Source organism: Pseudomonas sp. P1_F7, assembly GCF_056405655.1.
This window is the reverse complement of record NZ_JBFUBR010000009.1, coordinates 114,240-161,921: the sequence shown is the minus strand read 5'-3', so window position 1 is coordinate 161,921 and position 47,682 is coordinate 114,240. Positions and strand designations below refer to the sequence as shown.

Genomic DNA, 47,682 nt, shown 5'->3' with positions numbered 1-47,682 from the left:
ACAACGCACTCGGACAACTGACACAGGACACCGAACTCGACTGGTGCAGCGCCGACGCCGAGGACGATCTGGTGCTGACCAGCCAGTACACCTACGACGACTGGGGCGAGCAGTGCAGCGTGACGCGCCCGGACGGCGTCGTGGAGTACGAGTTCAGCGATCCGGTCAGCCTGATCACCTCGTCCTGGATCGAGGGCATGGGCAAGACGGTGACGCAGAACAACCTGTTCGAGAAGCCCGACTGGGTCAAGCGTTACACCTTGGACGACGAGCAGATAAGTGAACATCTTTACCAATACGATGGCCTGGGGCGCAGCACCGAAGAGACCGATGCGCTGAGCCGCACCACCCGCTACGCCTACGATGTGTTTGACCGGATGACCAAGAGTACTTTGCCGGATGAGGCCGTCGTGGAGCGGCGTTATGCGCTGCACAGCGCGGAAGACCTGCCAACCTGGATCGGGGTCGACGGTAAAGAGTTGGGCCAGCAAGCGTTTGACGGCCTTGATCGCATGTTCACATCCATTACCGGCGGTCGCGTCACCGGCTATCAGTTCAAGCCGGGTCAGGCTCAACCTGGCAAGGTCATCCGGCCTTCTGGTGAAGAGGTCGATTACACCTACTTGCCTGCGTTGGGCGAAGACCCGCTGGAGCGGATCACACAGACCAGCGGCAAGGCGGAGTATGAGTACGACGGACAGAACGCCCGGATGAAATCGTGCAAGGAAAACGGACTGACACTGGCCCGTGACTACTTCACCAACGGAGAGGTGAAGAGTGAAACCCGCAATGAGGGCGATGACAGCTACACCATGCATTATCACTACAGCCGCCAGGCCCGTTTGCTGACGTACACCGATGTATTGGAACAGGTCCAGCGTTATGACTATGACAAGTCGACGGGGCAGCTGTTGAGTACGGAACTGGGCACCACCGTCGCCACGTTTACCTATAACGCACAAGGGTTAACCGAAAGCATTGAAACCAGGGATGGCGCGCAGTCGCTGACGGTCAATCTGACCTACGACGACCTGGGGCGTGAGGTGTTGCGAGAGTTTGATTTTGGTACTGCACCTGCTCAGCAATTGACTCAGGTCTACAACGAAGTCGACGGTCTGGTAGAACGCATTCTGGAAGAAAAAGATACAGAGACGGTGTTGCGCCACGAGATTTACTCATATGACGTTCGGGGGCGTCTGGAGTTTTACGAGTGCAGCGGAACCCAGCCACCGGTCGACCCTTACGGGAAGTCGATCGAAATGCAATTGTTCATGTTTGACGCGCTCGACAATCACATTGAGGTGATTACACGGTTCAGTGGCGGGAAAAACACAGCTGTATATGAATACGAAAACGAAAAAGACCCGGCTCAGCTCACGAGAGTGACCAACGACCATGCCGACTACCTGCCAAAAGTCATTGAGCTGAACTACAACGCCAATGGCGAAATGATCCGCGACGAGGAGGGTCGGACGCTTGATTATGATGTCCATGGCCGGCTCATCAGCATCAGCGCATTACCGGGTGAAACACCCCGGACCCATCGTTACGACCCGCTGGATACCCTGTCTGCAAAGGACGATGAAAACCGTTTTTACCAGGATGGCCAATTGAGCAACCTGCTCCGGGGGGCCAACAGCAGCACGTTCATGCGCGGCAATGGTGACGTGCTCGCAGAGCTCAAGGACGGTGCTGACCCAAAGTCCCTGTTGCTGGCCAGCGATGACAAGAACAGCGTGTTGTGCGAGGTCAGCCGGGATAAACGCGAAGCGATCGCTTACTCGCCATACGGCTACTCGACGGGCGGGGAAGGGGTGCTGGGGTACAACGGCGAACTGCGTGAAACGCAAGTCGGCTGGTACTTGTTGGGTAACGGTTACCGGGCCTTCAATTCCTTGTTGATGAGGTTTCATAGTCCGGACAGTTGGAGTCCGTTTGGGGAGGGGGGGTTGAATGCTTATGTGTATGTGATGGGGAATCCGATTGAGTATACGGATCCGACGGGGCATATGAAATTTTTCCAAAAGCTGTCGACGGTATTTATGATGGCTGGCGATGATGCTGCTGGCATATCGAGTTCGATTACCCGTAGTTCTCGACAATTGAGCAACGTTACAGATGACTTGAGCAAACTTTCCCTGAGTAGCAGGCCGTCAAGAAGTTCATTGCCTAGAACTTCTAAAAGCAGATCGAGATCTCCAACTCCGGACTACGGCTCGGATACCAGTCGCAGCAATTCTGCAGAAAGGCAAATTCCAGGCCCTTCGCAAAGTTCTCAAAGATCGCTAGTTGATGAAGTACAAGCTGCTGCGGATAAGAAATCCAGAGATATAGCGCGGGCAAAAGAAAAGCAAGCACGTGCTCTGAAAAAGATAGAGCGAAACAGGCGTAAATACCCTGAAGAATACAAGGAGGCAAAAAGTGTAAGCAGGCCTAATGTCTACACTGGGCAAAAAGATGGCCACTATTATAAGTACCGTACAACTGGTGTTAGACTTGCCGATAATGAAAAATTTGGCACTCCTGTATACCAAAAAACATTAGAAGTTCCGTTTAAGACAAAGGAGGTAAGGGATTTTCAGTGACCTAATCCACTAACCCTCGCAAACTCCACCAACCCACCGTCATGGCCAAGTCCCAACTTGTCCATGGCGGTTCTTTTTTGTCGGCTGATGGTTTTCTCGCTGCGGTTCAATTGGGCCGCAATCTGCCGTCCGGACAATCCCTGTACGAACAATCGCACGACCTCCAGCTCTCTTTCGGACAGGTTGACCGCAGGGGTATCACTCTCGGCGCGGGGCAGGGTCTGTGTGTCCAGAATCGTTGTAAAGGTTGGGCACAGGTGTCGCCGACCGCGGATCACCGTATGCACCGCGCGGTTCAAATGGCTCATGGCGCTTCGCTTGTCGAACAGACCATTCGCGCCCGTATTGAGCAGCGCACGCAACAGGGAAGGGTTGCGCAGCATGGTCATGACAATCAGGGGGAGGTGGCCGAAGTGGCGTTTGATGTAGCCCATCAACGCCAGACCATCGGGAAAGCGCCCATAGGGCATCGAGTAGTCGCTGATCAGCAAGTCGCATGGTGTGCGCTCCAGGTGGCCGATCAATTCATCGGCGCTTTGGGCCTGGGCCACAATCGAGAACGCTGAACCGGTCCGTGAGCACAGGGCTGCTTCGGCCCCCAACAGCACCACGGGATGGTCGTCGGCGATGATGATACGTAACGGTTTGCCATTACGGTGCCCGTACGATACGGGCGTATCGTCACAGGCACTTTGGCGGGAAGGGGGGAGCGGTGATGTTCCGGCTGTCTGTTCCAGCTTCATTAAATGTCTCACAGGGTCTATGACACGCCGACCGCTGTGGAAGGGCTGACTCAAGGCAGTTCAATCAAACCTTGTTCCAGGGCCATGACCATCGCAATCCAGCGCGATCTCACGCCGAATTTTCGGCGGATATTGCAAAAGTGATAATTCACACCGGCCTCTGTGCAGCTTACGATTCGACCGATTTCCCATGACGACTTGCCAGCGGCACTCCACTGCAAGATTTCTTTTTCTCGATTGGTGAGTTTGATCTTCTGGGGTTGCTTGCACTCCAAAGGCAGCATGTCGACAGGGGCTGGCGATAAACGAACTGAAGTGGTGCTGAAGCGGTGCATGGTTGAATCTCCCATTCATCATCATTGACGGCGTGGGCGCGGCAGAATCTTCCTACTGCATGAAGGCGTGGTTCGCGCGGCCGCCCTACAGATATCGGTTTAGGGCTGTAGGCACGATCTCGTTATAGCGCGATACAATCCTCATGAAACCTGTCAGAAATTACAGGTAGGCGACTTTAATCAGAGTTTGCAGAAAGCGCTGTCAGGTGATTCAACCCGCTACGTAGGAGGTTTCTTTGCTTTTTTCGTTTGCGGTTCGGGCTACTAAAATGTTGATTCGGTGAACTTTTTGCACGCCTGACAACAAGGCTGCATCCGCCGAAATATCGCGTCAGGAACGAACGGGCGGTGGATCGTCGGGCGCTGAAAGAGTCGTATCAAGCGATGAACGGAGTGGCAGTTCGCTCAAATGCGTGCCGCGCTGGCGGGTTTGGCGATTTGAGATAGGGTAGAGACTGGAACCCGCGTGAAAGGAGGACACCATGCGCTACTCAGCCTTGACCCAACGAATTGCCGGCGACGGGGCGGCGGCTTGGCAGATTCATGATCGAGCGTTGGAGTTGCGCGAACAGGGCGTCGATGTATTGCTACTGTCAATCGGCGATCCGGATTTTGATACGCCGCCACCAATCGTCCAGGCCGCCATCGACAGCTTGTTGGCCGGTGATACGCACTATCCTGAAATACGCGGCAGCCGAGGATTGCGCCACAGCATCGCCCGCCGGCATCGGCAACGCAGCGGTCAGACCGTGGATGCCGAGCAGGTGATCGTCTTTCCGGGGGCGCAGTGCGCGGTGTATTCAGTCGTGCAATGCCTGCTCGATCCGGGCGACGAGGTAATCGTTGCCGAACCGATGTACGTCACCTATGAAGGCGTGTTCGGCGCCTGCGGTGCCAAAGTGGTAGCGGTGCCGGTCAGGCCGGGCAACGGTTTTCGCGTCGATCCGGCCGATGTCGCCACACGGATTACCCCCAAGACCCGCGCCATTTTGCTCAACAGCCCGAACAACCCTTCCGGCGCCAGTTTGTCGCTACCGATCTGGCAACAATTGGCCTGGCTATGCATTCGTCACGACTTGTGGCTGATCAGCGACGAGGTCTACAGCGAGCTGCTGTACGAGGGTGAACACATCAGCCCGGCCAGCCTCCCGGACATGGCCGCACGCACGGTAACGATCAACAGCCTGTCCAAATCCCATGCCATGAGCGGTTGGCGGGTCGGCTGGATGATCGGGCCAAAACCCCTGGCCGAGCATCTGGTCAACCTGTCCTTATGCATGTTGTTCGGCATTCCGGATTTTGTGCAGAACGCCGCGCAACTGGCATTGGACCAGGACTTGCCGGAGGTCGCACTGATGCGCGAGGAATATCGCCTGCGCCGGGATCTGGTGTGCGCGAGTCTGGGGCATTGCCCGGGCATCCGGCCGGTGCGCCCTGATGGCGGGATGTTTGTGATGGTCGATGTACGCCAGACCGGGCTTTGCGCCCAGGGTTTCGCCGAGCGGCTACTGGAAGGCTACGGTGTGTCGGTGCTGGCCGGTGAAGCATTCGGGCCTAGCGCGGCGGGGCATATTCGTATCGGTCTGGTGGTCGATCGAGCGCAGCTGGCAGATGCATGCCGGCGCATCGTCTTGTGTGCGTCAGACTTGCTGGAACAGCAGGCGGTGTCTGGCTGAGCCAGCACCACCAACTTGTGGGCGCAGCGTTCGATATTCCGATCAGCTCCCTGCGCCATATGATCACCGGTCTCAACCCAGACACTCGATACACGCTAAAAGCGTTCGGGCTCAAGGACGCACAGGTAGGAGTCCATCGCCCCACGCCTGCCCGTTGACCAGATTCGCCGGCCGTTCACCCGCCAGCGCCGCCAGCAGGTTGTCCACTGCACACCGGGCCATGGCTTCCCGTGTTTCATGGGTTGCCGAACCGATATGCGGTGTCGCCACCACGTTGTTCAACTGCAACAGCGGCGAGTCAGGATTCAGCGGTTCGCGTTCAAACACGTCCAGCCCGGCCGCGTGAATCTGCCCTGTGCGCAAGGCCTCGATCAACGCTGCTTCATCGACAACCTTGCCCCGGGAAATGTTGATGAAGATGCTTTCCCGGCGCATCAGGGCAAATTCGTTCGCACCGATCAGCCCTTCGGTTTCGGCGGTCAGCGGCAGCGTCAGGCAAATGAAATCGGCCTGCTGCAACAGTTCGGTCAGGCTACGGTACTGCGCATTGAAACGCTGCTCGACTGCCGGTTTCGGTGAGTGGCTGTGATAGATCACCGGCATGCCAAAACCGTAATGCCCGCGTTGGGCCAAAGCCTCGCCGATGCGACCCATGCCGATGATGCCCAGAGTCTTGCCGTGTACGTCGCTGCCGAAATGCGCGGGGCCGATGTTGTGTTTCCATTCGCCTGCTCGAATCAGGTTCGCCAGTTCCACCACACGCCGGGCGGTTGCCAGGATCAAGGCGAAACCGGTATCGGCGGTGGTTTCGGTGAGCACGTCCGGCGTATTGCTGAGCAGGATTCGCCGCTCGGTGAGGTAGTCGATGTCGTAGTTATCGACGCCCACCGAGACGCTGGCGATGGCCTCGAGATTCGGCGCTAGGTCGAGCAACTCGGCATCCAGTCTCAGGCTGGCGCCGAGCAGGCCGTGGGCGCGTGGCAGGGCTACGCGCAGTTTTTTGAGGCCTTCGGAATCGAGGCTGTCGATCAGCGTCACTTCGGTTTGCTCATGCAGGCGTGCCATGAGCATCGGCGAGAGTTTCTTGTACAGGACGACCTGCTTTCTCATCTTCGTAATCTCAACATCAATTCAGGAATGGACAGTGGCGGTACGCGCTACCGTGGGCTGCTCACGGTCGCTGGCGCCAGGCTTGAGGAACACCGTCAGCACCACCGAGAGCATCAAGGCGCCGCTCATCAACAGGTACGACGCGCCGGGCGAACCGGTGGAGCTGTTCAGGTAACCGACCAGATAAGAACCGCCGAACGAACCCAGCGCGCCCATGCTGTTGATCAACGCCATGGCACCACCCGCCACGTTGGCCGGGAGGATTTCCGGAATGATCGCGAAGAACGGCCCGTAAGGCGCGTACATGCAGGCCCCGGCAATCACCAGCAAGGTGTAGGACCACCAGAAATGTTCAGCGCCCAAGGCGTAGGAACCATAGAAGGCAATCGAGGCAATCAGCAGTGGCGGCCAGACGAAACGTTTACGTTTTTGCAGCTTGTCCGAACCCCAGGACACCAGCAGCATGCCGATCACCGCCGCCAGGTACGGCAGCGCCGACAGCCAGCCGGCCTGAATCATGTCCATCTGCGCGCCGGCCTTGAGGATCGACGGCAGCCACAACACGAAACCGTACACGCCAATGCTCCAGCAGAAAAACTGCAGGGCCAGGATAATCACTTTGGGTGAGCGGAACGCTTCGGCGTAGTTCTTCACGGCCTTGATGCCGACCTGTTCGGCGGCCAGTGCGCTTTCCAGGTCCTGTTTTTCCTGATCGTTGAGCCACTTGGCTTGTGACGGACGATCATCGGCCAGCCGCCACCAAATGAATGCCCAGAGCACCGCTGGCAAACCTTCGACGATGAACATCCAGCGCCAGCTGTAATGCTGCACCAGATAGCCCGAGACCACCGACATCCACAGCATGGTCACCGGGTTGCCGAGGATCAGGAAGGTGTTGGCCCGCGAGCGTTCGGCGCGGGTGAACCAGTGGCACAGGTAGATCAGCATCGCCGGCATCACCGCGGCTTCGACCACGCCGAGCATGAAGCGGATGACGATCAGCCAGTAGGCGTTCGAGACGATCCCGGTCAACGTTGCGAGGGTGCCCCAGAGGATCAGGCTGACGAAAATCAGCTTTTTCACGCTGTGTTTCTGCGCGTAGATCGCCCCCGGCACCTGGAAGAAAAAGTAGCCGAGGAAGAACAGCGCGCCGAGCATCGACGACAGGCCCGGAGTGATCATCAAGTCCGCAGCCATTCCGGAGGCAGCGGCGAAGCCGTAGTTGGCGCGGTCCAGATAAGCCAGGCTGTAGGTGATGAACACAATGGGCATGATGTACCACCAGCGGCGGGTGGCGAGCGTTGCGGTTTTCATGGTGGTGCTCCTGAGCTTGTTGTTTTTGTCGCAGCAGGTAACGGGTTGTTTTTCAGTGCCTGTACTGGCCTCATCGCGAGCAAGCTCGCTCCCACAGGGGATCTAGGTTCGACACATATCCTCTGTGGGAGCGAGCTTGCTCGCGATGGCGGCCTCAAATTCGCTGACCATTTCGGATCGAGTGGGCAACCCCTCCATATCCCCACGGCTCTGCACCGCACGGCTGCCAATCCAGTTGGCGCGTTGCACGGCCTCGACAACGCTTTGGTTTTCCAACAGCGCGCTGATCATGCCGACGGCAAAACCATCGCCGGCACCCACCGTATCGACCACTGTTTGCACCGGTACGCCAGCCACGAAACCTTGATCAAGCTGTGTGCGGTAGTAAGCGCCGTGTGGGCCAAGCTTGATCGCCACGGCTTCGGCGCCCTGGTCGAGGTAGAAGGCCGCGATGTCGGCCGGGTCTTCGAAACCGCTCAGCAAGCGACCTTCGCTCAACCCCGGCAGCACCCAATGGGCGAGGGCGGCGAGGCGGTTGATCTCGGTGATCATTTGTTGCTCGCTGGCCCACAGGCTCGGGCGCAGGTTCGGGTCGAAGGACACACTGCGCCCGGCCTCGCGCATGCGGGTCATCAACTCGAACGACATCTGCCGCGCCGACTCCGACAGCGCCGGGGGAATGCCGGTGGCGTGCAGGTGTCGGGCCTTGAGCAATTCGGGCACGATCGAGTGCGGCGACAGGTGACTGGCCGCCGAACCACGACGGAAGTACTCGACCACCGGATCGCTGCCATCGTCGGTGCGGGACTTGAGTTGAAAGCCGGTCGGGTGGGCGGTGTCGATGTCGACGTGGCGGCAATCCAGACCTTCTTTTTCGAGGGTGTCGACCACGAACCGGCCCAACGAATCGGCACCGACACGGCTCAGCCATGCCACGTTGAAGCCCAGTCGGGAAAGGCCAATGGCGACGTTGCTGTCAGCCCCGGCAATGCGTTTGTGAAAAGCGCCGACGCTGGCCAGGTCACCAGCCTGCTCGGCGACGAACATCGCCATGGTCTCGCCGAACGACAGGATATCGATCTCAGACATGAGCACTCTCCAGCTGCGATTGGCCGAGGTGGGCGAGGGCTGCGACGTGCTCGGTGGTCAGTTGCACCAGGTCATCGCCTTGCAGCGGATATTCCGCGGCCCGCATAACGCCTCGGGCCATGTGCCGCAGCAGGTGCTCCCACTGTTGCAGGTCACTGATGGCGGGCGGGATGGCGACCAGTTTGCCGTCCGCACGGCGCGTGACCGCTTTGCAGTGCACATACCCGACGTGACGACCGAGCAACCGTGCGGCGCTGGCGGCAGATTGGTCCTGCCAATGCCAGTTGCCGATATCGAAGGTCATTTTGATCGGCAGCGTGTGCTGCTCGACGACCGCGAAAAAACGCTGAAAGGGTTCAATGCGGCCGCCGTGCAGGGTCTGGTCGTTTTCCACCAGCAACTGCACGGCGCTTTCGCCCAGCACTCGGGCGAGGGTTTGCAGATCGCTGTTGTCGGTGAAATAGCCCAACGACACTTTCAGCCATTTGGCGCCGAACGCCTGGGCGCGTTGCAGGGCCGTGATCAGTTCGGGATTGGGCCTGGATTGCCCGGCCAGCCATAGCTCCATGGGTGACGAATACACGCTCTCAAGGCCTTCTGCCTGAGTGGCGTCGGCCAGTTGGGCGGGGTCCTCGATAGTCAGTAATTCTTCGCGCCACTCAATGCGCGTAGCGCCAGCAGCGGCGAGAATCTCGATGAAGCTGCCCTGGCCGCGTTGACGCACCAGATCGGCGCCGTAGCTGGAAAGGCTGATGGAAACGGCTGGTCTGTTCATTGTTTTTCTACCTCTGAAACCGGTTTCATTTTTGTTCAAAAAAAATGGCTGTAGATGTTGTGGTGTTTTTGAAGGCCCCATCGTCGGAACGTCGCGATGAGGCCGGAACATTCACCGAGAATTTCCAAGGGTCGACCCTCTAACAATTAACCGCGCGGAAAAATCCAGCGTCCGCACCGCCCCGTCATCCCCGCGCAGCCGCTTGAGCAGACACTCAAACGCACTGGCGCCCATTTCGGTGGTCGGCTGGGCGAGGGCGGTAATGCCACTGCCCACCAACGGGTACCAATCCAGGTCATCGAGGGCGATCAAACCCACGTCATCGAACAGGTTGCACTTGAGTTCACGCAACGCATGGGTGCTGGCCAGCGCCGCGACCCCGTTCGCGCAAAACAGCGCTTTCGGGCCGGGGCCAGGCGTGTCGAGGAAGGATTTCAGTTGTGCGGTCAGTTCGCTGCTGGTTTCGATGTGCGTGCCGTGGAACGTCGGACGCTGTGCGATCTGCGCGTTGAAGCTGCTGACCCGCTCGATCCGCGAACTGGTGCCGTCAAAGGGTTCGGTCACCATCAGCACATCGCGATAACCGCGTTCTTCAAGGTGGTTAAGGGCCATGTCGATGGCCTGCGGGTTGTTCAGCCCGACCATATCGCTTTCAAGGTGCTCGACCTTGCGATCCACCAGCACCAGGGGCATTTCCCGGTGCAGTTCGTGCAACTCGTCACGGTGATGACCGAGGGTGTTCACGATCAGGCCTTCGATGTTGTACGAGCGCAGCAGGGCCAGGTGTTGGCGCTCTTGCTCGTCGTCGCGGTCGGTGTTGCACACCACCAGGCTATAGCCGTGCTGACGGCAGGCGGTTTCCACCCCGTGCATCACGGCGATTGAATAAGGGTTGCGGATATCGGCCACCAGCATGCCGATCAGGCGGGTGCGCCCGCGTTTCAGGCCGCGGGCCATCTGGTTCGGGCGATAGCCGAGTTCGGCAATTGCCTGTTCGATGCGCTGGGCAATGGCATCGGAGAGCAGGGCGCGATCATCGCCAATGAACCGCGAAACGCTGGCCTTGGAGACCTTGGCGTGTTCGGCCACGTCGAGCATGGTCACGCGGCTGCGCTGGGCGGCGGAGAAATCGTTCACGGCCTGAAACCTTCTTATTGGATTTATAAGGTCGAGTGCTTCGTGAGACAGCACTGAAACCGGTTTCAGGAGACACCAAAAGCCAATTCGCCGTCAAGCCCCGGATTGTTGATTGTCGAATAATCACCGACAGATTGCGCTCAGGCCAGCACGCTCAACCACGCTGAGCCCAGCAACAACAGGTCCATGCAGCAGTTGAAACGTTGCATGGCCCGGGGCGAGCGCAACCAGCGACTCGACCCGGCACCGAGCAGCGCCCAGACCGCGAGACATGGCAGGGAAACCAGAAAAAACACCAGGGACAAATACACCACCTGCACTGCGCGATGCTCACCACCCCCGGCGAATACGCTGACCACCGCCAGCGCCATCATCCAGGTTTTCGGGTTGACCAGTTGCAGGCTGGCAGCGCCCATCCACCCGTATCGAGCACTGTTGCTCAGCACCAGAATATTGGTCGGGCCGGGGGTGATCGAGGCCACGAAGGCAAACAGCAGGAAAGGCAACAAAGTCGGGAACGAGGGCAGCATCGCGGGCTAACTCCGGTGAAGATCAATGAAGTCGATCTTCACAATCCACGGGCTTACCTGTCTGGAAGATTTGAGCAGCGTTTGCGGTACAGCGCCGGCGTCAGGCCGTAGGCGCGCATGAACCAGCGCCCCAGATGGCTCTGGTCGGCAAAGCCCAGCGCCATCGCCACCGCCGCTGGTTGCTCGCCACGGGCCAGCAGGCGTCGGGCGGTGGCCAGGCGCAATTGCACCAGATACGCGTGGGGCGCCATGCCGTAAGCGGCCTTGAACGCGCGGGTCAGGCGGAAGCGGTCGACGCCGGTGACGGCGGCCAGTTGATCGAGGCCGATGTCGTACTGCGCGTTGGCATGCAGGTATTCCCGGGCTTTCTGCGCCACCCGCGACAGACGTGGGTCCTGACCATCGCGGGCACGCCAGTGCAAGTGGCTGGTCAGACGTTCGAGCAAACCGTCGAGGGCGGACTGGCGGACGATCTTCAGTTCACCGCGATGCAGGGTTTCAAACGCCAGGCTGGTGGCCTGGGCCAGGCGCGTATCGCTGGCCAGGGTGGCGGCAAAGCTCAGCTGGCTATTGTCGGGGGCATGATCGAACACGGCGCCGAGTTCGCGCTGCAACCACTGCGGGTCGAGGTACAACATGCGGTAGGTAAAACCGTCGGCGGTCGGCGCTTCGCCGTCATGGATGTCACCGGGTTCGAGCAAAAACACCTTGCCCGGTGTGCTCTGGTGCCTGGCCCGTCGGCAATTGAATTGCTGGACCCCTTGCTCGGTGACGCCCACCAGATAGCTGTCATGCCAGTGCGGGTCATAGGCGTGGCCTTCGAAATGCGCGCGCAGGGTCTCGATGCCGGTGTCGGCATCCTGGGCCAGGTCGATCCAGTTGTGAGCGCTCATGGGTCACCTGCGAAACGGCTGCCGGACTATTTAACGCCTCGACCGGGAGCCATGCCTAGAACGTTTGTGCAGTCATCAGCCGAACAGGCCGGCGGCGATGTTGATCGAGAACCCGAGAATGGCAGTGTTGAACACAAAACCGATCAACGACTGCGCCAGCACGATCTTGCGCATGCCCCGCGTGGCCACGCCGACATCCGAGGTTTGCACCGCCACGCCGATGGTGAACGAGAAGTACAGGAAGTCCCAGTAGTTGGGCGTCGTCAGGCCTTCGGCAAAACGCAGCGCCGGCTCCTTGCCGTCCCAGATGTAATACAGCCGGGCGTAATGCAGGCTGAAGATCACCCCGATCAGCAGCCATGAACCGATGACGGTCAGCGCGGTGAAGCCGTAATGCATCAGCTTGCGCGTGGTTTCCAGGTCTTTGCTGCCGGCCAGTTCGAAGGTGATGGTCGCCAGGCTGGCCAGCGCCGCAATGCACACCAGCGCCAGCACCAACCCGGCGTTTTCGTCTTCGATTTCGGCGATGCGTTTTACGTCAGGCGCTTTCGAACGCACGGTGAGCCAGAACATCAGCGACAGATAGATCCAGACGCCAGCGTTCCAGCCGATGAGGATCTTGCTGATTGGCGAATCGGCTGGCGCCAGAATGCCCACCGCGATGCCCAACAGGATGGCGGCGGACAGGCGAGGGTGGGTGCGGGGGAGGAAAGACATGGACACTCGACGGGTTGGGGCTATGCCAACACCTTAGCCCAGGTCAGCACAATCTTGAAATCACTGAGATCCCCTTGTGGGAGCGAGCTTGCTCGCGATGGCTGTGTGTCAGTCGACGATGATGTTGACTGATAGTCCGCCATCGCGAGCAAGCTCGCTCCCACAGGGGTTAGTGTTTTTGTCAGGTGTTTTTGTGGCGCTTGCGCACCAGCTTCATCACCACCACAAAAAACACCGGCACGAACACCACGGCCAGCGTCGCGGTGATCATCCCGCCGATTACCCCGGTGCCGATGGCCTGCTGGCTCGCCGAACTGGCGCCGGTGGCGATCGCCAGCGGCACCACGCCAAGGATGAACGCCAGGGAGGTCATGACAATCGGCCGCAACCGCAGGCGTGCCGCTTGCAGGGTGGCGTCGATCAGGTCGTGGCCTTCGTCGTACAGGCTCTTGGCGAACTCGATGATCAGGATCGCGTTCTTCGCCGACAGGCCGATGATGGTGATCAACCCGACCTTGAAGAACACGTCGTTGGGCATCCCGCGCAAGGTCACGGCCAGCACCGCGCCGAGCACGCCGAGCGGCACCACCAGCAGCACCGAGGTCGGGATCGACCAGCTCTCGTACAACGCCGCCAGGCACAGGAACACGATCAACAGCGACAGCCCGAGCAGGATCGGCGCCTGGCTGCCGGACAAGCGTTCCTGCAACGACAGGCCGGTCCATTCCTGGCCCAGGCCTGCCGGGCCTTGCGCCACCAAGCGCTCGATCTCGGCCATGGCCTCGCCGGTGCTGTGGCCCGGCGTCGGTTCACCGGAAATGCTGATGGCCGGGTAGCCGTTGTAGCGGGTCAACTGCGCCGGGCCCTGAGTCCACCTGGCCTGGACGAAGGCCGACAACGGCACCATTTTTTCGTGGGTGTTGCGCACGTGGATCTTCAGCAGGTCGGCCACCTGACTGCGCTGGTCGCCCTCGGCCTGGACCACGACGCGCTGCATCCGCCCCTGATTGGGGAAGTCGTTGATGTAGGCCGAGCCCACGGCCGTGGACAGCACGTTGCCGACGTCGGCAAAGGACACGCCCAGCGCGTTGGCCTGCTTGCGGTCGACGATCAGTTGCACCTGCGGTGCCTCGGCAAGGGCGCTTTCGCGCACGTTCATCAGGATCGGGCTTTTTTCGGCCGCCGCGAGTAACTCGGTGCGGGCTTCCATCAACCTTTCATGGCCAAGGCCACCGCGATCCTGCAGGCGGAACTCGAATCCGCTGGACGTGCCCAGTCCATCCACGGGCGGCGGCAGTACGGCAAATGTCACCGCGTCCTTGATCTGGCTGAGGGCGACGTTGGCCCGGTCGGCAATCGAGCTGGCCGAATCTTCGTTGCCCCGTTCTGACCAGTCTTTGAGTGTGCTGAAGGCGAGCGCCGCATTCTGCCCGCTGCCGGAGAAGCTGAAGCCGAGAATCACCACGCTGTCCCGAATGCCCGGCTCGCCAGCGTTGTGCGCTTCAACCTGCTCGGCGACCTGCACCGTGCGGTTCTTGCTCGCACCCGGCGGCAACTGGATGTCGGTGATGGTGTAACCCTGGTCTTCTACCGGCAAGAACGAGGAGGGCAAGCGACTGAAGGCCAGGCCCAGACCGATCAACAGCACGCCGTAGATCAGCAGGTAGCGCCCAGTGCGTTTCAACGCGTAGGCGACCCAGCCCTGATAACGGTCGGTCAGTTGCTCGAAGCGGCGGTTGAACCAGCCGAAGAACCCGGTCTTTTCATGGTGCTCGCCTTTGGCAATCGGCTTGAGCAACGTCGCGCACAGGGCCGGGGTCAAGGTCAGGGCGAGGAAGGCCGAGAACAGGATCGAGGTGGCCATCGACAGCGAGAACTGCTGGTAAATCACCCCGACCGAGCCCTGCATGAACGCCATCGGAATGAACACCGCGACCAGCACCAGAGTGATGCCGATGATGGCCCCGGTGATCTGCTGCATGGCCTTGCGCGTGGCTTCCTTGGGGGACAAGCCTTCGGTGGCCATGATCCGCTCGACGTTCTCCACCACCACGATGGCGTCGTCGACCAGAATGCCGATGGCCAGCACCATGCCGAACATGGTCAGCACGTTGATCGAAAACCCGAGCGCCAGCATCGTCGCAAAAGTGCCCATCAACGCCACCGGCACCACCAGGGTCGGAATCAGTGTGTAGCGGATGTTTTGCAGGAACAGGAACATCACCGCGAACACCAGCAGCATGGCCTCGCCAAGGGTGTAGACGACCTTGGTGATCGAGACTTTGACGAAGGGCGAGGTGTCGTACGGGATCTTGTATTCGACGTTCGCCGGGAAGTAGCGCGACAGCTCATCCATCTTCGCCCGCACCAGGGTCGCGGTGTTCAGCGCGTTGGCACCAGGCGACAGCTGCACGGCGACGGCGGTGGACGGCTTGCCGTTCAGGCGCGTGGAAAACTGGTATTCCTGGCTACCGATCTCGACCCGCGCCACATCGCTGATGCGCACGGTCGAGCCGTCCGGGTTGGCCTTGAGGACGATGTCGGCAAACTCGTCGGGGGTCGACAACTGACCCTTGACCAGAATGGTCGCGGTGATTTCCTGGGTGGTGCGGGTCGGCAGATCGCCGATGCTGCCAGCCGACACTTGGGCGTTTTGCGCGACGATGGCGGTGTTGACGTCCGCCGGCGTCAGGTTGAAGGCGAGCAGTTTCTGCGGGTCGATCCAGATCCGCATCGCCCGTTCGGCGCCGTACAGCTGCGCCTTGCCGACGCCGTCCAGGCGCTTGACCTCGTTCATTACGTTGCGCGCCAGGTAATCGCTGAGCGCCACGTCGTCGAGCTTGCCGTCGCTGGAGGTCAGGGTAATCAACAGCAAGAAACCGGAGGAGACTTTCTCCACCTGCAAACCTTGCTGGTTTACCGCTTGCGGCAGGCGTGACTCCACGGCTTTGAGGCGGTTCTGCACATCCACCTGGGCCAGTTCCGGGTTGGTGCCCGGCTGGAAAGTGGCCTTGATGGTGGCGCTGCCGAGGCTGCTCTGGGATTCGAAATACAATAGGTGATCGGCGCCGTTGAGTTCTTCTTCGATCAGGCTGACCACGCTCTCGTCCACGGTTTGCGCCGAAGCGCCCGGGTACACGGCGTAGATTTCGATTTGTGGCGGCGCAACGTCCGGGTATTGCGCCACCGGTAGTTGCGGAATGGCCAGCGCACCGGCCAGCAGGATGAACAGGGCCACCACCCAGGCGAACACCGGGCGATCGATAAAGAACTGCGGCATAGAAAAGCGTCCTGCTTACTGACCAGTCGCCTGGGCAAGTGGAAGAGGGGTGTCGTCGATCTGCACTTTCTCGCCGGGGCGGGCGTGCTGCAGGCCCTCGATGACGATGCGGTCGCCTGCCTTCAGGCCTCCGGTGACAATCCAGCGATCGTTCTGCACGGCGCCGAGCTCGACCGCTTGCTGCCCGACCCGCTGTTCGGCGTCGAGCAGCAGCACCTGGGCGATGCCGGCGCTGTCGCGCTGGATGGCCCGTTGCGGCACGCTGATGCCCTGCTGGTTGACCGCTTGTTCCAGGCGTACGCGCACGAAACTGCCGGGCAGCAAGTCGAGGTCGGGGTTGGGGAACTCGCTGCGCAGGATGATCTGGCCGGTGCCCGGGTCGACGGTGATGTCGCTGAACAGCATTTTGCCCGGCAGCGGGTAGAGGCTGCCGTCATCCTGAATCAGCGTGGCCTTGGCCTGGTCCTGGCCGACCTGCTGCAACTGGCCGGAACGGAAGGCGCGGCGCAGCTCGTTGAGCTCGCGGGTGGACTGGGTCAGGTCGGCGTGAATCGGGTTCAGTTGCTGAATCAGCGCCAGCGGCGTGGTTTCGTTCTGCCCGACCAGCGCGCCTTCGGTGACCAGCGCCCGGCCGATGCGCCCGGAAATCGGCGCGGTGACGGTGGCGTACCCGAGGTTCAGTTTCGCCCGTTCCACAGCGGCTTTATTGGCGGCGACATCGGCGGCGGTCTGCCGTGCGTTGGCCCGGGCGTTGTCGTAGTCCTGACCGCTGATGGCCTTGTCGTCGATCAATTGGGCGTAGCGCTGTTCCTGCAATCTGGCCTGGAACGCGTTGGCTTCGGCCTTGCGCAACGCCGCTTCGGCGCTGTCCAGGTCAGCCTTGAACGGTGCTGGGTCGATGCGGAACAACACGTCGCCTTGTTTCACGTCACTGCCTTCACGGAAGGTCCGCTGCAGGACCACGCCAGCCACGCGGGCACGCACTTCGGCCATGCGCGGTGCGGCAATCCGCCCGCTCAGTTCGCTGCTGATGGTCAGTGGCCGCGCTTCGATGGTTTCGATGCGAACCGTGGCCAGCGGCGCCTGTTCCTCGGTGTTCGAGGACTTGTCACACGCGGCCAGTGTCAACGCCAGTGCAATCAGGCTGAGCCTGGCAAGCAGATTCTTCGACATGTAATACCCCAATAAAGACCCCCAGCATCCTACTGGGCGAAGGCGAGGGTAGCGGTGAAGCTTTGTTGGTGCTGTGTGAAATTGTGTAAGGGTTTTACTCAGAGACGAGTGAGGGCGTATATCCTTCAGTCCTTGATTTCTATTGCGCCAGATAGATTGCTATCGCGAGCAAGCTCGCTCCCACAGGGATTTGATGTGAACACAAAGGTTGTGAACACCACCGACCACTGTGGGAGCGAGCTTGCTCGCGATGGCGGCGTATCTGGCGCCACGGCTCTTTCTGGAAACACCCCATGCCCAACATCCTCCTGGTCGAAGACGACACCGCCCTCGCCGAACTGATTGCCAGCTACCTGGAGCGCAACGGTTATTCCGTCAGCGTGATCGGCCGCGGCGATCATGTGCGCGAACGTGCGCGAGTCAGTCCACCGGACCTGGTGATCCTCGACCTGATGCTGCCCGGCCTCGACGGCTTGCAAGTCTGTCGCCTGCTGCGCGCCGATTCGGCAACCTTGCCGATCCTGATGCTCACCGCCCGCGACGACAGCCACGACCAGGTCCTGGGCCTGGAAATGGGCGCCGACGACTACGTCACCAAGCCCTGCGAGCCACGGGTGCTGCTGGCCCGGGTGCGAACCCTGTTGCGCCGCAGCAGTCTCAGCGAACCGCAGACCGCCAACGACCGCATTCTGATGGGCAACCTGTGCATCGATTTGTCCGAACGCACCGTGACCTGGCGCGAGCAATTGGTGGACCTGTCCAGCGGTGAGTACAACCTGCTGGTGGTGCTGGCCCGGCATGCGGGTGAAGTGTTGAGCCGCGACCAGATCCTGCAACGCCTGCGCGGCATCGAATTCAACGGCACGGACCGTTCGGTGGACGTGGCGATTTCCAAGCTGCGGCGCAAATTCGACGACCATGCCGGCGAGGCGCGCAAGATCAAGACCGTGTGGGGCAAGGGTTACTTGTTCAGTCGTTCCGAGTGGGAATGCTGAGCCGATGTTCAGAATCCTCTTTCGTTTGTACCTGGTGACCATCGTCTCGTTCAGCGCGGCGATTTATCTGGTGCCGGATCTGGTGGTCAAGGTGTTCCACGAGCGCTTTGTCACCTACAACCTCGATTACTCCCGCGGGTTGCAAACGCTGATCGTCAAACAGTTTCATGGGGTCCCGGCCGAACAGTGGCCGGCCCTGGCCGCTGAAATGGACAAGGACTTCTCTCCTCTGCACATCGTGCTCAGCAGCAATGACGACAGCAGCCTGACCCCTGATGAACAGCAGCGCTTGCGCCGCGGCGAGAACGTCGTGCGCGTGGGCGACTGGGGCTGGCGCACGCTGGCGGTCGCGCCGCTGAATGAGCGCACCGTGGTGCAAATGGTCGTGCCGCCCGATCCGCTGGACGTCAACCTGTTGTACTGGAGCATCAACGTGCTGATCGGCGCGACCATGCTCGCTTGCCTGTTGCTGTGGCTGCGCCCGCACTGGCGTGATCTGGAGCGCCTCAAGGGCACGGCCGAGCGCTTTGGCAAGGGCCACCTGGGCGAGCGCACGCAAATTTCCCCGAGTTCCAACATTGGCAGCCTGGCCAATGTGTTCGACACCATGGCCGGCGACATCGAGAACCTGCTCAACCAGCAGCGCGACTTGCTCAATGCGGTGTCCCACGAGTTGCGCACGCCGCTGACACGCCTGGATTTCGGCCTGGCCCTGGCGCTGTCCGACGACTTGCCGGCGGCCAGCCGCGAGCGCCTGCAAAGCCTGGTGGCGCACATTCGTGAACTCGATGAGCTGGTGCTGGAGCTGCTGTCGTACAGTCGTTTGCAAAACCCGGCGCGGCTTCCGGAGCAGGTCGAGGTGTCGCTGGATGAATTCATCGACAGCATTCTCGGCAGCGTCGACGAAGAGCTGGAGTCCCCGGAGATTGTCATCGACGTGCTGCTCCACGGCCAGTTCGAACGCTTCAGCCTGGACCCACGCCTGACCGCCCGCGCCTTGCAAAACCTGCTCCGCAACGCCATGCGCTACTGCGAGAAGCGTATTCAGATCGGGGTTCAGGTTAATACCGGCGGCTGTGAAATCTGGGTCGACGATGATGGCATCGGCATTCCGGACGACGAGCGCGAGCGGATTTTCGAACCTTTCTACCGCCTCGACCGCAGCCGCGACCGCGCCACGGGTGGTTTCGGACTGGGGCTGGCGATCAGTCGGCGGGCATTGGAGGCGCAGGGTGGGACGTTGACGGTTGAAACCTCGCCGCTTGGGGGGGCGAGGTTTAGGTTGTGGTTGCCGGCGTTGGCCTGAGCTTGGGGTTAAATGCTATTGCGTACTCGCCGTGCGCTCTGGTCAATGCTCGAAGTCGAAGTCGAAGTCGATAAGTGTTCATTGCTCAGAGAGCGTGTAAGTGACTGATTAGGCAATGAAGGTTGCAATGCCCGAGTCACAGAGTTTGAATCGGCGACTACTGAGTAGGGAGGAGGTAAGGAGTCAGACCCTGGAAGAGTGAGGTCACCCAAGTCGTAGGCAGGAGGGGCCGGGCGAGGTTGATCAGACCAGTAGCTCGGCGGTAGTTGCGAAGACCTGCGGGCGGATGTCAACTCCTGCATAGGCACTTCCGGTTGCCGGGGAGCTACACTGCTCCGTTGCGGTCTCCGCCTCATCGACTGACGAACCTTCAATCCTATGGCTCCCCCAACAATTGCACCCGCAACAAATGAAACGCCTGTTAGCACCCAACCAACCGTCTCGTCCTCTACTAGGTACGATGCAGCAGTAGCTCCCACTATAGTAGCGACAGAAGCTCCAATTACTTTTTTCAAAAGAGCAACATGCCCAGTCGGATCACTCCGATTAACCGGGTCTCCCTCGCAATATGCATACGCGTTCAAACCTCCATCCCCAAACGGACTCAAGCTGTCCGGGCTGTTAAACCGCATGGACACCGGGTTGAACTGTCGATAGCCATTGCCCAGCGGATAATGCCCGGTCAATGGGTCCCGCCGTTCACCATTGAACCCGAGCAGGCTGAGCAAGCCGTTTTCCGGGGAGCGGTGGCCATAGGGCGTGTAAGTGGCGGGTTGAATCTCAGTGGCGCTGAGCGAATTGAGCACTGAGCGTTGCTGATCGGTTGCCAACAACGAACTGTCGATCCGGGCGTTTTCATGGCGCTGTTGCGCCAGCAGCTGATCTTCGTGCTGGAAAATACTGTTGCGCACCGAGCCTTGAATTTCGGTGGCAAGACGGGTTTTGCAGTAAAAGCGCTGAAGGCTGTCCATGGCCGATGGCGCGCTGTTGTCCAAGCGGTCCAGCGCATCATAGTGATAGCGGCACAGCACGGTTTCGCGAGGGGAAGTAAGCATTTTCCGAGCTCCATGCAAGGTTCTATGTTCGAACCTTTAGCATCGTTTTTTTCCCGGTCGTTGCCCACTAGCAGAACTGCTAGGTCTTGAGTTCAACATGCGCTAATGTCCTCGGCGCGTTCTTCGTGTGCTACAGGCTCACGCGCTCAACCGCCCGCGCAACAGCTTGGCCATCTCCTCCAGATCCGTCATCGGCTGATGCCCGATCAGCATCCAGGCGTGTTCCATGTCGGCCCAATACACGATGTTCAGCTCGCGCCGCTGTTCCCGGGCGAAATGGCGGCTGCCGCTGTTGGATCGAGTAACACACAGTGCCATGGGGCCGTGCACCGGATCGAGGTAGGTGATCTGGGCGATGGGCGCACCGTCGTACTCGAGGATTTGCGCGCGCTTGAACTCGGCGCGGGGCAGGCTCAGTTTTGCCGGCGCGAGATCGAGGCCCAGGCGCGCATCGATGGTCCGCAGTTGTGCCCGTTGGGTGGCTTCATCACCGGGTAAATGATCCAGGGTTTCCGGCACGTAGAGCGCCATATAATCGGCCACCAGACCGCGCCAGTTGTGGGTCTGCCGGCTCGCTTGCCAGCCGAGGAACAAACGGTCTGCCAGCACGCCGCCGGCCAACAGTCCGGCAGCCGCGGCAAGGAACCAGCGTCGACTCAGCCCGGGGCGGGCGGGTGAGGGCAGCGTGGCGAGCATGGCTTGCAGACGATCCACCGGCGCCTGCCGGACGAGTTCATCGTAGGCGTCCTTGAACGGCAGGCTACTGCGATCCAGCCATTGCAGGCGCAGGCCGAGCATCGGGTCGGCGATGATGGCCGCGTCGATGCGCGAGCGCTGCTCGGTATCGAGTTGGTTATCGAGGTAAGCCACCAGTTGTTCGTCCGAGGGTTTCGTGTTCATCAATGTTCTCCTCGGTAAGGGTGGGGCACTGTGTGCAACGGTGGATATTCGGCCAGTTTCGCCCGAGCGGTGGCCAGGCGACTCATGACCGTGCCGATGGGCACTTGCAGCACGTCGGCGACTTCGCGGTAGGACAAGCCTTCGACGTAGGCGAGAAACACCGTTTCACGCTGGGCCTCGGGCAACGCATCGACGCGGCGGATGACCTGTGCGGCCAACACATGAGTCTGGGCCACGGATTCACCATCGAACGACAAGGCCTGATCGGCGTCCACCTGGCCCTGACCCTGACGCACCCGTTGGGCGCGGACTTCGTTGAGCCAGATCGAATGCAGAATGCTCAGCAGCCAACGGTCCATGCGCGTTCCCGGCACGTATTGCCCGGCCCGCTCCAGCGCCCGCACGCAGGTGGCCTGCACCAGGTCATCGGCGACATGCCGTTGTCGGGACAACAGCAGGCCGTAGCGCCATAAACGCGCCAGATGCTGGTTCAGTTCCATTCGTATTGCCTGATCGCTGGCGATGGCGACCTCCGTCCGCTCGGGTTTTCAGGTTTTCGATGAGTCGTTGATGGCTTCGGCCAGGTCCTGGTACTCCTCGCATTGGGTGCTGCCGCAGATGGATTTGATCTGCTGCAGTTGCTCCTGTGCAAGATCCAGCCGGCCTTTGACCACATAGGCCTCGCCGAGGTATTCGCGGACTTGCGCGTATTGCGGGTCAAGTTTCACCGATTGCAGGTAATAGCCGATGCCTTCGTCGGTACGCCCTAGTTTACGCGTGGCGTAGCCGCGATAGTTCAGTGCTTTTGCCGTGTTTGGCTGTTTCAGCGTGTCGAGCAGGGCCAGGGCTTCTTCATAACGCCCGTCCTTGGCCAGTTGATAGGCATAGTTGGTGCGGTCTTCGTCCGGCACCAGGTTGCTGGTCTGCTTGACGCATCGATGCGATCGGGTATCCAGCACCTGACCTTTCGGGCAGTTGGGCCTGGTGGGCATGTCGTCACCGCCGCCACCCCCGTTGGCCAGGGCGAGGGAGCCGGACAACGCAACGGTCAGCAACAGCGGGGTCATCAGAACAGCAAAACGAATATTCATGGGCTTGGCTCCATAGGTTCATGCGTTTCAGATCAGGTCGCGCCCGCCAGATGCAGCGCAAGGTTGATACGGCCAACGGCGTGAACAATCGAAGGGGCCTGTTTGCCCCGGCAATCTCATGTTCATGGTTGATGTCATGAGAACACCGCAGCACGAACAATTATTCATTACGTTCCGACGATGAACGATGACTCGGTATCAGCCCAACAAACGAATGGGTGAACCCGCCGCCCAGGCCTGGATGTCCTCGATCATTTGCGAGAAAAACAGCTGGTAGTTCTGTTGGCTCACATATCCGACATGGGGCGTCGCCAGCACATTGTCCAGGGTCCGGAACGGATGGTGGGCGGGGAGCGGCTCATGCTCGAAGACGTCCAGCGCGGCACCGGCCAGCCGTTGTTTCTGCAGCGCCTTGATCAGCGCCGCTTCATCGATAATGGGGCCGCGAGCAGTGTTCACCAGCAGCGCCGTGGGCTTCATCCAGCCCAGTGCTTGCGCGTCCACCAGGCCCCGGCTGCGCTCGCTGAGCACCAGGTGCACCGACAACACGTCGGCCTGTTCGAACAGTTCCTGCTTGCTGACATAGGTCACACCGACCTGCGCCGCACGTTCGGCGGTGAGGTTTTCACTCCAGGCGATCACGCGCATGCCGAACACCTGACCGAACTGCGCGACGCGCTGGCCGATGCTGCCCAGACCGAGGATGGCCAGCGTCTTGCCGTGCAGGTCGCCACCCAGGCCTTGTTGCCATTGGCCGGCACGCAGGGCGTTGGCTTCGACCACCAGATTGCGGGTCGCCGCCATGATCAGCGCCCAGGTCAGTTCCGGCGCGGCGTGTTTGTAGCTGTCGGTGCCGCAGACCTGAATGCCCAGCGCGGCGGCGGCTTTCAGGTCCAGGGCCGCATTGCGCATGCCGCCGGTCACCAGCAGTTTGAGCTTCGGCAGGCGGCGCAGCAGGTCTTCATCGAAACGGGTGCGTTCGCGCATCACGCAGATCACCTCAAACCCGGCCAGGCGCTCGGCCAGGGCTGGGTTATCGGTGGGGTAGTCATGGAGAAAACTCACCTGGCCGACGCTGTCCAGCGCCGACCAGTCCACCACATCCCGCGCCACATTCTGCCAATCATCAAGCACTGCAATCTGTACAGGCATCAGCCTTTCCTCTTCAACGCACGGGGTTGGTCTTGTTCAACCAGGCGAGCAGGGCCTGGTGGAACTCTGCCGGTTCTTCCATCTGTGGCGCGTGGCCCATGCCAGGGAATTCGACCAGCGTGGACTGGGGAATCAGCTTGGCCACTTGTTTGCCGAGGACGTCGTAGTGCCCGAGCTTCGCCTTGACCTCGGGCGGGGCGATATCACTGCCGATGGCGGTGGTATCGGACGTTCCGATCAACAGCAGGGTCGGCATCTTCAGGTTCTTGAATTCGTAGTACACCGGTTGGGTGAAGATCATGTCGTAGATCAGCGCCGAGTTCCACGCGACTTGCGTATGTCCCGGGCCTTTGTTCAGGCCGGCGAGCATGTCGACCCAGCGATCGAATTCCGGCTTCCAGCGGCCGCCGTAATAGGTGCTGCGTTCGTAGTTGCGGATACCGTCGGCGCTGAGCTTGAGTTCGCGCTCATACCATTGATCCACCGTGCGATAGGGCACTCCGAGGGCTTTCCAGTCTTCCAGGCCGATGGGGTTGACCAGCGCCAGTTGCTCGACCTGTTCGGGGTATTGCAAGGAATAGCGAGTGGCGAGCATGCCGCCGGTGGAATGCCCCAGCAGGGTGGCTTTCTGGATGCCCAGCGCCTTGAGCAATTGCTGGGTGTTCGTTGCCAGTTGCTGGAAGCTGTACTGATAGTGCGCCGGTTTACTGGAGGTGCAGAAGCCGATCTGGTCCGGAGCGATGACCCGATAGCCGGCGTCGCTGAGGGCTTTGATCGAGCTGTCCCAGGTGGCGCCGCAGAAATTCTTGCCGTGCATCAGCACCACGCTGCGACCATTGGCCTTGCCGTGGGCGGCGACGTCCATGTAACCCATTTGCAGGGATTGGCCCTGGGATTCAAAGGCGAAGTGCTTGAGGGTGTAGGGGTAGTCGAAACCTTGCAGCTCGGGGCCGTATTCCGGTCCTTCGGCGTGGGCGATGACGGGCAGGGCGGCGGTCAGTAAAAGGCTGGGTAACCAGCGGGAGAAGGGGTGTGACATGAATGGGCTCCATGGAAAATCCGCCGATGCTGGATCGACTCGATTAGGGCGGCATTAAACACAGGCAACCGCCGCCCTCGATGGTTCAACCCATCCAGCCCAGAGTCGCCATGGCCAGCACGCCGTAGCGGGCGCCTTTGGCCAGGGTGACGATCAGCAGGAAGCGCCCCAGCGGTTCGCGCATGACCCCGGCGACCAGCGTCAGCGGATCGCCGATCACCGGCAGCCAACTGAGCAGCAATGACCAATGGCCGTAGCGTTGGTAATGCAGCCGGGCTTTTTCCAGATGCCGTGGGCTCACCGGAAACCAGCGCCGGTCGCGGAACCGCTCGATTCCGCGTCCCAGCCACCAGTTAAGCAGCGACCCCAGAACGTTGCCGAACGTTGCCACTGCCAGCAGTGCCCAGAGCCAATAGCGATCGCTGAGCAGCAGGCCGACCAGCACCGCTTCGGATTGCAACGGCAGCAGCGTGGCGGCACCGAATGCCGCGAAAAACAGCCCGAGATACGCGCCGGACATCAATGGGCGGGGTAGTTCGCAACCACCACGTCAGTGCCGTCCTTTTTCAGGCCGAGGACCTGATAGGCATCGCTCATGCCGTCCATTTCCATGCCGGGCGAACCCATGGGCATGCCGGGGGCCGCGATGCCCAACAGATCGTCGCGCTTGCTCAGGGCCAGGACCTGGTCGGCCGGGACGTGACCTTCAACGAATTTGCCGTTGATCAACGCGGTGTGGCACGAGGCCAGGCGCGGCGGCACGCCGTGCTGTTGCTTGAACTCGCTCATGTTGGCCTCGACATGGTCTTCGACCTTGAAGCCGTTGGCCTGCAGGTGAGTGATCCATTTTTTGCAGCAACCACAATTGGCGTCGCGATGAACCTCGATGGGAATGAGGTCGGCAGCCTGGGCCAGGGAGGACATGAACAGGGCGCTCAGGGCGATCAGGCGCAGAGGGTTTCGCATGGGATTCGTCTCGGCTAACGGGCAAAAAAACGCATTCTGACCATTTTTTCCGGTCAGGCATTCAAGGAGTGTTTCGAATTACTACAAAGATCCGCTGTTCGATGATGGTAGATCAGCGCTGTCAGGCAGATGAAGGGCGCATTACAAAATCGTCAGGTGAAAGGCAGAAGGTGCGTGTCTATGTGATCCCCGGGTTCAAAAAAGGTTCTTCACGCAATTCCGGGGAACACCGATACCTGTAGGAGACGGTTTGCTGGCGATGGCGGCCTCCTGGCTGGAGTATTTTATTGGTGGTGTACATATCCATTTCTGCGGTAACGGCCGCCTATGGTTCCGCTTTTACAGCGGGTTACTTGGAAAAGCGCCAAGTAACCAAACGCTTTTGCCCCTTACGTTCGGTGCCTCGCCTAGGCTCGGCATCCCCTCGCTCCGGTCCTGCTCCGTGGGCCCGCCGCGATCGGCCATCCATGGCCGTACGCGGCTAACCCGGCATCCATGCAGGGTTGCCCACTGCGCAGAACCTGCGCTCGGCCTCTCGAGGGGGCGTGCACCGCAACAGCACCGCGAGGCGAGCTAACGCTCGACCTCGTTGTATGGTGGTGTACGCGTTCCCCTGTAGGAGCTGCCGAAGGCTGCGATCTTTTGATCTTGCTTTTGCGATCTGGAAATGGTCTGCCGGCCAAGGCCTGACGCGGTGTTGCCCGGCCCGCCCGGTTCATCGAACGGGCCGGCGACCCTTACCGGTCGAGCAGTTTCATGACTTCTTCCGGATAACGCAGGCCAGCAGTGGCATTCGCCGGAAAGATCGCCTCCAGCGCGTGCAGTTCATCTGCGCTTAGTGTTACATCCAGAGCGGCCACGTTTTCCTCCAGGTATTTGCGTTGCTTGGTGCCCGGAATCGGAATCAGGTAATCACCCTGGGCCAGCACCCACGCCAGCGCCAGTTGGCCCGCCGTCACGCCTTTCTCTGCCGCCAGCGCTTGTACCTGTTGCACCAGCAGCAGGTTTTTCGCGAAGTTTTCGCCCTGGAAGCGTGGGCTGAAACGGCGGTAGTCGTCCGCCGCGAAATCATCCGGGCTTTTCAAGGCGCCGGTCAGAAACCCTCGCCCCAACGGGCTATAGGGCACAAAGGCGACGCCCAGACGCTGGCAGGCCGCCAGGCAACCGTTTTCTTCCTGATCACGGCTCCACAATGAATATTCACTTTGCAACGCACTGATCGGATGAACCTTGTGCGCCCGTTCCAGTGTCACTGCCGAGGCCTCGCTCAATCCCAGATAACGCACCTTGCCGGCACTGACCAGTTCCGCCATGGCGCCGACGGTTTCTTCGATGGCCACCTGCGGGTCGATTCGGTGCTGGTAATACAGGTCGAGGGTGTCCACGCCCAGGCGCTTCAAGCTGCCGTCGATGGACTGGCGAATGTATTCCGGTCGACCGTTGACGCCGCGGGCGGTGGGGTTGGCCGGGTCGCGGACGATACCGAACTTGCTGGCCAGGAACACCTGGTCGCGCTTGCCGGCGATGGCCTTGCCGATCAGTTCTTCATTGGTGTGCGGGCCGTACATATCGGCGGTATCGAGCAGGTTGACGCCCAGTTCCAGCGCGCGATGCAAGGTGGCCGTGGCTTCGCGGGTATCCGTGCCAGTGGTATAGAAGTCGGTCATGCCCATGCAGCCCAGGCCGATGGCCGACACCTGCGGACCGTTTTTTCCCAATTGACGTGTGTGCATGAAATCAGCTCCCTGTGAAGTGAATCGCCATTGTTCGCCTCGACAGAAACAAGATAAACCGGCTAAAACGGCTATCACTATTCGTTAAATCCAAATAATCAGCCGGTGGAGCCAGCAATGGACCGTTTCAACGCCATGCGCGTCTTTACCCGAATCGTCGAGCTCGGTGGCTTTGCCAGGGCCGCCGACAGCCTGCAATTGCCCCGGGCCTCGGTGACCACCCTGATCAAGCAACTGGAGGCACATCTGGGGGTGCAACTGCTGCAACGCACCACACGGCAGATCAGTCTGACGCTCGACGGTGCGGCCTATTACCCGCGTTGCGTGCGTCTGCTGGCGGATCTGGAAGAGACCGAAGCGGTGTTCAGCGCTGCACGCCACAATCCCAAGGGGCTGTTGCGCGTGGACATGCCGGCGGGGGTGGGGCGCCTGGTGGTGATTCCGGCGCTGCCGCAATTCACCGCCCGCTATCCGTTGATCGAGCTGGAAATCGGCTTGAATGACCGGCCGGTGGACCTGATCCGCGAAGGTGTCGACTGTGTCTTGCGCGGAGGCTCGCCGCTGGACGATTCGCTGGTGGCGCGGCCGCTGGTGATGATGGATCAGGTGACCTGTGCCAGCCCCGACTATCTGCGGCGGCACGGAACGCCCCATACGCTGGATGACCTGCGCGAGCACCGGATGGTCGAGTACTTCTCCAGCAGCAGCGGAAAACGCTATGGGCTGGAGTTTGTTGTCGATGGCCAGGTGCAGTCGGTCGACCTGCCCAAGCAGGTGGCGGTCAACAGTGCCGATGGCTATCTGGCAGCGTGCGAGGCCGGATATGGCCTGGTGCAGACGCCGTACTATCACGTGGCGCGGCAACTGGAGGAGGGGCGCTTGTGTGAGGTGCTGAGGGAAGTGCCGCCACCGGGCATGCCGATGACGGCGCTTTATCCGCCGCACCGCCAGTTGTCTCGGCGGGTGCGTGTGTTTGTCGATTGGCTGGTGGAGCTGTGTGCCCAGCCCGGCAATGACTTTTACCGGAAGGATTCAGGACGTTGAACCGCTATTAACGATGTTGGTAGTAACCCGGTCCGCCATGGTCGTAGTAGTGATTGTGGTGCCAGCCCCCGTGGGGGAAAACAATGCAACCGCTCAGGGTCAGGATGGCCAGCAGGGGAATCAGCAATGTGATTCGACGCAACATGTGAAAGTCCTCATGGTTATCGCCGCAATGAAGCTAAAACTCTTCATCGGCTGTAACATGAGACCCCGCATGTAGCGGCTTATCCCCGAAACCGGGTAAGCGCTTGGTATGCGCATTGATACAAACCGGATACATTTTCAGATTCAGGAACCCGCAATGACTCAGTCGCAACGTTTGAAATACTCGATTCTGATCTCCCTGGTGGTGCTGGGGATCATGTTTGGCCTTTCCTGGTTGCAGAACACCGGCGTCATCAGCGAAAAAATGTTCCAGTACATCGCCATCGGCGTGGCGGTGATCGTGGTGGTCGTCAATGGCGTGATGCGCCGCAAGGTCAAGCCCTGATCATTCGATCATTGGTTGCGCAAGATGGCAGCAGCCTGGGGATGCAGGCTGTAGCTTTTGTCGGGGTTGAGGACTATCACGCCTTCGCTGCACAAGCGCTTTAGCACTTCACGCACGCTGAGAAACGACAACGGAATGTCCAGGTCCAGCAATTGGCTGTGCACGCCACGCACGCCCAGGCTGCGGTCGTTTTCGGCGGCTGTCAGCAGGGCATCGATGACTTTCAGGCGGATCAGGCTGGTTCGCAGGCCATAGCTTTTGAGCAGGACTCTGATCCGCTCGTTGCCGTGGCGATCGGTACGCGGCTCGAATACACCGACTCCCATGGAAGTACCCTTTGGCGCGTTGCTACCATCCGTTGGCAGTTGCGAGTTGTACATTGCAAAACTCCTTTTCAGAGCCTGATCAGGAAAAATTGGGCGCTCTTACAGGACTAGACGTATGAGCAGCGCAAATCATGAAGGCTCAAATGTAGAAATTTTGTCGCCGCTGTGTGATCAACCTGTCAGCCCACCTGCCGATGCGCGATAAAACCCTAAATTTTTGATGTGAGCTTCGTCCCTACAGGGAGGCACAGCGCGCGCAGTCATGCGCAGCCGTGGCCATCGTTTTTTCGATCAGGAGCGAGCGTGACTATTTCCAGCCAGTTAACCAGGTTGAGCCTGGCGGGTATGACTCTGGGGTTGAGCCTGGGGCTGAGCCTTGCGGCGAGCGCGAGCGGTTCGCCTGCGCAAACGAGTGCCGACATCCGCCGAACCAGTTTCGGCGTACCGCACATCCGCGCCGACAACGAGCGCGGGCTCGGCTATGGCATCGGCTATGCCTACGCCCAGGACAACCTGTGCCTATTGGCCAACGAGATCACTACGGTCAGCGGCGAACGTTCGCGGTATTTCGGGCCGGATCAGGAGAACCTGGTCAGCGATGTGTTCTTCACCTGGCTGAACACCCCGCAAGCCGTCGCCGGTTTCTGGCAGGCCCAGACTGCGCAAGTGCGTGAGCTGGTTGAAGGCTATGTGGCGGGGTACAACCGCTCCTTGAGCGAACGTCGCGCCCAGGGTTTGCCGCAGCAGTGCCAGGGCGATTGGGTGCGCGACATCACGGCAATGGACCTGGTCAAGCTGACCCGGCGCCTGTTGGTCGAAGGTGGCGTTGGCCAGTTTGCCGAAGCCCTGGCCGGTGCCGCGCCACCCCAAGCTGTGGCCCGGGCGTCGAACGCACCGGCAGAGTTCCAGGTGGCCGCCACGCGGATGCAGCGTTTTGCCCTGGACCGGGGCAGCAACGCCGTCGCGGTCGGCAGCGAGCGTTCTTTCAACGGACGTGGCATGTTGCTGGCCAACCCGCACTTTCCGTGGGTCGGCGGCATGCGTTTTTATCAGATGCACCTGACCATTCCCGGCAAACTGGACGTGATGGGTGCGGCGTTGCCCGGCCTGCCGGTGATCAACATCGGTTTCAATCAACATCTGGCCTGGACCCACACCGTGGATTCGTCCAAACATTTCACGCTGTACCGCCTGCAACTGGATCCCAAGGATTCGACCCGTTACCTGCTCGACGGGCAGTCCTTGCCAATGGACAAACAGACCGTGACCGTCAACGTCAGGCAGGCGGACGGGCAGGTCCAGGGGATTTCCCGGGTGGTCTACAGCTCGAAGTTCGGTCCGGTGGTGCAATGGCCGGGAAAACTCGATTGGGATCATCAGTACGCCTTCAGCCTGCGCGACGCCAATCTGGATAACGACCGCGTCCTGCAGCAGTGGTACGCGATGAACCGCGCTGAAAACCTCAAGGATTTCCAGGCTTCGGTGCACAAGATCCAGGGCATTCCGTGGGTCAACACGCTGGCGGCGGACGATCAGGGGCAGACGCTGTACATGAACCTCTCGGTGGTGCCCAACGTCAGTGCCGACAAGCTGGCGCAGTGCAGCGATCCGCGGATCGGTCTGCAGATGATCATCCTTGACGGATCCAACAGCGCCTGTGCCTGGGACATCGACCCACTGGCGCCACAACCGGGCATTTATGCGTCGGACAAGTTGCCGCAACTGCTGCGCACGGATTTCGTCCAGCACGCCAACGATTCGGCCTGGATGGCCAACCCGGCGCAACCGCTGACCGGCTATTCGCCCTTGATCAGTCAGGACAATCAGCCGTTGGGGCTGCGTTCACGCTTTGCCCTGGACCGTTTGAGTACGCTGACGACGGCCGGAAAAATCGGGGCGGCGGACTTGCAACGGATGGTCATGGACGATCAGGTTTATCAGGCGAATCAAGTGATGCCGGACCTGCTGCAATTCTGCGCGGCGGATCTCGGTGCCGATGCAAAAGCGCTCACGCCACTGTGCGCCAGCCTCAAGGCCTGGGACCGCAAGGCCAACCTCAGCAGCGGTCTGGGCTTTGTACACTTCCAGAATGTCATGGAGGCGTTGGAGCCAGTGCCGGACGTATGGCGTGTGGCATTCGATCCGCAGGATCCGCAACATACCCCGCGCGGTTTGGCGGTCGATCACCCGGAAGTGGCGAAGGCGCTACGGGCAGCGATGCAGGCCTCGGTTGAGCAAGTCAACGCTTCAGGACTGAAACCCGACAGCCGTTGGGGTGATATCCAGGTGGCCAGCAGCGGCGGACAACAGACGCCGATCCACGGCGGGCCGGGTACGCTGGGGGTCTACAACGCCATCCAGAGCGTGCCGCGCAGCGATGGCAAGCGCGAAGTGGTCAGTGGCACGAGTTACCTGCAAGTGGTGACTTTTGACGAAAACGGACCGCAGGCCAAAGGGCTGCTGGCGTTCTCGTTGTCCAGCGACCCGGCCTCGAAGTTTTCACGGGATCAGACGCTGGCCTTTTCGAAGAAGCAATGGAGCGTGTTGCCCTTTACCGAGCAACAGATCTTGTCCGATCCGAACTATCAGGTGCAGACGATTCGTCAACAGGATGCAAAGGTGACTGCGCAGTAAGGTCGTGGAGTTCTGCATGATCGCTGAAGGCCGCACCCCGCAAGGGTGGCGGCCTTTTCAGCTTTTCGGGGGCTTTTGCGGAATCGCGTTGACCACCAGATTGCCGTTCTGATTGCTGGTCAAGTACACCGGCAGGACCCGCGGCAAGGACTTCACCAGGCCGTTGATCTCTTTGATGTTGTAGATGCCGCCGATATGGATCGAGCCGGTGCTGTTGTCAGCGACCATCAACGGTTTGTCCAGGTAGCGATTGATCAAGGGCAGTGCATCGCTCAGTGCCAGATCGTCGAGCACCAGCTTGCCCTGGCGCCAGGCCAGTGAACTGTCATTGTCATAGGTCTGGCTGATGTGGGGGATGGAGTCGCCATGGCGATAACTGGCCTGCATCGACGGGCCGAGACGCAAACCGTCGCCAGTCAGGTTGGCGTTGCTGCTGACCAGCACTGAACCTTCGACCAGATTGACCTTGACCTGGTCTTCATACATCCAGACGTTGAATTGTGTGCCGGTCACGCGAATTCGGCCTTCAGCGGCCTTGACCACAAACGGGTGGCGGGTGTCATGGCTGACACTGAAGAAGGCTTCGCCTTTTTTCAGCGAGACTTGCCGTTGATCCTTGTAGTTGCTGTACGTCAGCTCACTGCCCAGGTTCAGTTCCACCTGGCTGCCGTCGTCCAGGGTGACCGTTCGAACATTGTCGGACGCTTCGAAATGCTGGTACGCGTTCGGTACCCAGCCCAGGTGCCAGCCGCCATATCCGGCCAAAGGCAGTGCCAGGGCACACACCGCCGCTGCGATAGCCAAGCGGCGCCACGGGTGTTCGGGTTGGGGGCGAACCAGCGGCACGACGGGCTCGGGACGCGGCAAGTCGCCGGCGACATCCCAGATCTCCAGCATCGCTTCGTACTCGAAGGCATGGAGCGGATGCGCATCGCGCCATTGCTCGAACGCCAGGCGCTCTTGCGCGGTGCAGTCATTGGCGTGCAGACGCATGCACCAATGCGCAGCGGCATCGGTGATGGCGTCGTATTCGGCTTCCGAGAGCGTGTGTTCAGTCATTGGCTCATCCTGATTTCGTGCATTCTAACCTTGGGGGCAGTCTGCGAGAACATCAGTCATGGCATTTAACCATCAATGTGTGATTCTTTTTCAGCGCCTCGGCTCTGGAGCACCTGCTGTTTGGGTAGCAGTATCCATAGGGACGCGTGAAAAAAAGATCAAAACAAGCACCATTGTGGCGCGCAGATCCGGGGATCTGCGCGTTATTACGTCGGGATCAGGTTTCAGAGGTCGCAGTGACCGGTACCGGGTCCAGTTGACGGCCCATTTCGCAGATCAAAAAGGCGATCGAGTCGGCATTGTGCAAAATGACGTCGATTCGGAACTTCGAATCCTGCACGTTTAAAAAAGCTTCCCGTGCCTTATCCATGGTCTTGCTCCCCGTCAGCCGCAGGATGGTCTTACCGACGTGATAAGAACCCGGTATCGAATCCAGGCTGATCCACGTTTGCAGCCCACTGTTCCAGTGTGCGAACAATTTTTCCTTGGGCGTTTCCATCGACAAGGCTACTCGCTGAAAGTCCAGCTGATCTTGTTTCATGGCTGTGCCATAGGCGGTGATCGGCGATATCAGATCGCTGAACGGCCGCCTGGCCTCAAGGTATGCAATGTCCACGGCCGCGGAAAACAAATGGGCGAATTCGTGTATCAGCGTGGCGGCCTGGCTATGGCCGTCGACATTGAAGGGCTGTGACAGACAGGATTTGTACCAGTCGAGTTGTTGATCGAAGAATCTTTCGGTGAAGTGCACATTGCGCTGTTGATCCTTGTCCAGGACAAACGCGACGAGGTTGTCCTTCGGGTCCCGGTTTGAACCCACGATAAAGCGTTGCGAGTTCATCCAGTCTTCATCAGGATCGACCAGCGCATTGCAAATGGGAACGATGGCCTGTTTGATTTTGTCGATCAGCCCTTTGTCGACCTGGCCAACACCAAAGAACCTTTTCAGGAACGTATCCAGTCGTGTACCCGGGACGAGTTTGCGCAGCTGTACCAGGTTGTGCAGGCTGTTGAACGCGTAAAAGCGCGCCATGTCGATGGCCTGCACGATCATGTGGGCTTTTTCGGGATGTTTTGCGCGGATTTCTTCCATCCCCTGAGCCTCGATGTTCAGCACCTCCCGGGCGGCATGGGCATAGGCAAACTGGTTGTGCATTTTCGAGACGGCTTTGCCGAAGTGGACGGTATGGGTGTCCGGGTCGATCACCAGTTGCTTGTCGGATGCCGCCTGTAACACGGGGCCTTCTTCTTCCCCTTTGATTATTTTCCAGACCGCCCCGATCTTGTTCACGCCGTACACCTTGCCGGCAATGGCGGCGAAGGTTTTCTTGCTGGCCGCTTCGAGGTAGGTGCCGTCCGTGCGGCTATTCGTCAGGTCCTTGAGCTCTACCGTGGTTTCGAACGGTTGCAGCCGCGTGCGCAGCGGTGCTGTTGACCGGACCTGCGACCAGGGTTGCGCGATAACCGGGGAGGTAACCGGCTGAGCAATTGCTTCGCCGGTTGCCTGGGCGGTGTCGGCCCATCCTTCAAGCGATAACCGGCCCAACGACACGATTTGCGCCGCCCCGGCAATAAAGTCGCGCAACGCGGTCGTCCAGTGATGGTCCTGCAAGGCTTGCGCCGAATTCAGGGCGTCCTTGTAGGCCTTCCAGAGAAACTGCACATAGGCGAGCTTGCCCGGCAGCAGGCCTGAGATGCGCTCGATGCCGGAGCCGAACAGGTGTTTCACCGCCTCCCAGTCCGACTGACCGGTAGCGTGCGCCTGGCTGGCGAGCAACTGCACCAGCAGTTGGGTGTTGTCATGGAATAAACGGGTGAGCAGGTTGCCGCCGATGGGGTTGGACGCGAGGGTGATTTCGCTTGGTCGGCCGACGGTGGACTTGAACAGGTTGCGAAACAGCGTTTGCTCACTGTCCGGCAGGCGACGAATCAGCATGTCCTGCAATGGCCCCGGCGTGTTGAGCGCCGCGACAACGCTGGCCTCATTGTCGAACTCAACGAACGGTGAACCGCCGGGGTGGTAAGGGGCATAGAGGATTTGCGGGCCTGCTTTGCCTTCGCCGGGACCCATCAGGTACAGGCCCAGCGCCTTGACGGCGGTGGCACCGGTTGTCTTGATCAGTTCCAGTGGCCGGGCAATTGCGTGCGCGCCTTCTACGCTCGCCCGGGCGATGGCGTCCGGCATGTCCAGCACTTGCCGAAGCAAATCGAAAGCGCTGTCGGACAGTCGTTGCTGCAGTTTCAACTCGTGGGCGTGTTGCAGCAGTTGCCAGGGCAGTTGCTTGATAAAGCGCAGCATCCGGCTTTCGACGTCGGCCGCTTTATTCGACAAGCTGTCGGTGACTTGCCTGGCGTAGTTCTGCGCAATGTTCAGTGACAGCAACAGTTGACGCACAGCACTCTGGTCCAGTCCCTCGGGCAGGGCTTGAGGGGTTGCCGAGCTGACTTTGAATCCGCTGCCCTGCGCGATGTTGACGTGGTTCAAGGCGAACCTGGTGAGGCTTTGGGCGGGGCCGACCAGGATCAGGTCGGGGGTGATTTCGATGTCGTTCGGATCAGGTTTTTTTGCGGGGAAGCGGCTGCCGAGCAACGACTTCAACGTTTCATGCACATACGACTCAAGGGATTTGATCCCGTGCAAGTAGTCTTTGTCCTCATCGACGCTGTTGCGGTATTGCTCCAGCAGTTCAACGTGCAGACGCTGGTCTTCCAGCGGCGCCATTCCCAGCCAGGCGGGCAGGGACTGCTGCCGGGTGATCGCCCGTGAGATCGAGGTGGCCCTGCGCAGGTTGGTGTTGAAGGACGTTTGGGTCAGGGCTTTCAGCGCTTTGTTCTTCTTTGTGTCGTTCAGATCGAAGGTGCGTACGTGTTCGCAGCGGGCCAGAAAGTGCTCGATGGACGATTGCGCGACCCGCTCCAGTACAGAGCCTTCAATCAGCCGCAGCGGTCCCAATGCGTAGCGTTGGTGAAAGACGCGCTGGGCCGGAGTGAGGTTTTCCAGCAGCGCCAGGCGTTGTCGTGGGTCGAGCAGGCGGCGGTTCAGTTCCAGCCGTGCACGGCTGATGGTGTCAAAGACTTCCAGGCCCTCGGCGGGTGTCCACAGGATCGTCCGGCCGGAATGCGAGGGGTCGAGCCCGCCACGCTCGGTCAATAGCAGACAATGAGCCAGGGGCAGGACATCCTTCTGACCGGAGCACTCCAGGGTCAATGAATAGGCATCGGGCCGGAAGCCCTTGAGTGACAGGCGGTTTTGCCGGTCGGCCTTATCCGGGTTGAACACTGTTTCGACAATGGCCCGATCCGCATCCCGCAGTGTCGCGCCGAGCACCCGCAGGCTGGCCTCGCCACGGATGCCAACGGAAAGTGCATGGGCCAGGCGGGGTTTCATGTTTTCCAGGTAGACCCGTTGCAAGGCCAGAGAAGCGACCGGTTGTGCTGCGAAATCTGCGTTGATCTGTGTTTCGATGTCGCTGAAGGTCTTGACGAAAGCTGCCGCCGTATCGGCCAGCACGATGGAGGGCTGCTGATCGCCGGACAACACGGGCCGCGTGCTCCAGCGTCCGTCGGTAGCCAGCGTCAGCAGTCGCTCGCTGATCATCGAGCGGATATCCAGCGCCTTGTCGAACAGAGCGTGGATGTCCACGCTGCCGTCACTGTGACGGAACACCTGCAGGGCATATTCCATGTTCTGCAGTTGCTTGCTGATGATGGCGTCGAAGAGCCTGGGGAAGATCGTGCCGGAAATCACTTCCCCGGTCACATTCGGCCGGTCAAAACCGATGAAACGCTGGCGTTCGTCCAGGCTCAGCAGGCCATAGAGCTCATCCTCGTGACCGGCCGCGCTGAACTTGCTCAGCACGGTATCGCTTAAGTCCTGATAGTCCTTGAGTACCTGCAGGCCTGCGGTGGGCGTGTAGAGAAACGCATGGCTGGCGCTGACCATCAGTGATCCGGCCAACTCCACATAGTTGGCCTGGTACTCCCACAGGCGCACGGTTTCGACCGTCATTGATTCGTTCGTCCGGCTGGCCGTCGAGATCAACGCGTGCAAGTCCTGGCTTTGCTCCGCAGTGATGATCCCGGCTTCGCGCTTGAGCAGCAGTTGCACTCGCGCCTGATCGGTGATGGCGCGGCCGAAGAATGCGCGACGCGATGCGCCATCGGCGCTCGCCGCAGCCCAGAAACCTTCGAGCTGCCCGATCAGCAGGCTGACCAGCTTGCGCGAGACTGTCGTGACTGCGGCTTCCCAGTGCGCCTGGTCAGCGTGAGCCGGGGGTTTTTTCGGATGGGAAAATTCAGGGGACTGCCCGGACGGCCAGCGCTGATGGCGATAGTGCAGGAGGACGGCGTCACTCAGTGACAGGGAATTGACCCAGCGTCGGGTTGAGTTCTCGTCAGTCGTTGCCAGATAGAAATTCACCTGGGTCTGGCTCTGGTCCAGACCGGGAAAAGCTGTAGCCAGCTGTTCACTGAGCAATGCCTCGAGCAGCGACGTCAGGGACGGCAGCGCTTTCAGTTCATCGAGCAGGGCTTGGTCATTGATTTGCTGATGGCTGGAGAGGGCGTTGCGCTGGTCTTCGAACACCTCACCGTCGATGGTTTGAAAGTCCAGTTCGATGTCGGCGGCGTCCACCACGGCCTTGCGTTGAGACAACGCCATGAAGGCCAGCAGATTGTTGTCTTCGTCGACCGCTTTGAGTTGCTTCACCAGCTGTTCGGTCAGGGCCGAACGGTCAGTGAACTTCTTTATCCCGGCGTACGGGGTGTAGAGAATCACGCCATTGTCATCGGGCGTCGCGGTCAGCAAAAAACTGCCGGCCAGTGCCACAGGTTCCAGGTTCGGGATTTTCAGCAGGATTTTTTTTGCCAGCATGGGCGGCTTCTGCTCATCGCGCAGTGCCTGGGTGGCCAGTTCGATATGGCTGAACCATTCGAAGTCCTTTTGCGTCAGCCCGTGGGTTTTGCCAAGTTCTCTCCAGAGGCCGCGCAACGTCAGCGCCTCAGGGAAAAACAGCGGAGTTACTGGTGTAGGCATCGTCGAGTCTCGTTCAAGGCGCCACTCAAAGGCGCCTGTGGATTGAGCTTCGAGACTAAAAGCCGATGTGTTGACGCCGGTGGTAAATAGATAACGCACGGGCCGTGGGCATAAGTGACAGGGATAAACGCTATTGACCCTGAGCGAAAGGTTGACAGGTCGCTCGCCGCGCGTTGTTAATCGGCGGGTCTTTGTACGCTGTTGTTCCCTCCAATAATTAGTCTGGAGCTTCAGATGTCTGCGCCACACGATCACACGTCCAATACGGTCTCGTCATACCTGTCACTCGAAGCGCTGAGCGCTTTGCTGGAGAAAATTTTTCTGCGTCACGGCACATCGGCCGACGTTGCCCGGGTGCTGGCGCAAAACTGCGCCGGTGCCGAGCGCGACGGCGCGCACAGTCACGGGGTATTCCGGATTCCGGGTTATGTTTCGACGCTGCAAAGCGGCTGGGTCAATGGCCAGGCCGTTCCGGTGGTCGAAGATGTGGCTTCAGGGTTTGTGCGGGTCGATGCCGGGAACGGTTTTGCGCAACCGGCCCTGGCAGCGGCACGTGAACTACTGGTGCAGAAAGCCCGAAGTGCCGGCATCGCGGTGCTGGCGATTCGTAACTCACACCATTTCGCTGCCTTGTGGCCGGATGTCGAACCCTTCGCTGATGAGGGCCTTGTGGCATTGAGCGTGGTCAACAGCATGACCTGCGTGGTGCCCCACGGTGCGGACCGGCCGCTGTTCGGCACCAATCCGATTGCCTTCGCTGCGCCGCGGGCCGATGGCGCACCGATTGTCTTCGATCTGGCCACCAGTGCCATTGCCCATGGCGATGTGCAAATTGCCGCACGCGAGGGTGAACGCTTGCCGGCAGGGATGGGCGTGGACAGCCTCGGCCAGCCGACCACAGACCCGAAAGCGATTCTTGAGGGCGGCGCGTTGCTGCCTTTTGGCGGGCACAAGGGCTCGGCGTTGTCGATGATGGTCGAGTTGCTCGCGGCGGCACTGACCGGCGGCAACTTTTCCTTCGAATTCGACTGGAAGAACCACCCTGGCGCCAAGACGCCCTGGACTGGCCAATTGCTTATCGTGATCGATCCGAGCAAAGCGGCGGGGCAAAGTTTTGCCGAACGCAGCCAGGAACTGGTGCGGCAAATGCACGGTGTCGGCTTGAAGCGTTTGCCGGGTGACCGGCGTCATCATCAGCGCGCCAAGTCGCTGGCCAATGGCATTGAACTGGATGCCCGGACGCTGGCGAACTTGCGGGAGCTGGCGGGGGGCTGATCCTTTAGATACGCCGCAACCCCCTGTGGGAGCGAGCTTGCTCGCGATGACGTCAGCCTGTTCAACACAGATGTTGACTGGACTGCCGCCATCGCGAGCAAGCTCGCTCCCACAGAGGGATTCATGGCTGATAGATCGCGTGTTTAGCGACGTCCCAGCAGCAACCCCACCACCAGGCCAAACCCGGCAGAAATGGCCACGGTTTGCCAGGGATGCCCGCCGATATAGATTTCAGTGGCCTCGACCGCGGGCAGGGTCCGGTCGCGCACGCTGCTCACCGAATCCCCTGCCTGCCGGAGTTTCAGGGCGATTTGTCCACGAAGTGTCTCCGCTTCTTCCCCGACCAGCGAGGCGCTGCTTTTCAGCAGTTTTTCCGACTCTTCGATCAGCGTTTTAAGTTCGCTGAAGGCTTGATCCTTGATTTGATCTTCGGCGGCTTGCGCGGCGGTTTTACGGGCCATTGAAGTACTCCTTGCAGGTAAGTGGACAATGAACAATGGAGTCAGCCGTCGTCGGAAAAGTTGCAGCTATTTTGCCCGGGGAGGCCATCTTGCTGAAAAACCGGCGCAGGACATTTCGTCCTACAGTGTAAGATGTCGCCTATTTTACGCAGCAGGAAATTCCCATGAGCTTCAATCTGGCCGACAAACCCCTCGCCGAGCGCGCTGCGCTTGAAGACGAGAAATCCCGTCTGTTCGAACTCTGGCAAAACAACCTGGGCAAAGCCAAGGGTGAGGCCGCGCGGTTGTTCGGCGAACGGGCCAAGCGCAAAGGCAAGTGGGCGGAATGGGTGCGCGCCGAACTGGACGGCATGTCGCCCCCTGAATACGCCAACATGGTGCGCAGTGAAGTCAATCGCCTGATGGCGGCCAACAAGTAACATCGGCCGTCAGGCGAAGCTCGCGACAATCGCCTCGCGCACTTTCAATAGCACCGGGTCGAGCTGGGTGCTGGTGCGCCAGCCCAGTTCGATCGGGTAGCGCGGCAAGGCCAGGGGGCAGGGCAGCAGCGCCAGCCCGCTGAGTGTTGCGATGCTTTGGGCGGCATGGGCCGGAATGGTCGCCACCGCCCGGCTGCCTTTGAGCAAATGCGGCAACGCGGCAAAATGCGTGGTCGAGGCGCACACTCGCCGACTGAGCCCCAGCGCCGCCAATCCTTCATCGGTAATCCCGATAAAACCGCCGGACGACACCAGAATGTGTTCGCGGGCCACAAATTCCTCGAGACCGATGCTCTGCTGGCCCTCGACCAGGGTCGACGGGTCCACCAGGCACAAATAACCACCTTCCCCCAGCACCTGACGGCTGAGTAGCCGTTCGGCAAACCCGCCCGCGGTAATCGCCAGGTCAATGCTGCGCTCCATCAGCGCCTGGGCGACGATCTGGCTGTGGGTCTGGCGGAAAATCAGCCGCAGTTTCGGCGCGCTACAGGCGATTTCTTCGATCAGCCGCCGGCCGTAGGCAATCTCGAAATCATCCGACATTCCCACAGTGACCGAGCGACCTTCGTACTGTTGCGCGGCCGGATCGACCATCGCCAGGCTCTGCCGGCACTTGTTCAAGGCATCACTGACCACCGGTTTGAGCTGATTGGCCTTGAGCGAGGGGGCCAGGCCTCGTCCGGTGCGCACGAATAGCTGATCGCCATACACCTCGCGCAACCGACGCAAGGCCGCGCTGACGGCCGATTGCGTCACGCCCAGGCGCAACGCGGCACGGCTGGCGCTGGACTCTTCGTGCAGCGCTTCGAAGACTTTGAGCAGGTTGAGGTCGATGTCGGTGATATTCATTTGGTTCATATCATTCAGCAGTGAATCGGTCTTTATTGATGATCACGTGACGCCGGAGAATGAGCAACACCTGATGCGAGTGGAGTTTTCGAGATGCCCAAGTCAATCGTTGCGGCCCTGCAAATCGGCGCCTTGCCCGGTGGCAAGGCTGAAACCCTGGAACAGATCCTGTCCTATGAAAACGCGATCATCGAATCCGGCGCCGCCTTGGTGGTAATGCCCGAAGCGCTGCTGGGGGGTTATCCCAAAGGCGAGGGCTTTGGTACGCAACTGGGTTATCGCTTGCCGGAAGGTCGCGAAGCCTTTGCCCGCTATTTTGCCAATGCCATCGACGTACCCGGCGCGGAAACCGAGGCGCTGGCGGCGCTGTCTGCACGCACCGGGGCCAATCTGGTGATCGGCGTAATCGAGCGCGCCGGCAGCACGTTGTACTGCACCGCGCTGTACTTTGATCCGCAGGCCGGGCTGGTGGCCAAACACCGCAAGCTGATGCCCACCGGCACCGAACGGCTGATCTGGGGCAAGGGCGATGGCTCGACCTTGCCGGTGATCGACAGCCAGGTCGGGCGCATCGGCGCGGTGGTGTGCTGGGAAAACATGATGCCGCTGTTGCGCACGGCGATGTACGCCAAAGGCGTGGAGGTGTGGTGTGCGCCGACCGTGGACGAGCGGGAGATGTGGCAGGTCAGCATGCGCCACATTGCCCATGAGGGGCGCTGCTTCGTGGTCAGTGCCTGTCAGGTCCAGGCATCGCCCCGTGCCCTAGGCCGGGAGATCGCCAACTGGCCGGCGGATCGGCCGTTGATTGCTGGCGGCAGCGTGATCGTAGGGCCCATGGGCGACATTCTTGCCGGACCGTTGCGTGATAGCGCCGGTCTGCTCAATGCGCAAATCGACACGGATGACCTGGTACGCGCCCGCTACGACTATGACGTGGTCGGCCACTACGCCCGGCCGGATGTGTTCGAACTGACCGTGGACGAACTGGCCAAACCCGGAGTGCGCTTCACCTCCTGATGCCCTGCGGGCTTTGGCCAAAGCAGTCATGCAACTTGATAACTTTGACCATTGCCCGGTAACCCGCGCAGAGCGAGTATTTCCCTGTTGATTACGGTTCCCCCCAACCTAATAAAAAACACAGAGGGATTCTGGCAATGCGCGATTACTTGTCTGCTACTTCTCAGTTCAATTATCAGCACACCGTCGATGCCGCACTCGCAGGCAATCTGACGGCCCTCAACGCCTGTGTCGAATGCTGTGACCGGCATGCCTTGCCGGGCCGCATCGCGCTGTTCTGGGAAGGACGCGATGGCACCGGTGTGGCTTACACCTTCACCGACTTGCAGGACAAGGCCGCGCGTTTCGCCAATTACCTGCTGGCCCAGGGCGTGAAGAAAGGCGACAAGGTCGCCGGCCTGTTGCCACGCAATATCGAACTGTTGATCACCGTGTTCGCCGCCTGGCGCATCGGCGCGGTGTATCAACCGCTGTTTACCGCATTCGGCCCCAAAGCCATCGAGCACCGTCTGAGCTGCTCTGGCGCCAAAGTGGTGGTGACCGATGCGGTGAACCGGCCGAAACTGGCCGAAGTCGCCGATTGCCCGACCACGGTTACCGTCACCGGCGCCAAAGGGCAGGGCCTGGTTCGCGGCGATTTCAGTTTCTGGGCCGAACTGGCCAATTATTCCGCCGACTGCGAACCGGTGCTGCTGACCGGGGAAGATCCGTTCCTGCTGATGTTCACCTCGGGCACCACCGGCCCGTCGAAGGCGCTGTCGGTGCCGCTCAAGGCCATCGTTGCGTTCCAGGGCTACACCCGCGACGCGGTGGATCTGCGCCCGGAAGACGCGTTCTGGAACGTCGCCGATCCGGGTTGGGCCTACGGTATTTATTTCGGTGTCACGGGGCCGATGTCCATGGGGCATCCGATCACCTTTTACGATGGTCCGTTCACCCTCGAAAGCACCTGCCGGGTAATCAACAAGTACGGGATCACCAACCTCACCGGTTCGCCGACGGCCTACCGCTTGCTGATTGCCGGCGGCGATGAGTTCGCCAGATCGATCAAGGGCAAACTGCGTATCGTCAGCAGCGCCGGCGAGCCGCTGAACCCGGAAGTGATCCGCTGGTTCGCCGACAACCTCGACGTGGTCATCCACGACCACTACGGGCAGACCGAACTGGGCATGGTGCTGTGCAACCACCACGGCCTTGAGCATCCGATTCACATGGGCGCCGCCGGTTTTGCCTCGCCGGGCCACCGCATTGTGGTGCTCGACGACGAGTACAAGGAACTCGGCGTTGGCCATCCGGGCATTTTGGCCATTGACCGCAGCCAGTCGCCGATGTGCTGGTTCGCCGGCTACGAAGGCGGGCCGACCAAGGCCTTTGTCGGCAACTATTACATGAGTGGCGACACCGTGGAGTGGAACCCGGACGGCAGCATCAGCTTCGTCGGTCGCAGCGATGACGTGATCACCACCTCCGGCTACCGGGTCGGTCCGTTCGACGTGGAAAGTGCGCTGATCGAACACCCTGCCGTGGTCGAGGCCGCCGTGGTTGGCAAACCCGATCCGGAGCGCACCGAACTGGTCAAGGCGTTCGTCGTGCTCAGCCCTCAATACCGTGCAGAACCTGCGTTGGCCGAAGAGCTGCGGCAACACGTGCGCAAGCGTCTGGCGGCGCACTCGTACCCCCGTGAAATCGAATTTGTCAGCGAGTTGCCGAAAACCCCAAGCGGCAAATTGCAGCGCTTTATCTTGCGCAACCAGGAAATCGCCAAGGCTCAAGAGGCCGCGGCGAAGAACGTTCCAGCTTGAATCCAGGGAAACAATGATGCAGATCGAGAACAAGATTTTTATCGTCACCGGTGGCGCTTCCGGCCTCGGTGCAGCCACCGCCGAGGTGCTGGTTGCCGCTGGCGCGAAAGTGATGCTGGTGGACATGAACGCCGAAGCCGTTGCAGCCCAGGCCCAGCGCCTTGGCGCGCACAGCGTGGTGGCGGACATCAGCAACGAAGCGGCGGCCGAAGCGGCCGTGCAGGCGACGGTCAAGGCCTTTGGCGGCCTCAACGGTCTGGTCAACTGCGCCGGCATCGTGCGTGGCGAGAAGATTCTCGGCAAGAACGGTCCGCACGCGCTGGCCAGCTTCAGTCAGGTGATCAACGTCAACCTGATCGGCAGCTTCAACATGCTGCGCCTTGCGGCAGCGGCGATTGCGGAAACTGAAGCGGATGCCGATGGCGAGCGCGGCGTGATCATCAACACCGCGTCTGCTGCGGCCTACGACGGTCAGATCGGCCAGGCGGCGTACTCGGCGTCAAAAGGTGCGATTGTCAGCCTCACCTTGCCGGCGGCCCGCGAACTGGCGCGTTTCGGCATCCGTGTGATGACCATCGCCCCCGGCATCTTCGAGACGCCGATGATGGCCGGCATGACTCAGGAAGTCCGCGATTCCCTGGCCGCTGGCGTGCCGTTCCCGCCGCGTCTGGGCAAACCGAGCGAGTATGCCGGGCTGGTCAAGCATATTATTGAAAACTGCATGCTCAACGGCGAGGTAATCCGTCTCGACGGTGCCTTGCGCATGGCCGCCAAGTAAGGAGGATTTGTCATGACTCAATCCAACGATCCGATTGTCATCGTCAGCGCCGTCCGCACCCCGATGGGTGGTTTTCAGGGCGAACTGAAAAGCCTGACTGCGCCACAACTCGGTGCGGCCGCCATCAAGGCCGCCGTCGAACGTGCCGGCGTTGCCAGTGATAGCGTCGACGAAGTGTTGTTCGGCTGCGTACTGCCGGCCGGCCTTGGCCAGGCCCCTGCGCGTCAGGCGGCGCTGGGCGCGGGGCTGGATAAATCGACCCGCTGCACCACCCTGAACAAGATGTGCGGTTCCGGCATGGAAGCGGCGATTCTGGCCCATGACATGCTGGTGGCGGGCAGTGCCGACGTGGTGGTCGCCGGTGGCATGGAAAGCATGTCCAACGCGCCTTACCTGCTGGACCGCGCCCGTGCCGGCTACCGCATGGGCCATGGCCGGGTGCAGGACTCGATGTTCCTCGACGGCCTCGAAGACGCCTACGACAAGGGCCGCCTGATGGGCACCTTCGCCGAAGAATGCGCCGAAACCAACAGCTTCAGCCGTGAAGCCCAGGACGCGTTCGCCATCGCCTCGACCACCCGCGCGCAGCAGGCGATCAAGGACGGCAGCTTCAAGGATGAAATCGTGCCGCTGACGGTGATGGTCGGCAAAGAGCAGGTGGTGATCAGCAATGACGAGCAGCCGCCAAAAGCCAGGCTGGACAAGATCGCCTCGTTGAAGCCGGCGTTCCGCGAAGGCGGCACGGTGACGGCGGCCAACTCCAGTTCGATCTCCGACGGTGCGGCCGCGCTGGTGCTGATGCGCCAGTCGCAGGCACAGAAGCAAGGCCTGAAACCCTTGGCGGTAATCCATGGCCACGCCGCGTTCGCCGATACGCCGGGACTGTTCCCGGTGGCACCGATTGGCGCAATCAAGAAACTGATGAAGAAAACCGGCTGGTCGCTCAATGACGTCGATCTGGTGGAAGTCAACGAAGCCTTCGCCGTGGTCGGCATGGCCGCGATGACTCATCTGGAAATTCCCCACGAGAAACTCAACGTGCACGGCGGTGCTTGCGCCCTCGGTCACCCGATCGGGGCGTCCGGTGCGCGAATACTGGTGACCCTGCTTTCGGCCCTGCGCCAGAAAGGCCTGAAACGCGGCGTTGCAGCGATTTGTATCGGCGGCGGTGAAGCGACGGCCATGGCTGTGGAATGCCTCTACTGAGGCCAACACCAATCCCTGTGGGAGCGAGCTTGCTCGCGATGAGGCCGTGTCAGTCAACTTTATTGCTATCTGACCCACCGCTATCGCGAGCAAGCTCGCTCCCACAGGGACCGCATTTAGCTTGATTCAAGGATTCACCATGATCCCCAATGACGACCAACAACAAATCCGCGACATGGCCCGGGACTTTGCCCAGGAACGGCTGAAACCGTTCGCCGCCGAATGGGATCGCGAGCATCGCTTTCCCAAGGAAGCCATCGGCGAGATGGCCGGGCTGGGCTTCTTCGGCATGCTGGTGCCGGAGCAGTGGGGCGGATGCGACACCGGTTACCTGGCCTACGCCATGGCCCTGGAAGAAATCGCCGCCGGCGATGGCGCCTGTTCGACCATCATGAGCGTGCACAACTCCGTGGGTTGCGTGCCGATCCTCAACTACGGCACGGATGAGCAGAAAGAGCGCTTCCTCAAACCGCTGGCCAGCGGCGCGATGCTCGGCGCTTTCGCCCTGACCGAACCCCAGGCCGGTTCCGACGCCAGCGGCCTGAAAACCCGTGCGCGCCTGGAAGGCGATCACTACGTGCTCAACGGCTGCAAGCAGTTCATCACCTCCGGGCAGAATGCCGGGGTGGTGATCGTGTTTGCGGTGACCGATCCGAGCGCGGGCAAGCGCGGCATCAGCGCCTTTATCGTGCCGACCGATTCGCCGGGCTACACCGTTGCACGGGTCGAAGACAAGCTCGGTCAGCATGCGTCCGACACCTGCCAGATACTCTTCGAAGACGTGAAGGTGCCGCTGGCCAACCGTTTGGGCGAGGAAGGAGAAGGCTACAGGATTGCCCTGGCCAACCTTGAAGGCGGTCGCGTCGGCATCGCTTCGCAATCGGTGGGCATGGCCCGCGCCGCGTTCGAAGCGGCCCGCGACTATGCCCGTGAACGCGAGAGTTTCGGCAAACCGATCATCGAACATCAGGCCGTGGCCTTCCGCCTGGCGGACATGGCCACCCAGATCGCCGTGGCGCGGCAAATGGTGCACTACGCCGCCGCCCTGCGCGACAGTGGCAAACCGGCCCTGGTCGAAGCGTCGATGGCCAAACTGTTCGCCTCGGAAATGGCCGAGAAGGTATGCTCCTCGGCGCTGCAAACCCTTGGCGGTTACGGTTACCTCAACGACTTTCCGCTGGAACGGATCTACCGCGACGTGCGGGTCTGCCAGATCTACGAAGGCACCAGCGATATTCAGCGCATGGTCATTTCGCGCAATTTATAAGAAGGAGTCCCCCCTGTGAGCGACAAAGAGCTGAACTACGAAACGATTTTGCAGGAAACCCACGGCCGCGTGGGCCTGATTACCCTCAACCGGCCACAAGCGCTGAACGCGTTGAACGCGCAGATCGTCAGCGAGCTGAACCAGGCCCTGGATGGCTTCGAGGCTGACTCGAACATCGGCTGTATCGTCCTGACCGGTTCGAAAAAAGCCTTCGCCGCCGGTGCCGACATCAAGGAAATGGCCGAGCTGACCTATCCGCAGATCTACATCGACGACCTGTTCAGCGACAGCGATCGCGTGGCCAACCGCCGCAAGCCGATCATCGCGGCGGTCAACGGTTTCGCCCTGGGTGGCGGTTGTGAACTG

Annotated in this window: 42 protein-coding genes (1 of these 42 cut by a window edge); 15 read left to right on the top strand and 27 right to left on the bottom strand. The window is 60.5% G+C overall.

Annotation, left to right across the window (positions count from 1 at the left end):
- Positions 1-2,585 (top strand): RHS repeat-associated core domain-containing protein (locus tag AC1D1M_RS15400; RefSeq protein ID WP_477776315.1); only part of this gene is annotated, 2,585 nt, incomplete at its 5' end.
- Here AC1D1M_RS15400 and AC1D1M_RS15395 read toward each other — a convergent pair.
- Positions 2,579-3,328 (bottom strand): response regulator, encoded by a 750-nt coding sequence (locus AC1D1M_RS15395; RefSeq protein ID WP_477776314.1) that lies wholly within the window; start codon positions 3,326-3,328, stop codon positions 2,579-2,581. The two genes, AC1D1M_RS15400 and AC1D1M_RS15395, sit on opposite strands and share 7 nt — an antisense overlap.
- A 50-nt stretch (positions 3,329-3,378) precedes the next feature.
- On the bottom strand, positions 3,379-3,663 hold the full coding sequence (locus AC1D1M_RS15390) for a LuxR C-terminal-related transcriptional regulator (RefSeq protein ID WP_477776313.1): 285 nt from the start codon (positions 3,661-3,663) through the stop codon (positions 3,379-3,381).
- A gap of 482 nt (positions 3,664-4,145) precedes the next feature.
- Between AC1D1M_RS15390 and AC1D1M_RS15385 the strand changes: the two genes are divergently transcribed.
- Positions 4,146-5,339 (top strand): pyridoxal phosphate-dependent aminotransferase, encoded by a 1,194-nt coding sequence (locus tag AC1D1M_RS15385; protein ID WP_477776312.1) that lies wholly within the window; start codon positions 4,146-4,148, stop codon positions 5,337-5,339.
- A gap of 111 nt (positions 5,340-5,450) precedes the next feature.
- Here AC1D1M_RS15385 and AC1D1M_RS15380 read toward each other — a convergent pair whose 3' ends face one another.
- The 10 genes from AC1D1M_RS15380 to AC1D1M_RS15335 all read right to left on the bottom strand — a co-directional run bounded on the left by AC1D1M_RS15380 (position 5,451) and on the right by AC1D1M_RS15335 (position 17,357).
- A complete protein-coding gene (locus tag AC1D1M_RS15380; RefSeq protein ID WP_477776311.1) occupies positions 5,451-6,449 on the bottom strand; it encodes a 2-hydroxyacid dehydrogenase in 999 nt (332 codons plus the stop codon).
- A gap of 21 nt (positions 6,450-6,470) precedes the next feature.
- Entirely contained in the window at positions 6,471-7,763 is a 1,293-nt protein-coding gene (locus AC1D1M_RS15375; protein WP_477776310.1) for an MFS transporter, read from the bottom strand.
- A gap of 102 nt (positions 7,764-7,865) precedes the next feature.
- Positions 7,866-8,852, bottom strand: a complete 987-nt coding sequence (locus AC1D1M_RS15370) for a sugar kinase (RefSeq protein ID WP_477776309.1) — start codon at positions 8,850-8,852, stop codon at positions 7,866-7,868.
- The gene (locus AC1D1M_RS15365; protein ID WP_477776308.1) at positions 8,845-9,627 is read right to left on the bottom strand and encodes a sugar phosphate isomerase/epimerase family protein; all 783 of its coding nucleotides are present in this window, start codon (positions 9,625-9,627) and stop codon (positions 8,845-8,847) included. Before AC1D1M_RS15365 ends, AC1D1M_RS15370 begins: the two co-directional genes overlap by 8 nt.
- Before the next feature lie 111 nt (positions 9,628-9,738).
- On the bottom strand, positions 9,739-10,764 hold the full coding sequence (locus AC1D1M_RS15360; protein WP_477776307.1) for a LacI family DNA-binding transcriptional regulator: 1,026 nt from the start codon (positions 10,762-10,764) through the stop codon (positions 9,739-9,741).
- A 140-nt stretch (positions 10,765-10,904) separates the two neighbouring features.
- Positions 10,905-11,294, bottom strand: a complete 390-nt coding sequence (locus tag AC1D1M_RS15355; protein ID WP_477776306.1) for a LysE family translocator — start codon at positions 11,292-11,294, stop codon at positions 10,905-10,907.
- A gap of 53 nt (positions 11,295-11,347) precedes the next feature.
- Positions 11,348-12,187 (bottom strand): AraC family transcriptional regulator, encoded by an 840-nt coding sequence (locus tag AC1D1M_RS15350; RefSeq protein WP_477776305.1) that lies wholly within the window; start codon positions 12,185-12,187, stop codon positions 11,348-11,350.
- A gap of 75 nt (positions 12,188-12,262) precedes the next feature.
- A complete protein-coding gene (locus tag AC1D1M_RS15345; RefSeq protein WP_477776304.1) occupies positions 12,263-12,904 on the bottom strand; it encodes a DUF1345 domain-containing protein in 642 nt (213 codons plus the stop codon).
- A 181-nt stretch (positions 12,905-13,085) separates the two neighbouring features.
- Complete coding sequence (locus AC1D1M_RS15340) at positions 13,086-16,184, bottom strand: multidrug efflux RND transporter permease subunit (protein WP_477776303.1); 3,099 nt, start codon at positions 16,182-16,184, stop codon at positions 13,086-13,088.
- A gap of 15 nt (positions 16,185-16,199) precedes the next feature.
- Positions 16,200-17,357 carry an efflux RND transporter periplasmic adaptor subunit gene (locus tag AC1D1M_RS15335; protein WP_477776302.1) on the bottom strand — a complete coding sequence of 386 codons (1,158 nt, stop codon included), beginning with the start codon at positions 17,355-17,357 and terminating at the stop codon, positions 16,200-16,202.
- 293 nt (positions 17,358-17,650) lie between these two features.
- Here AC1D1M_RS15335 and AC1D1M_RS15330 point away from each other — a divergent pair, with 293 nt between their 5' ends.
- Together AC1D1M_RS15330 and AC1D1M_RS15325 are read left to right on the top strand one after the other, a co-directional pair.
- The gene (locus tag AC1D1M_RS15330) at positions 17,651-18,352 is read left to right on the top strand and encodes a response regulator (protein WP_477776301.1); all 702 of its coding nucleotides are present in this window, start codon (positions 17,651-17,653) and stop codon (positions 18,350-18,352) included.
- 4 nt (positions 18,353-18,356) lie between these two features.
- Complete coding sequence (locus AC1D1M_RS15325) at positions 18,357-19,658, top strand: ATP-binding protein (protein WP_477776300.1); 1,302 nt, start codon at positions 18,357-18,359, stop codon at positions 19,656-19,658.
- Between the two features lie 8 nt (positions 19,659-19,666).
- On the opposite strand, the gene AC1D1M_RS15320 is transcribed toward AC1D1M_RS15325, so the two are convergent.
- From AC1D1M_RS15320 to AC1D1M_RS15280, 9 genes are all read right to left on the bottom strand, one after another.
- On the bottom strand, positions 19,667-20,713 hold the full coding sequence (locus tag AC1D1M_RS15320) for an RHS repeat-associated core domain-containing protein (RefSeq protein WP_477776299.1): 1,047 nt from the start codon (positions 20,711-20,713) through the stop codon (positions 19,667-19,669).
- 138 nt (positions 20,714-20,851) lie between these two features.
- Entirely contained in the window at positions 20,852-21,613 is a 762-nt protein-coding gene (locus AC1D1M_RS15315; protein WP_477776298.1) for an anti-sigma factor family protein, read from the bottom strand.
- A complete protein-coding gene (locus AC1D1M_RS15310; protein WP_477776297.1) occupies positions 21,613-22,113 on the bottom strand; it encodes an RNA polymerase sigma factor in 501 nt (166 codons plus the stop codon). The genes AC1D1M_RS15315 and AC1D1M_RS15310 overlap by 1 nt, the downstream gene beginning before the upstream one ends.
- A 48-nt stretch (positions 22,114-22,161) precedes the next feature.
- A complete protein-coding gene (locus AC1D1M_RS15305; protein WP_477776296.1) occupies positions 22,162-22,704 on the bottom strand; it encodes a tetratricopeptide repeat protein in 543 nt (180 codons plus the stop codon).
- A gap of 198 nt (positions 22,705-22,902) precedes the next feature.
- Positions 22,903-23,856, bottom strand: a complete 954-nt coding sequence (locus AC1D1M_RS15300) for a D-2-hydroxyacid dehydrogenase family protein (RefSeq protein ID WP_477776295.1) — start codon at positions 23,854-23,856, stop codon at positions 22,903-22,905.
- Between the two features lie 13 nt (positions 23,857-23,869).
- Complete coding sequence (locus AC1D1M_RS15295) at positions 23,870-24,895, bottom strand: alpha/beta fold hydrolase (RefSeq protein WP_477776294.1); 1,026 nt, start codon at positions 24,893-24,895, stop codon at positions 23,870-23,872.
- A gap of 85 nt (positions 24,896-24,980) precedes the next feature.
- Positions 24,981-25,415 (bottom strand): YqaA family protein, encoded by a 435-nt coding sequence (locus tag AC1D1M_RS15290; RefSeq protein WP_095946089.1) that lies wholly within the window; start codon positions 25,413-25,415, stop codon positions 24,981-24,983.
- Positions 25,415-25,861, bottom strand: coding sequence for a DUF411 domain-containing protein (locus AC1D1M_RS15285; protein ID WP_477776293.1), 447 nt, complete (start codon positions 25,859-25,861; stop codon positions 25,415-25,417). The genes AC1D1M_RS15290 and AC1D1M_RS15285 overlap by 1 nt, the downstream gene beginning before the upstream one ends.
- Positions 25,862-26,598: 737 nt before the next feature.
- Complete coding sequence (locus tag AC1D1M_RS15280) at positions 26,599-27,594, bottom strand: aldo/keto reductase (RefSeq protein ID WP_477776292.1); 996 nt, start codon at positions 27,592-27,594, stop codon at positions 26,599-26,601.
- A gap of 117 nt (positions 27,595-27,711) precedes the next feature.
- Between AC1D1M_RS15280 and AC1D1M_RS15275 the strand changes: the two genes are divergently transcribed.
- Positions 27,712-28,638: a LysR family transcriptional regulator gene (locus tag AC1D1M_RS15275; RefSeq protein ID WP_477776291.1), complete on the top strand. Its 927-nt coding sequence runs from the start codon at positions 27,712-27,714 to the stop codon at positions 28,636-28,638.
- Between the two features lie 7 nt (positions 28,639-28,645).
- Here AC1D1M_RS15275 and AC1D1M_RS15270 read toward each other — a convergent pair whose 3' ends face one another.
- Positions 28,646-28,783 carry a hypothetical protein gene (locus tag AC1D1M_RS15270; RefSeq protein WP_477776290.1) on the bottom strand — a complete coding sequence of 46 codons (138 nt, stop codon included), beginning with the start codon at positions 28,781-28,783 and terminating at the stop codon, positions 28,646-28,648.
- Between the two features lie 156 nt (positions 28,784-28,939).
- On the opposite strand from AC1D1M_RS15270, the gene AC1D1M_RS15265 reads away from it, so the two are divergent.
- On the top strand, positions 28,940-29,128 hold the full coding sequence (locus AC1D1M_RS15265; protein WP_007983579.1) for a hypothetical protein: 189 nt from the start codon (positions 28,940-28,942) through the stop codon (positions 29,126-29,128).
- 8 nt (positions 29,129-29,136) lie between these two features.
- Here AC1D1M_RS15265 and AC1D1M_RS15260 read toward each other — a convergent pair whose 3' ends face one another.
- A complete protein-coding gene (locus tag AC1D1M_RS15260) occupies positions 29,137-29,508 on the bottom strand; it encodes a fe2+ zn2+ uptake regulation protein (RefSeq protein WP_477776289.1) in 372 nt (123 codons plus the stop codon).
- Positions 29,509-29,757: 249 nt separating this feature from the next.
- Here AC1D1M_RS15260 and pvdQ point away from each other — a divergent pair, with 249 nt between their 5' ends.
- The gene (gene pvdQ, locus AC1D1M_RS15255; RefSeq protein ID WP_477776288.1) at positions 29,758-32,088 is read left to right on the top strand and encodes a bifunctional acylase PvdQ; all 2,331 of its coding nucleotides are present in this window, start codon (positions 29,758-29,760) and stop codon (positions 32,086-32,088) included.
- Between the two features lie 57 nt (positions 32,089-32,145).
- On the opposite strand, the gene AC1D1M_RS15250 is transcribed toward pvdQ, so the two are convergent.
- Both AC1D1M_RS15250 and AC1D1M_RS15245 read right to left on the bottom strand, forming a co-directional pair.
- The gene (locus AC1D1M_RS15250) at positions 32,146-33,147 is read right to left on the bottom strand and encodes a FecR family protein (protein WP_477776287.1); all 1,002 of its coding nucleotides are present in this window, start codon (positions 33,145-33,147) and stop codon (positions 32,146-32,148) included.
- 217 nt (positions 33,148-33,364) lie between these two features.
- Positions 33,365-38,182, bottom strand: a complete 4,818-nt coding sequence (locus AC1D1M_RS15245; protein WP_477776286.1) for a dermonecrotic toxin domain-containing protein — start codon at positions 38,180-38,182, stop codon at positions 33,365-33,367.
- 234 nt (positions 38,183-38,416) lie between these two features.
- On the opposite strand from AC1D1M_RS15245, the gene AC1D1M_RS15240 reads away from it, so the two are divergent.
- Positions 38,417-39,457 (top strand): Ldh family oxidoreductase, encoded by a 1,041-nt coding sequence (locus tag AC1D1M_RS15240; RefSeq protein WP_477776285.1) that lies wholly within the window; start codon positions 38,417-38,419, stop codon positions 39,455-39,457.
- Between the two features lie 143 nt (positions 39,458-39,600).
- Here the strand turns inward: AC1D1M_RS15240 and AC1D1M_RS15235 are convergent, their stop codons facing one another.
- Complete coding sequence (locus tag AC1D1M_RS15235) at positions 39,601-39,918, bottom strand: ElaB/YgaM/YqjD family protein (protein WP_477776284.1); 318 nt, start codon at positions 39,916-39,918, stop codon at positions 39,601-39,603.
- A gap of 164 nt (positions 39,919-40,082) precedes the next feature.
- On the opposite strand from AC1D1M_RS15235, the gene AC1D1M_RS15230 reads away from it, so the two are divergent.
- The gene (locus AC1D1M_RS15230) at positions 40,083-40,337 is read left to right on the top strand and encodes a hypothetical protein (protein ID WP_007970091.1); all 255 of its coding nucleotides are present in this window, start codon (positions 40,083-40,085) and stop codon (positions 40,335-40,337) included.
- Positions 40,338-40,346: 9 nt separating this feature from the next.
- Here the strand turns inward: AC1D1M_RS15230 and AC1D1M_RS15225 are convergent, their stop codons facing one another.
- Entirely contained in the window at positions 40,347-41,255 is a 909-nt protein-coding gene (locus AC1D1M_RS15225; protein ID WP_477776283.1) for a LysR family transcriptional regulator, read from the bottom strand.
- 84 nt (positions 41,256-41,339) lie between these two features.
- On the opposite strand from AC1D1M_RS15225, the gene AC1D1M_RS15220 reads away from it, so the two are divergent.
- The 6 genes from AC1D1M_RS15220 to AC1D1M_RS15195 form a co-directional block, all read left to right on the top strand.
- On the top strand, positions 41,340-42,263 hold the full coding sequence (locus AC1D1M_RS15220) for a carbon-nitrogen hydrolase family protein (protein ID WP_477776282.1): 924 nt from the start codon (positions 41,340-41,342) through the stop codon (positions 42,261-42,263).
- A 137-nt stretch (positions 42,264-42,400) separates the two neighbouring features.
- Positions 42,401-44,065 carry an AMP-binding protein gene (locus tag AC1D1M_RS15215; RefSeq protein WP_477776281.1) on the top strand — a complete coding sequence of 555 codons (1,665 nt, stop codon included), beginning with the start codon at positions 42,401-42,403 and terminating at the stop codon, positions 44,063-44,065.
- A 16-nt stretch (positions 44,066-44,081) separates the two neighbouring features.
- Positions 44,082-44,843, top strand: a complete 762-nt coding sequence (locus AC1D1M_RS15210) for an SDR family NAD(P)-dependent oxidoreductase (protein WP_477776280.1) — start codon at positions 44,082-44,084, stop codon at positions 44,841-44,843.
- 12 nt (positions 44,844-44,855) lie between these two features.
- Positions 44,856-46,049, top strand: coding sequence for an acetyl-CoA C-acyltransferase (locus AC1D1M_RS15205; protein ID WP_477776279.1), 1,194 nt, complete (start codon positions 44,856-44,858; stop codon positions 46,047-46,049).
- A 139-nt stretch (positions 46,050-46,188) separates the two neighbouring features.
- A complete protein-coding gene (locus tag AC1D1M_RS15200; protein ID WP_046042095.1) occupies positions 46,189-47,316 on the top strand; it encodes an acyl-CoA dehydrogenase in 1,128 nt (375 codons plus the stop codon).
- Positions 47,317-47,346: 30 nt separating this feature from the next.
- Positions 47,347-47,682, top strand: partial view of an enoyl-CoA hydratase gene (locus AC1D1M_RS15195; protein ID WP_477776318.1) — the start only. The gene runs 438 nt beyond the window's last position; 336 of the gene's 774 nt are visible here — the first part of the coding sequence; the start codon lies at positions 47,347-47,349; its stop codon lies off the right edge, out of view.

Bases quoted from the DNA above. Each gene is read 5' to 3' on its own strand.
- AC1D1M_RS15395 (WP_477776314.1), bottom strand. From the start codon at position 3,328: ATGAAGCTGGAACAGACAGCCGGAACATCACCGCTCCCCCCTTCCCGC.
- AC1D1M_RS15390 (WP_477776313.1), bottom strand. From the start codon at position 3,663: ATGCACCGCTTCAGCACCACTTCAGTTCGTTTATCGCCAGCCCCTGTC.
- AC1D1M_RS15385 (WP_477776312.1), top strand. From the start codon at position 4,146: ATGCGCTACTCAGCCTTGACCCAACGAATTGCCGGCGACGGGGCGGCG.
- AC1D1M_RS15380 (WP_477776311.1), bottom strand. From the start codon at position 6,449: ATGAGAAAGCAGGTCGTCCTGTACAAGAAACTCTCGCCGATGCTCATG.
- AC1D1M_RS15375 (WP_477776310.1), bottom strand. From the start codon at position 7,763: ATGAAAACCGCAACGCTCGCCACCCGCCGCTGGTGGTACATCATGCCC.
- AC1D1M_RS15370 (WP_477776309.1), bottom strand. From the start codon at position 8,852: ATGTCTGAGATCGATATCCTGTCGTTCGGCGAGACCATGGCGATGTTC.
- AC1D1M_RS15365 (WP_477776308.1), bottom strand. From the start codon at position 9,627: ATGAACAGACCAGCCGTTTCCATCAGCCTTTCCAGCTACGGCGCCGAT.
- AC1D1M_RS15355 (WP_477776306.1), bottom strand. From the start codon at position 11,294: ATGCTGCCCTCGTTCCCGACTTTGTTGCCTTTCCTGCTGTTTGCCTTC.
- AC1D1M_RS15350 (WP_477776305.1), bottom strand. From the start codon at position 12,187: ATGAGCGCTCACAACTGGATCGACCTGGCCCAGGATGCCGACACCGGC.
- AC1D1M_RS15345 (WP_477776304.1), bottom strand. From the start codon at position 12,904: ATGTCTTTCCTCCCCCGCACCCACCCTCGCCTGTCCGCCGCCATCCTG.
- AC1D1M_RS15340 (WP_477776303.1), bottom strand. From the start codon at position 16,184: ATGCCGCAGTTCTTTATCGATCGCCCGGTGTTCGCCTGGGTGGTGGCC.
- AC1D1M_RS15335 (WP_477776302.1), bottom strand. From the start codon at position 17,357: ATGTCGAAGAATCTGCTTGCCAGGCTCAGCCTGATTGCACTGGCGTTG.
- AC1D1M_RS15330 (WP_477776301.1), top strand. From the start codon at position 17,651: ATGCCCAACATCCTCCTGGTCGAAGACGACACCGCCCTCGCCGAACTG.
- AC1D1M_RS15325 (WP_477776300.1), top strand. From the start codon at position 18,357: ATGTTCAGAATCCTCTTTCGTTTGTACCTGGTGACCATCGTCTCGTTC.
- AC1D1M_RS15320 (WP_477776299.1), bottom strand. From the start codon at position 20,713: ATGCTTACTTCCCCTCGCGAAACCGTGCTGTGCCGCTATCACTATGAT.
- AC1D1M_RS15315 (WP_477776298.1), bottom strand. From the start codon at position 21,613: ATGAACACGAAACCCTCGGACGAACAACTGGTGGCTTACCTCGATAAC.
- AC1D1M_RS15310 (WP_477776297.1), bottom strand. From the start codon at position 22,113: ATGGAACTGAACCAGCATCTGGCGCGTTTATGGCGCTACGGCCTGCTG.
- AC1D1M_RS15305 (WP_477776296.1), bottom strand. From the start codon at position 22,704: ATGAATATTCGTTTTGCTGTTCTGATGACCCCGCTGTTGCTGACCGTT.
- AC1D1M_RS15300 (WP_477776295.1), bottom strand. From the start codon at position 23,856: ATGCCTGTACAGATTGCAGTGCTTGATGATTGGCAGAATGTGGCGCGG.
- AC1D1M_RS15295 (WP_477776294.1), bottom strand. From the start codon at position 24,895: ATGTCACACCCCTTCTCCCGCTGGTTACCCAGCCTTTTACTGACCGCC.
- AC1D1M_RS15290 (WP_095946089.1), bottom strand. From the start codon at position 25,415: ATGTCCGGCGCGTATCTCGGGCTGTTTTTCGCGGCATTCGGTGCCGCC.
- AC1D1M_RS15285 (WP_477776293.1), bottom strand. From the start codon at position 25,861: ATGCGAAACCCTCTGCGCCTGATCGCCCTGAGCGCCCTGTTCATGTCC.
- AC1D1M_RS15280 (WP_477776292.1), bottom strand. From the start codon at position 27,594: ATGCACACACGTCAATTGGGAAAAAACGGTCCGCAGGTGTCGGCCATC.
- AC1D1M_RS15275 (WP_477776291.1), top strand. From the start codon at position 27,712: ATGGACCGTTTCAACGCCATGCGCGTCTTTACCCGAATCGTCGAGCTC.
- AC1D1M_RS15270 (WP_477776290.1), bottom strand. From the start codon at position 28,783: ATGTTGCGTCGAATCACATTGCTGATTCCCCTGCTGGCCATCCTGACC.
- AC1D1M_RS15265 (WP_007983579.1), top strand. From the start codon at position 28,940: ATGACTCAGTCGCAACGTTTGAAATACTCGATTCTGATCTCCCTGGTG.
- AC1D1M_RS15260 (WP_477776289.1), bottom strand. From the start codon at position 29,508: ATGTACAACTCGCAACTGCCAACGGATGGTAGCAACGCGCCAAAGGGT.
- AC1D1M_RS15250 (WP_477776287.1), bottom strand. From the start codon at position 33,147: ATGACTGAACACACGCTCTCGGAAGCCGAATACGACGCCATCACCGAT.
- AC1D1M_RS15245 (WP_477776286.1), bottom strand. From the start codon at position 38,182: ATGCCTACACCAGTAACTCCGCTGTTTTTCCCTGAGGCGCTGACGTTG.
- AC1D1M_RS15240 (WP_477776285.1), top strand. From the start codon at position 38,417: ATGTCTGCGCCACACGATCACACGTCCAATACGGTCTCGTCATACCTG.
- AC1D1M_RS15235 (WP_477776284.1), bottom strand. From the start codon at position 39,918: ATGGCCCGTAAAACCGCCGCGCAAGCCGCCGAAGATCAAATCAAGGAT.
- AC1D1M_RS15230 (WP_007970091.1), top strand. From the start codon at position 40,083: ATGAGCTTCAATCTGGCCGACAAACCCCTCGCCGAGCGCGCTGCGCTT.
- AC1D1M_RS15225 (WP_477776283.1), bottom strand. From the start codon at position 41,255: ATGAACCAAATGAATATCACCGACATCGACCTCAACCTGCTCAAAGTC.
- AC1D1M_RS15220 (WP_477776282.1), top strand. From the start codon at position 41,340: ATGCCCAAGTCAATCGTTGCGGCCCTGCAAATCGGCGCCTTGCCCGGT.
- AC1D1M_RS15215 (WP_477776281.1), top strand. From the start codon at position 42,401: ATGCGCGATTACTTGTCTGCTACTTCTCAGTTCAATTATCAGCACACC.
- AC1D1M_RS15210 (WP_477776280.1), top strand. From the start codon at position 44,082: ATGCAGATCGAGAACAAGATTTTTATCGTCACCGGTGGCGCTTCCGGC.
- AC1D1M_RS15205 (WP_477776279.1), top strand. From the start codon at position 44,856: ATGACTCAATCCAACGATCCGATTGTCATCGTCAGCGCCGTCCGCACC.
- AC1D1M_RS15200 (WP_046042095.1), top strand. From the start codon at position 46,189: ATGATCCCCAATGACGACCAACAACAAATCCGCGACATGGCCCGGGAC.